Raw genomic sequence first — 57,060 nt, forward strand, 5'->3', positions numbered from 1 at the left:
CAGAATACGGCCGTCGGAGGTGGCATTCCCAGCGTAATGCGAGGTGCAGGTTCTCGCGTATCGGGAACGCGGAACGTGGCCATGGGGGCTGGCGATAACACCATCCCCCTTGGCAACGGTGACACCTTCAACGCCGCCGCAGGCTCCAATGTAACGGGTAACGACAACGTCGCGATCGGTACCAACGCCGGCATTGGCGTTACCGCCAATGCCACGACCTCGATCGGCTACAATGCGAGCGCGACTGCCGCCAACGCCATCGCCATGGGCGCGAACGCGCAGGCGTCCGGCGCAAACAGCATCAGCATCGGCACCGGCAACGTCGTGAGCGGCGCCAATTCCGGCGCCTTTGGCGACCCGAGCACTATCACCGGCGCAGGCTCCTATTCGCTCGGCAACAACAACACCATCAACGCCAACAACGCCTTCGTGGTCGGCGGCGGCGTGACCATCCCCACCGGGCTGGACGGTGCCGTGGTGCTCGGCAATGCCTCGACGGTTTCGGCGGCCGTTCCGACGCCCAACGCCGTGATCGGCGGTACCACCTACACCTTCGCCGGCGGCGCGCCGACCGCGGGCGACGTGGTGAGCGTGGGCTCTGCCACCGCGCCGCGCCAGATCCAGAACGTCGCGGCGGGACAGCTCAGCGCCACCTCGACCGATGCGGTCAACGGTTCGCAGCTCTTCGCGACCAATACCGCGCTCGAAGACATCGCCGGCGATATCACTGCCATCAACAACGGCGGCGGCATCAAATATTTCCACGCCAATTCAACCGAGCCGGATTCGCAGGCGATCGGCACCGACTCGGTGGCCATCGGCCCGAATGCGGTCGCCAACAACACGGGCGATGTGGCCCTCGGCGCGGGCTCCACCACGGCGACCGCAGTCGGCACGGCGAGCACGACGATAGCCGGCACCACCTATAATTTTGCCGGCATCAACCCGCTCTCGACGGTCAGCGTCGGCGCACCGGGCGCCGAGCGCACCATCACCAATGTGGCCGCGGGACAGCTCAGCGCCACCTCGACCGATGCGGTCAACGGTTCGCAGCTCTTCGCGACCAATACCGCGGTCGAAGACATCGCCGGCGATATTACTGCCATCAACAACGGCGGCGGCATCAAATATTTCCACGCCAATTCAACCGAGCCGGATTCGCAGGCGATCGGCACCGACTCGGTTGCCATCGGCCCGAACGCGGTCTCGAATATCGACGGCAGCATCGCGCTGGGCGCCGGCTCGATCGCTGATCGGGCGCTCGCACCGACCAACGGCATGATCACAGCGGGCACAGGCATCGTTCCTTACAATACGGCCGACATGACGCTGCTCGGGACACTTTCGGTCGGTAGTGCCGGGGCCTATCGCCAGGTCACCAATGTCGCCGATGCCACGCAGGACCAGGACGCCGTGACGCTTCGCCAGTTGCGAGGCGCAATTACGTCGGTCACATCGACCGGAACGCGCTACTTCCACGCCAATTCCACGGACCCCGACTCGCTCGCAGTTGGAGATCAGGCGATCGCCGTGGGGCCGAACACGGTCGTCAACGGCGACAACGGCATCGGCATGGGCAATGGCGCCCGCGTCATGCAAGCGGCGCCGGGCGGCATCGCCATCGGTCAGAACTCGACCGTCAATTTCGCGGATGGCTTGGCGCTCGGAAACGGGGCCACCTCGAGCGGCATTCAGTCTATTTCCGTCGGCACGGGAGCTTCCACGACCGGTGCCGGGGCTGTCGCGCTCGGCGCAGGGGCGAACGGCCAGGGCGCCAACAGCATGGCGCTCGGGACCAATGCTCAAGCCGCGAATGCCGGCGACGTGGCGCTCGGCTCAGGCTCGCAAACGTCTGCCGTCACGCCGACTGCGAGCGCGACCTTCAACAGCTTCACGATCTCGGGCTTTGCCGGGGCCAATCCGACGAGCGCCGTTTCGATCGGATCGGCCGGCAACGAGCGGCAACTGCAGAACGTCGCGGCCGGCCAGATCACCGCGACCTCGACGGACGCAATCAACGGCTCGCAGCTCTATGCGTTCGCGACCGTGCTCGACAACTCCGTGCTGGGCGGCGGCGGCATCAAGTATTTCCATTCCAATTCGTCGGCTGCCGATTCCGTGGCTTCGGGTGTGGAAAGCGTGGCCGTCGGTCCGCAGGCAGTCTCGAGCGGTGCGAGCGCCATTGCGATGGGCAATGGCGCGGCGGCCTCGGCCTCCGACTCGGTCGCGATCGGCGCCGGCGCCAAGGCAACCCAGGCCAATTCGCTGGCGCTGGGCGCCAATTCCACGACGACAGCCAATCTAAGCGACGCCGCCTACACACCGGTCGTCGGCGCCAGCACCGCCGGTGTGCCGACGGGCGAGGTGTCGGTGGGGTCTGCGGGTGCAGAGCGGCGTGTCACCAATGTCGCGGCCGGCGCAGCCCCGACCGATGCAGTCAATGTGAGCCAGCTACAGAGCCTGTCGAATCTGTCGCTCAAATATGACGTCGACAACACCGGCAATGTCACCAACCAGGTCACGCTGCGAGGCGGCGACCCGAATGCCCCGGTGACGATCAGCAATGTGGCGCCGGGCGTGAACGGGACGGATGCCGTCAACGTCAACCAGTTGAACAGCGCCTTCGGCATGCTCAATGGAAGCATTTATCAGGCGAAGAAGGAGGCCTGGCGCGGTGCGGCGATCGGCATCGCGGCCGCCTCGCTGCGCTATGACGAGCGTCCGGGCAAACTCAGCGTCGCTGCAGGCGGGGGCGTGTGGCACGGACAGGGGGCATTGTCGATGGGCCTGGGCTACACCAGCGAAGATGGTCTGAAGCGTCTCAATGCGTCGGCCACGACAAGTGGCGGCCATTGGGGTCTTGGCGCAGGTTTGAGCATTACGCTGAACTGATGCCACGCAGTCTGCTGAGGCTGATAGGCTTGGTGCTGCCCCTCATTGGGGGGGCAGTTCCTGGCGCCGCGCAGCAGGGCTCTGCCCCAGCCTATGCCGTCAAGCCGTCAGAGGTGGCGATCCCTCCCGGCGAGAAGCTCGGCGAATACCGGCGTGTAATCCAGCCCTTCAAGAACTGGACCTTGATCTGCGACGAGAGCCTCACGTCGAAACGTCGCATCTGCAATATCACGCAGTCGATCGTCAATGCGGAAGGCGGGGTGGTGTTCAATTGGTCGTTGATCGCCACGGCGGAAGGCAAGCCGCTGATGATGATGCGCGTCCCGGCGGCAGTCGGCGTAGCGCGCCCAATTGTCCTGACATTAGGTGAGAAGCCCGATCGGATCGTCGCCCAGACGGATCGGTGCGACGCCTCTTTCTGCTACGCCACGATCGCTATCGGCAATGTGCTCAAGAGCCATATCCAGGCTGGGACCGAGTGCGATGTCGCCTACGAGGTACCGCAGGCCGGGGCGATCGCTTTCAAGGCCCCGCTCGGCGGTTTAGCCGGCGCGCTGGCGGCCTTGAAGTGATCGAGTTGTCAGAAGCACGGCCACCGACGACTGTCAGCGCGGTTGCCTAGCGTCATGTTGGAAGAGGAGAGTAGGGCCGCCATGCCATTGAACCGGACCGTTTTGCGGGTTGGGGCCGCGATTGTCGTGATCGCGGCCATCGGGGTCGGCCTCAGCGTCGCCGTCGACGCACAGCAATCACCGCTGTCCCTCCAGCCGAGCGGGCCGAATGAAGCTCCGCCGAGGCCGGCACGGCCGAAGCCTCGTCCAAAGCCGGAAGCGCAGACGCAGCCCAACCATCCGAGCACGTCACAGGCGAGCGAGCCGGCCACGCAGCAGCCTAACCAAGCTGCTGCGCAGGCGCAGCCTGAAACCGTGTTCGACGAGCACGCGCGCCAGGGCAATATCAAGACCTGCGCAAAGGTCTTCGGCGTGCTCGGCCGGTTGCTGGCTGCAGACTCGACCTTTACGGCTCAGACTCAATGGGAATCGGCGTCTGGCGATAGCCACTCCGTCCAGTCCATCGTGGCGCTGAACGGAGGGTCCGGAAACCCCACGCAGCAGGCGGCTGGTGTCGTCTTCGCGGCCCCTATCGGCCAGACCTGCGAAGGAACGCTCGTGCGGGTGACGCCCACGAACAGCAACTGCCAAGCCGTTGCCGCTGATCTGGGAAAGATGAACGGCAAGGGCGCGTCCCTGGGCAATCTCGGCGTCATCAATATGGAGAACGGAACGCAGGTGATGCTCGTCCCGTTCGGCAATGCCTGCATCGCCGTCAGCACCTTGCGGGCATCCGGCCAAGGTTGAGCGGGAAACGTTGCGGTTTGCAATCTGGCGCGCCATCGGACCTCGATGGCGCGCTTTTTCGCGTTCGCCCTTGGTCGGCGGTCGCGCCGAGGTCTCGAGCTGAACAGCTGGATGCCAACCTGGCCGCAGGACCTTCAAGGAGGTTGCGACGTCCCGTATGTCTTCCCGTATGCCTTGGGCGGCAGCCGGCGGACGAGCCGGTCGCCCTCCCAGACCTCGACGGCATAGCCGTCCGACAACAGCGAAGCCAATTCCACCGCCTGCTGATCGGAATCGCAGTGGAGAGGGCATGCTTCCCGCAGGATGAAACTATCCTCCAGGAGGTAGGCCCGATAGCGAAATGAGCGCACGCGAGGCGGCTCGCGTCCCATGAGCGTCAGCCCTGTGATACAGGCCGGAGTCACCCGAGCTCCGGCTGAACGATATGGTTAACGACCCGAACCTAGCATCCCGAGAGAGCTTGTCCACTGCAGGCTCAATCCGAGCCTCTTGCCGGGTCGCGTCTCTATGATTGCGGGCATGACTCCAGGCCAGCACTGATAGACCGAATGAGCGGCCTGCGGCCTTTGTTCCGGTCTGCGGAAGCATTCTCAGGTCGGAGCGGCGAGATCTCGATCACTCCCACAATAGCCTCTGGTGACACGACCCCGACCGCGAGGCGATCGGATAACGTGACTGAGAACAGCGGCCAATTCGCGGAGCTGCGGCGCGCACGGCGGCGCCTGACCTGCCGGGGGGCATGAAGCTCGTATAGGAAAACGTTAGCGCAGGCTGGCGTCGGCGGCTAGCAGCGTCACGTCCTATAGCGCGCTCGTCCGTCGGTCAGGGTTGGATCGACGGCTCCCATGCGGCCTCCGAACCACGAGGCGATCGCGCCGAGGACGAGGGCGACGAAACCCAACAGCGCACCACGAGAGACGGTCGCTGCGGTGACGTCGGCGGCGGCCGCCGCCTGCTGCTTCGCACTGTCTACAGCCTGGCGGTACTGCTGCTCATATTGCTGAATTTGCTGTCGTGCCTGATCCGGGGGGATGTTCTGCGCCCTGGCCAAGGCATCAGCCGCGCGGTCTCGGGCGGCTTGCGCCTGTGCCTCATCGCCGGTTACCACCGCGCGCATCGCAGATACCGCCGCGTCGCGAAGAGCGGCGGGATCTTGACCTGCAGCACCAGAGCGCATCGAGCGCTCAATGTCGCTAAAAGGATCGGTCGCCTGCGCCAGGGACGGGGCAGCGGCCTGTGCGACGGTTTGAACGGCTCCGCCCGCGGTGCTGCCGACACCACCAGCCACGCTCGTGAGAGCGCTCAAGGTGCCACCGAGAAGTCCGCCGACCGCCGTGGACAGGAGATAAGCGATTACGAGTGTCGTCAGCGCCCAGGTGGTCAGTCCGTGCCATCCCGCAGTGCCTTCCTTAGGCTTTCCCGAAAGGCGCCCCGCAGCATAGCCGCCGGCGAAGGCGGCCAGCACGCCCGATACAGTCCACCAGATTGCGGCGCCGATCGAGAAGGACGATGCGCTCGGATTGTCGCTCGTTGCAGGGCCAAGCGTAGCGGCACCGACGCCGATCCCGAGCATGTTGAGGAGGAGTTGGATGACGAGTGCGATCACCACGCCAGCCAACACGGCACTCCACGACACCTTGTTCAGCATTATCGTGCGGATGTCTTCGGCAGGGGTGATGGGACTGCGATGAACGTCGCCGTCGCTGACGCGGCGGTTGTCGGCAGAATGCGCCTCGGTCATGGTTTCCTCCTCGGAAGGTGTGACCGCCTGCCAAGTTGCGTCGGGTATCCCCGGCGCGCTGTGTCGCGATGTCGCAAAAGAAAGAGCTTGGTCGATCGAAAGTTCCGGGGGCTCGTCATCGACGGGCGGGTTCATCCCCAAGACCCGTTACTACGGCGCTCCACTTGCCATGACGCGGAGATTGACCCGGCATCCAATAACACCGGTTCACCACCCGGCACAGAAATGCGTCGTCGACCGGTGAGAGCAGCCGCCCGTCGAGCGTTTCATCGCCGCGTGACCTTTGTTCGGTGGCCGTCACGAGCAGTCCAGGTGTAAAACTGCGAACAAGTTCTCTAATGGCGGTGCCCCGCTCTTGGGGGGCTATGGACTGGGGCGATGGCCGCGACGACGATTGTAGTAGCGGGCCGGTTGAAAGTGGGTTTCGGCGTCGAAGGGCCCGACGAACTTTCCATCCGCCAGTTCCGCGGCCACGAAATATGCATTCACACCCGCCGTATCGCACCCGACGAGGGACATTCGCTTATCCCTACCGATGCGCTCGAGGGCCTTTAGCGATGCGCCAAAGTAGTTTGTAAGATCCCAGTTCGCTGATGCATCATAGGGCACCTCGAGGTCGACGGAGGGTGGAACACTGGCGTTGTACTCGACACAGCAAGCGCGCGCCTTCGTTGAGATGGCTTTCCATGCGTGGGAAGTATTCTGGTCAATGTCGACCGACATGTAATCGACTTCCGGCGCGATCCCGGCTTGATCAATCAAGCCCTGTATATTCTCTGTGGTCACCAGTGCCTCGACGAGCTGCAGATCGCCGGACTGGATTTCAGTCGAGAACCGAGATCGGATCTTGGCGCAATCAGCAGGATTGGCTTCTATCCACAGACCGCGCCAGCCCATTTGAAGGAGAAAGCGGGTGGTGTTCTGAAGACCGTCACCAACGCCAACCTCGATGAATGTTCGGTCTTTCGTGCCAATGCGTTTAAAAATTTCGGTAACGACGGACTCCTCGTAATTCTGCGAGTACATCCGCGCGCTATGCTTTCCCAAGAAAGTGGGGCCGAGGACGCGCACCCCCTCGCAAGCCCGCCGTTCGTCTGAATCCGCAATGATGATGTCGGTGAGGACTTCGATGCGTCCAATGATGTCGGCGAGGTGACGCTCCACGCCCGGTGCCGAAACCGGACGGTCCTGTAGAGCCTGGACGGTCGCCTCAATTCGAGCGAGGCGGGCGCTCAGTTCGCGCGCGTCGTCCTGCCGCGTTGATGCCGGCCAACGAGCCAGCGCGCCATCTGCAAGCCACCAACCGATGGCGCGGAGCAGCTTTTTGATCTGCCTGAAACGCCCTGGCTGTTCAGTCATGCGTTCCCCCATGCATCGGATGTCAATGCTTGCACCCGAAGCGCAAAAAACTGTCATAGCCAGCCCATGCTGGCAACGCAGCCGGTGTTCGCCTGTAGGCCAGTAGCGCTGTCCAGCGTCCGCGCCGATCCAGCGTCGTGTAGGGTCATGGCCGCAAGGCCGATGCCGAAGGGGTCTTCCGGGGGGGGGATGGCTGCACGAGGTGAAATGTGACGGCTGTCGCATAGTCGTTCACATCGAGCGCCACACTGTCCTGTTGGTCGCGCGTGGCGGCTTCGACTGGACCGGCCGCTTCCGCTGGACTTTGCGTCATCGTCCGTGGACGAGGGCATCAACTCTGCTAGTTTGCGTCAGATTCTGATCGACGCTGGGGGCCTTCGATGCGGTATGCGATCCACCGGCGCGCGTGGCGGCCGGCCGTCTTGTCGGCTCTTCCATTGTTGCTGGCGGCGCTCCCCGCCTGGGCCCAGGCGGACACACCCTGGGCCGGTTCGACCAGCGTCGGCAACCTGCAGCAGTTCGTCGATCAGTTCCTCATCGACAAGCGGATTCCCGGTGCCGCGGTTTCGATCCGCCAAGGCGGCCAGGAGATTCTTCTCAACGCGGGCAAGGCCGACGTGGCGACCGGCGCGGCACCCGGGCCCGACACGTATTTCGGCTATCGCAGCGTCACCAAGTCGCTGGTCGGCACGGTTATCCTGCAACTGGCGCAGGAGGGGCGCCTCAAGCTGGATGATCCCGTGTCACACTACGTCAGTGGGGTGCCGAGCGGCGACGTGATCACGGTTCGCGAACTGGCGGAGATGCGATCGGGTCTCTTCAGCTACACGGCGTCGTCCGCCTTCGGACAGGCCCTCGTCGCAAACCCAGCCCGTGTGTGGACGCCTCAGGAGCTGCTCGCCTACGGTTTCGCCGAGCCGCTGCAGTTCACGCCCGGCACAGCCTATGAGTATTCCAACACGAATACGATCCTGCTGGGCCAGATCATCACCGCGGTCACGGGGAGCCCGTGGTCGGAAGAGGTGCAGCGGCGGCTCACCGGCCCGCTGGGGCTGTCGTCAGTGGTTGATCCGGGCGCCAATCCGCTCCCGTCGCCGAACGCCGTGGGCTACATGGACGACGGTTCCGGCCCGGAGTCGCTCTCGGATTTCAACTCCACGGGCCTGGGCGCGGCCGGCGCCCTGTCCGGCGTCATTGGCGACCTGGCGCGCTGGGGCAAGGCTGTCGGTACCGGCGCCACGTTGAGTGAAGCCGAGTTCGTCGCGCGGCTGAAATCGTTCGGCTCAACGAAGGACGATCCGCACAGCCCCGAGTATGACAGCTACGGCTTCGGCATGGGCGAGATCTCGGGGTGGATCGGTCACACCGGGAACGGTCTCGGCTTCGAGGCGCTGGTCATGTACGACCGCGCCAACGACCGCACTATCACCATCCTGCTCAATGCCAGCAATCTGGATGATGCCGACGCGCCAGCGCATCTGTTCCAAGAGCTGCTGGCGCTGCTCGGATGGACACCGCCGAGCAATCAGCTGCAGGTGGTCGCAGACGGCACCAGCCAGACCGTGGCGGCGGGGCCGGTCTGGACCGGCCTCGTCAGCGGCCCGTTTGGCGCCCGCGCCGCGGTCTACGCGACCAATGGCGGGGTCGTGGTCGCGAACGGGCCGGTGACGCTCGCACCGATGCAGGACTACGTGCCGGCCATCTACGTCGCGCGCAACGGCCGGGTCGCGCTCGATCAGGGTGGAACGATCACCGCCTCCGTGGGTGGCGACGGCGCTTTTCTGCGTGGTGACGGCGGCACGGCTTCGCTGTCGCTGACCGGCCTATTCATCAGCCTGCGCGGTGATGCGGTGACCGGAACCGGCGTCGATGTGCGAGAGGGGGGCATGGCGACGCTGAACGGCGTGCAGATCACGGGCTCGGCGCAGGCCGCGCTGCATGCAGGCGGCACCGGCCCGGCCAGGATCACGGCGTCGGGTGTCGGCATCGACCTGGTGAGCGGGCATGGGGCGTGGGCAACGACTGACGGTACCATCGCATTGTCCGGCAGTCAGATCCTCTTGCGCGGCGACGGCGTCGGCCTGCTGGCGAGCGCAGGTGATGGCCCGGCTTTCATTACGGCGCAGGACGTATCGGTGACGACGCTCGGGATTGCGAGCCCCGGCGCCATGGTGCAAGGAGCCGGCGCCTCGCTGGCCCTCTCCGGCACACAGATCGCGACCTTCGGTCCATTCTCGTACGGGGCGGTGTTAAGCGGCGGCGCGATTTCCCTGGCCAACAGCAGTATCACCGCGAATGGCCTGGGTGCGGCGGTGGTGGCCGTCATGCCCTTCGACCCGGCTCAGGCGCCCCAACTTTCCTCACTGTCGCTCGACGGCAGCGCGCTGGCGGCGGCCAGCGGCATCGCGGTATTCGCTTCGGGAGCAAATCTCGCGCTCTCGGCATCGGGCTCTCAGATTGGCGGGGCGATCATGGGCGCGAATGCCACCGTCGATCTGTCGCTCGACAATGGCAGCACGTGGACGGTCGGGCCGGTGGGCGTGTCGCCGCCCTCCGTGCTCTCCAGCATCGTCAATCGCAACAGCGGCATCGTGTTCGCGCCGCCGGTGATCCCTGGCAGCTATCAGAGCGTGACGGTGGGAAGTTACGCCGGCGCGGGCGCCACGCTGGCCATGAACGCCTTCCTCGGCGGTGCCGGCCCGTCCGACCGGCTCGTCATCGACGGTGGCACGGCGACTGGCCAGACGCAGATCATCGTGCGCCCGACCGGCGGCGGCGCTCCGACCATCGGCGATGGGATCATGCTCGTGGAGGCGCGCAACAACGCCTCTACCGATCCGGGCGCCTTCTCGCTCAACGGCGGCCGCGTCAGCGCCGGTGCCTATGATTACAATCTCTACCGTGGCGGTGCCGCGGGCGCGAACGATTGGTTCCTGCGCTCGTCTCGGCCAAGCGCCGGTGGGGTCTCCGTCCCCGATCTGCGCCCCGAGGTGGCCGTCGACCTTGCCCTGCCGAGCATGGCGGCGCGGTTCGGACTGGCTATGCTCGGCACTTACGACGAGCGCCTCAACGCCCGGTCCCTGGTGGCCGGAACGTCGGAAGCCGGCTCGGCCGGGTGGGCGCGCGCTCTCGGCGAGGTCGGCCACAGCGGCTCGTCGGGCGGCGGCGAACTGGGACAGCTGCAGCGCTTTGCCAGCCAGGGGCCGAGCTACGATTTTCGCTTCGCCGGCTTCCAGGCTGGCCTCGACCTCTACCGAAGCGATGGAAACCCGACGCCTCGCGATGTGGCCGGGCTGTTCGTCGGCGCCGGCCACCTCGACGGCGACGTAGACGCCATCTATGGCGGCCGGGCCGGGCAAGCCTCGATGGACGCTTACACGGTGGGCGGCTACTGGACTCATACGGACGCGGCCGGCTGGTATCTCGATGCGGCCGCGCAAGGCACCTTCTACGATCAGATGCGTGCCAACTCGCTGCTGGGGGAACTGCTCAAGACGAGCGGTTGGGGATTCGCCGCGTCGCTGGAAGGCGGTCTCCCGATCGCCCTCGGCAGCCAGTGGACCATCGAGCCGCAAGCCCAGGTGATCTACCAACAGCTGTCGCTGGACAGCGGTGCCGACCGATACGGCGCGGTTACCTTCGGTTCGGGCGGAACCGCCTACGGCCGCATTGGCGCGCGGCTGTCGCGCGACTGGTCCATGCTGGACGGCCGGACGATCAACGGCTGGGCGCGCGTCAGCCTCTGGCATGCGTTCGGCGACGGCGCGTCGGCGACCTTCGCCACGCTCAGCGGGGCCTATCCCGTTGTTTTCCAGCCGGGCGCCGGCGGCACGTGGGCACAGATCGGTGCCGGTGTCTCTGCCCCGCTCGCGGCGAACGCCAACCTCTTCGCCTCGGCGGACTACGACGTCGGCCTGGGTGATCAGAAGGGTCACTCCGTGGGCGGTCGCCTCGGCTTCCAGCTCACCTGGTGAGCCGTCGCTGCAGCGCGTGCGATCAGTCTGATGCGGAAGCGGTGGGCAGCTGAGCGGACGGACGGACCGGCGGTGGCGATGTCCGGAACGGGTAACGCCGCACCAGCACCAGGATGATGGCGATCAGGTCGATCGGCGTGCGGGGCTCCGGAAATCATCGTCTACCTCAGGCAGCCTTGACCGCCCCGGTGGAATATCCTCCAGCCGCGTCGTCGTCATTTGAGCTAGGTTTGCCACTCGGCTGTCCGTGGTGAGCGGCTCACGACTGTGACACGGTCACTCAGCGGGCGGTCGAGCAGTGTCCCTCCGCATGACGCCGAGCTGAAGCTCGCTCGGCCAAAAGGCCAGCAGGGTCACATATTTAATATTGATTTCATTAGGTGAATGGTGCCCAGGGGCGGAATCGAACCACCGACACTGCGATTTTCAGTCGCATGCTCTACCAACTGAGCTACCTGGGCATCGGCCATTCCAGCAGTGCCGGAAGGCGAATGGCATGGAGCTTATAGAGAGCGCCCGGCGGGCTGTCCAGAGGGAAGGGCAGCTTCGCCCAAAATGCCTGCAAGCGGTTGGCGACGGGTGCGTTTCGCGCCATTCGGCTTCGAGCATCCCGGAACGCGTTCGGCAGTTTGTCCCAGAAAAATGCGCAAGAGCCCACAAGCAGGTCGGGATCCAGGCAGCTCTCGCTCGCATTACCCAACTATACCGCGCCATGTCGCGTACCCCTTCGCGAGGAAGTTCCGATGAAGATCGCGCAGATTGCTCCGCTTGCCGAATGCTGCCCGCCGCGGCTCTATGGGGGGACCGAACGGATCGTGTCTCACCTCACCGAAGAGCTGGTACGCCAGGGGCATGAGGTCACGCTGTTCGCAAGCGGCGATTCGAAGACCAGTGCCGCGCTCATCGCCTGTTCGGAGATGGCGCTGCGCCTCAATCCGGCGGTCAAGGATGCAATCCCCTATCACATGGTCATGCTGGAGGAAGTCTGCCGGCGCGCTCACGCCTTCGACGTGCTCCACTTCCATGTCGATCTTCTGCACTTTCCGCTGATCCGCCATCTTCCGAAGGCGACGCTGACGACGCTCCACGGCCGGCTCGATCTCCCGGATCTCCTGCCTTTCTACAAGGCCTTTCCCTATATTCCGGTGGTCTCGATCTCGCAGGAGCAGCGCCGGCCGATGCCGCCGGTCAATTGGGCGGGTACGGTGCATCATGGCCTGCCGAGGGATCGTTTCGCCTTCACCCGCAACCCGCAGGGTGGCTATCTCGCCTTTCTCGGCCGCATCTCTCCAGAGAAGCGCCCGGATCGGGCGATCGCCATCGCCGCACAAGCCGGGCTGCCGCTCAAGATAGCGGCCAAGGTCGACAAGGTAGACCAGGTCTATTGGGACGAGGTCATCGCGCCCCTCGTTGCCGCCCATCCGAACGTCAGCTTCATCGGCGAGATCGGCGACGACAAGAAGGCTGATTTTCTCGGCAACGCCAAGGCACTCCTTTTTCCCATCGACTGGCCGGAGCCCTTCGGCTTGGTGATGATCGAGGCGATGGCCTGCGGCACGCCGGTGGTCGCCTTTCGCTCGGGCTCGGTCCCGGAAATCATTGACGACGGCGTCTCGGGCTTTATCGTGGACACGGTCGATCAGGCGGTTGAGTCCGTCAGGCGGATCGACGGGCTGGATCGGGCCAGAATCCGGGCGACCTTCCTGGAGCGCTTCACGGTCGAGCGCATGGCGCGCGACTATGTCGCGATCTATCGCGAGCTTGCCCATATCCGCGACGACAGCACGCGCTTGCGGGTCGTCGGAGGCGGTGAGATCGAACTCCAGGGGGTCGCTTGATTCGGCAGCCTCGGATCCGGCGTTCTGAGGACAACACGCTGAGCATGAACGGAGCGAACCGATGCCGACGGTGAGCGCCGACAGGGTGGAGCACGCGCCCGCGCCGGTAGGGGCGGGCGATGGCCCGCTCGCGCAATTCTTCATTCCCGCGGCCGCTTCATTGCAGGAGCGCCGGCCGCGGACCTTGAAGCATGACGATACCTTCGCGCTCTTCGATCATAACGGCGACGCACTTGCCGGGCCGGGCAGCCCGGAAGGCATCTACCACCGCGACACGCGCCATCTCTCGCATCTCTATCTGACGATCGATGGCGTGCGGCCGATGCTGCTCTCCTCGACCCTGCGCGACGACAATGCGGCGCTGACCTGCGATCTGACGAATCCCGACCTCTACGACAAGGACGGCCGGCTGAAGCTGGGGCATGATCTCATCCACATCCGCCGCTCGCGCTTCTTATGGAACGGATCCTGTTTTGAGCGTCTCGCCGTCCGGAATTTCGACGAGGAGCGGCGGCATGTGCGGCTGGAGCTCGCCTTTGCGGCCGACTTTGCCGATATCTTCGAGGTGCGCGGCACCAAGCGCGAGCGGCGCGGCGACCTCCACCCGGTCCGGATCGGCGAAAGCGGCGTCGTCCTCGCCTATACGGGCCTCGACGACCTTCGGCGTGAGACGGCCTTGCGTTTCGATCCGGCGCCGGCCGAATTAACGGCGGCGCGCGCCGTCTTCGACCTCGAACTCGCCCCGCGCGAGGCGCAACTCCTCTTCATGGAGGTGCGATGCGGGACGGCGGCGCCTGTCGAGGCGGATACCCGCCGCGCCTTCTTCATCGCGCTGCGCGATTCGCGCCGGGCGCTGCACGCGGTCTCCTCGCGCGCGGCGGCGGTGACGACCTCTAACGAGATCTTCAACGAGGCGGCCCGCCGCAGCGTCTCGGATCTCACTATGTTGATGACGCAGACGCCGGAGGGGGCCTACCCTTACGCCGGCATTCCGTGGTTCAGCACGGTCTTCGGTCGTGACGCCCTGATCACGGCGCTCGAAATGCTATGGCTCGATCCGACGCTTGCCCGCGGCGTGCTCCGCCATCTTGCCGCCAACCAGGCGACGGTCAGCGATCCGGTCGCCGACGCGGAGCCCGGCAAGATCCTGCACGAGCTGCGCCAGGGCGAGATGGCGGAACTCGGCGAAGTGCCCTTCCGCCGCTATTACGGCAGCATTGATTCGACGCCGCTGTTCGTCATGCTCGCCGGCGCCTATCTGGAGCGCACCGGAGATCTCGAGACGATCGGCAAGCTCTGGCCGAATATCGAGGCGGCGCTCGGCTGGATCGACACCGACGGCGACCGGGATGGCGACGGCTTTGTGGAATATGGCCGGCGGACCGCCGAGGGGCTGATCAACCAGGGCTGGAAGGACAGCCACGATTCGGTCTTTCACAGTGATGGCAGGCTGGCGCGCGGGCCGATCGCCCTCGCGGAAGTGCAGGCCTATGTCTATGGCGCCTGGCGTGCCGCGGGGCGCATTGCGCGCGCGCTCGGCCATTTCCGCCGCGCCAAGGAGCTGAAGGCCAAGACACAATTGTTGCGCCAACGTTTCGACGAGCATTTCTTCGACGAGGCGCTCGGCACCTATGTGCTGGCGCTCGACGGCGACAAGAAGCCGTGCCGCGTGCGCGCCTCCAATGCCGGCCATGCACTCTATACCGGCATCGCCTATGAGGAGCGGGCGGCTGCTGTGGTGGAGACGCTCATGGCGCGCTCCTCCTTCTCGGGATGGGGCGTGCGCACGGTGGCGGCCACGGAAGCGCGCTACAACCCCATGAGCTATCACAACGGGTCGGTTTGGCCGCACGACAATGCGCTGATCGCGGCGGGTTTCGCCCGTTACGGCTTTCGGCGCGAGGCGGCGCGCATCTTCGAAGGGCTGTTCGCGGCCTCGCTCCACATCGACCTGCGTCGGCTGCCGGAACTCTTCTGCGGCTTTCCGCGCCAGCGCAGCCGCGGGCCGACCTTCTATCCTGTCGCCTGCTCGCCGCAAGCCTGGGCTGCGGCTGCGCCGCTGCTCATCATCCAGTCCTGTCTCGGCCTACGCTTCGAGATGGGTGCGCATCAGATCATCTTCGACCAGCCGGCTCTGCCGGACTTTCTGAACGAGGTGACCTTGCACCGCCTCGCCGTCGGCGATGGGAGGGTCGATGTGGCCTTGCGACGCGCGGGCGAGCAGGTGGTCGTCAATGTGCTTGCCCGTGAGGGCGAGGTCCACGTTCTCACGCGCACCTGAGGCGAGGGTCCGCATGGGGGCCGGCCGTCCGCTGTGGGCGGACGGTGCCAACCGGGTCAATCGTCAGGTTTTGCGGAACCCGCCTGGAACGGCTTCGACGAGGATCTCGCGCTTTCCCGCGTGATTGGCGGGGCCGACGATGCCCTCGTTTTCCATGCGCTCCATGATCGAGGCGGCGCGGTTGTAGCCGATCTGCAGGCGGCGCTGGATATAGGAGGTCGAGGCCTTCTTGTCGCGCATGACGATCATGATCGCCTGGTCGTAGAGATCGGCGCCTTCCTCGCCGAAGGTGCCCTTGTCGAAGACGGCGCCGTCCTCGTCCGTCCCTTCGGCTTCGTTATCCACCTCTTCGTCGTTGCTCGTCGTGACGGCGTCGAGATAGTCGGGCCGGCCCTGGCGCTTGAGATGCTCGACGACCTTCTCGACCTCATTGTCGGAAACGAAGGGCCCGTGCACACGGGTGAGCCGCCCGCCGCCGGCCATATAGAGCATGTCGCCCTGGCCGAGGAGCTGCTCGGCTCCCTGCTCGCCGAGAATGGTGCGGCTGTCGATCTTCGACGTGACCTGGAAGGAGATACGCGTCGGGAAATTCGCCTTGATCGTGCCGGTGATGACGTCGACCGACGGGCGCTGCGTCGCCATGATGAGATGAATGCCTGCGGCGCGCGCCATCTGCGCGAGACGCTGGATGGCGCCCTCGATTTCCTTGCCGGCGACCATCATGAGGTCGGCCATCTCGTCGACGATCACGACGATGAAGGGGAGGGGGGTCGCATCGATCGGCTCGCCGTCACTGCCGACGAGGCCCGTGCCGCGCAGCCGCGCCTCGTTCGCGCGCGCATTGAAGCCGTCGATGCTGCGCACGCCGAGGCGCGACATCTTCTTGTAGCGCTCCTCCATCTCGCGCACCGCCCATTTCAGGGCGACGACCGCCTTGCGCGGGTCGGTCACGACCGGCGTCAGCAGATGCGGAATGCCCTCATAGATCGAAAGCTCCAGCATCTTGGGGTCGATCATGATCATGCGGCAGGCTTCCGGCGTATGCCGGTAGAGCAGCGACAAGATCATGGCGTTGACGGAGACGGACTTGCCCGAACCGGTGGTGCCGGCCACGAGGAGATGCGGCATGCGGGCGAGATCGACGATCACCGGCTCGCCGCCGATGGTCTTGCCCAGGCAGAGGCCGAGCTTCGTCTGCGCCATCTCGAACTCGCGGCTCGCCAGGAGCGCACGCAGCCACACGGTCTCGCGGCGCTGGTTCGGCAATTCGATGCCGATGACATTGCGGCCGGGCACCACGGCGACGCGCGCCGAAATGGCGCTCATCGAGCGGGCGATATCGTCCGCGAGGCCGATGACGCGCGAGGATTTGGTTCCGGGCGCCGGCTCGAGCTCGTAGAGCGTGACGACCGGCCCCGGATTGGCGTCGATGATCTCGCCGCGAATGCCGAAGTCATGCAGCGTCTGCTGCAACGTCACGGAGTTCTTGTCGAGATGTTCGGCCGAATGCTCGATATTCGGCTCGGCGGCCGAGGGCTCGGCGAGAAGCGAGAGAGGGGGCAACTCGAAGCCGGCAGGCACATCGCCGAAGTCATCCGTCGGCCAGACGGGCTGGGGGGCCGGGTCGCTCGCGATGATCTCGTCGGTCTGCCGCGCCGCGAGGGGCTCCTCGACGACAGGCTCTGCAACTGCGTTCTCGTCCTCGACCTGTGCTTCGTCCGGCGCATCCTCGGCGGACGGCAACAAGGATGGCCACGCGAAAGACACGTTCACGCTGACGGACGGCAGGGCACCGAGGCCACGCGGATCCAAGGCTGGCAGGCTCGGCTCCTGGACAGAGTGTTGCAGGCCGGCATCCGCCTCCGTCGCTGGAGGCAGGGGAGCATGGGCGGTCGCCCGTCGGGGCCCCATGGTCCGCTGGTTGTCCTGACGCTCGGCTTTGACGGGACGGAGCGGCCGACCGACCTGGATCATCTGCGCAAGGGTGCGCAGGCGAGCCTGTAACGGGTCCTCCGACGGTGTGGGCTCGTCCGTGGCGGGCTCGTCCGTGGCGGGTTCGTCCGTGGGCGGAATGTCGTCGGCGACCATCGCCTCCGGCTGGGCTGATGCGGCCTCGTCGGCATCGTGGAACTCAGCCGTGGCCAGATCGGCCTCGCCCGGCTCCATCCAGGGTTCGGTTTGCCAGGGATCGGTTTGCCAGGAATCCGTTTGTGGGTCCTCGATGGCGGGTGTGCTTTCGAGCGCAGGTTCCTGCGCAACGACCGTCTCTGCCGGCCGGGGCGGGGCCCAGACTGCCGGCCGCCGTACATAGTGCTGCACATGCTGCGGGGCAGGGGAATCAGCGGGATGATCCGCCCAGCGGCCGGCGTCCTCCGGGACGGCGGGCAGGGGAGCGATTTCCGTGACCGTGCCGAAATCGGTGCGCAGCAGGTAGTCGGGCGTGCGCGTGAAGCGCGCGTTGGAGCCCATCGCGAAGAACTGCAGCCAGCTCGGCGCGGGAGGGCCGCCGAAGGGATCGGGCTTCAAGCCCGGCGCCGTCGCGGCCTGCTCGTTTGCGTCCCGGGTCGGGGCCGACCCGTGCCTGCGATTCTCACGTGTGATCGAATAGGAATTGGCCTGCGGATTGCTGTGTTTCGGAGGCTTTGCCGGAGAGTGCATGTGCCGTCGATCGCCCTGTTACGCCAACGCTCTGTCCGCTGACCTTGGCAGGGAATAGGAATCACATCCTTAACGAAGGGTACGATTGGGCGGTGTTTTTATCGGCAAGCACCTGCCGGTCGCCACAGCGGCAAGATTTGCCTTGGACGGCAGGCTAAAGGCGCAGGCACGGCAAGGCGATGTGCAGCATCTACGCGCCGCCCTGCCTGGGGATAATGCACGTCGGCTTGCTCGTCAGGCCGGATCGAAGGCGGTCTGCGTGAAGGAGGCGCGCTGGCTCACCCGATCGAACCAGCTCGCCAGCGCCGGGCGGCCGTCGCGCCAAGCCTGCGATGCGAAGCGCAAATCCGCATAGCTCAGCGCGCAGGCGATGGCGATGTCACCGATATCGAAGCGCGCCGGGTCCCAGGCTTGGGCCACCGTCTCCCACGCGTCGAAGGTGTGGAGGAAGCGGGCACGATGGGCGGCGATGTAGTCGGGCTGCCGCGGATCGAGCTCGCGGCGGCGCTCGCCCTCCCAGCGCAGCAAGATCTCGATCAGCCCATCGGCCCAGGCCTGGCGATGGAGAGCATCGATCCGTTGCGAGGGGCCGAGAGCGATGAGGCGCAGGCCAGGCCTGAGACTTTGCAGATATTCGACGATGACGCCGGAATCGAACAGCGCCCGGCCATCGTCGGTGACGAGCGTCGGGATCTGGCCGAGTGAATTATGCTTCCACAGCTCCTCGTCCGGTGTCAGGCCCGCGACAGCCTGCGGAACGAGTTCGATATCCTCGGCGAGGCCGAGCTCATGAGCCGCGATCAGGACCTTTCGCACATGGGGCGAGCGCCGGGAAGAAAACAGCTTCATGATGCTGCCTGCCGTCATTGCCACGCTGCGACGTTATCAAGCGCGGCTATCGGGCGACAAGTTAAAGATCTGTCATATCTGGCGAAATTGATTGCCCGGCACTCCCGGCGCCGGAAGTTGCCGGGCTGGACGGCCTCAGGCCGCCGCGACGATCCGTCCGCCGAGGCCGAGTTCCGCCTCGCGCTTGGCGAGCCGCCCCATGAGGTAGTCCACCTCGCCGCGCGCTGCGGCGCTGAGCGCTGCTCCCGGCTTGCGCTGCGCGTCGGAGGCGATCAAGCCGCGCTTCATCAGCACATATTTGCGCACGGCGAGCCCCACCCCCTGCTGCTGCTCGTAGCGCAAGAGCGGCAGATGCGCGTCGAAGAGGTCGTGCGCCTCGTCGCGCCGGCCGGCCTTCTGCAGGCTGACGACGCCGATGAGCATTTCCGGATAGGCATAGCCCGTCATGGCGCCGTCGGCGCCGCGCTCCATCTCGAAATCGAGGAAGAGCCCACCGTTGCCGGTGAGGATCGAGATAGGCCGCATCGAGCCGTCGGCCTCGAAGCCGCGCAAGGCCGAGATCTTTTCGAGGCCCGGCCAGTCCTCGTGCTTCAGCATCACGCAGGAGGGATGCTCCTGGACGATCGAGCGGATCACCTTCGGCGTCATCTGAACTGTGAGGGTCAGCGGATAATCCTGTATGACGAAAGGAATATCCGGGCCGATCGCCTCGATCGCCTGGCGATAGTAGCCGGTGATCTGGTCGTCGGTGCGCAGGCTCGGCACGGGCGCGATCATGACGCCGGCGGCGCCACGCTCCATCACCGTATGCGCCAGCGAGCGCATGGCGGCAAAGCCCGGCGCGGAGACGCCGACGATGACCGGCAGATCCCCGAGCTTCTCGATGAAACGTGTCGCGACGGCGAGCGATTCCGCCGGTTCGAGCTTCGGCGCCTCGCCCATGATGCCGAGCACGGTGGCGCCGGTCGCGCCGGCCGCGATATAGGCCTCGCACAGCCGGTCGATCGAGTCTTCGTCGATACGCCCGTCCGGGTGGAACGGCGTCGGGGCGATCGGATAGACGCCCTGGGCATTGACGTCGAGTTTCATGGCAAGCTCCTCTGCATCGAGCGCCGGTGGGGCTGGTCAACTCGCCAGCGCCGCGCTTCCGGCATTTCCATCCCTGATCTTACTTCGCAGCCTTATAGGTTTTGACGAGCGCATCCGTCTGTCGGGACAGAATGGCGCTGTCGATGCCGACGGCGACGAAATCGAAGCCGGCTTCGAGCACGCCCCGGCAGTCCGCCTCGGAAGCGGAGAGGAAGCCGGCGCCTTTGCCGGCCGCCTTGATGCGCCGGCCGGCATCGAGAATGGCGGACCAGATCTCCGGCCGCGTCCATTCGCCGGGATGGCCGAAATCGGTGGACAGATCGGCTGGGCCGATGAAGACGCCATCGACGCCCGGCACATTGGCGATCTCGTCGACAGCCTCGATGGCTTTGCGGGTTTCGGCCTGGACGAGGACGCAGATCTCATCCGCGGCGCGGGCGAAATAGTTGGGCACCCGGCCATAGCGGTTGGCGCGCGACATGCCGCTGACGCCGCGCATGCCGTCCGGTGGATAACGCGTCGCCTCCACGGCGCGTCGCGCCTCCTCGGCCGATTGCACGAAGGGGAAGAGCAGCGTGCGTGCGCCGAGATCGAGCAGCCGCTTGACGAGCACCGGCTCGTTCCATGGCACGCGGACCGCAGGTTCCGCCGTTCCGCCTTCTGCTGCCCGCAGTTGATGCGCCACGTCCGGCGCGTCATTCGGCGTGTGCTCCATGTCGATCAGCAGCCAGTCGAACCCGGCGCCGGCGGCGATTTCCGTCGCGACGGGGCTTGCCATGGCGAGCCAGAAGCCGATCTGCGGCTCGCCCGCCTTGAGCCGAGCCTTGAAGCGATTGACGGGAAGGTCGGTGGTCATCATGCCTGTCCTGCGGCGTGGCCCGCGGTCTCGATTTGGCCGCAGGCTCCACGACGCGCCGGCGGCAGACGGTCTGCGCCGTGCCGGCGCTTAAAGTCGGCCCAAAGGGCGCCCGGCGCAAGCCGGTTGAGCGCATGCCACGACAACGCTGCCGTTATGGAGATGCGGCGACGCGGGTGCGCGTCCAGTCATGGGCGGCGAACCAGGTGGCGAGCTTGCCTTCGATCGTGGGGTCGGCGTGCAGCACGAGCTTGGTGCGGCGGCGCAGGATGTCGTCGGGCGAGCGCGCCCATTCCTCCGCGACGAGATATTCGACTTCGCGCGCGTAAAGCCCCGCGCCGAAATGCTCGCCGAGGTCGGCGAGCGATCGCGCCGGCCCGATGATCGCCTCGGCGCGCGTGCCGTAGCTGCGGGCGTAGCGGCGCGCGAGATCCGGCGGCAGCCAAGGGTGCTTCGCGGCAAGCGTGGCCGTGAAGGCGGCGATATCACCCTTGGCAAAATCGCCGCCGGGCAAGGGCACGGTGCCCGTCCAGCTGCGCTCGGGCATGTCGAGGAAAGGACCGAGCTTTTCCAGCGCATGTTCGGCGAGCCGCCGGTAGGTCGTGAGCTTGCCGCCGAAGATCGAGAGGAGCGGCGGCGTGCCGTCACCGCCGCCGGTCACGTCGAAGACATAGTCACGCGTGACGGCGGAGGGGTTCTTGGCCGAATCGTCGTAGAGCGGACGCACGCCGGAATAGGACCAGACCACGTCGGCGGGCGTGACCGGGCGCTCGAAATAGCGATCGACCGACGCGCAGAGATAGGCGATCTCCTCCGTCGAGATCTGCACCTTCGCCGGATTGCCCTGATAGGGGATGTCGGTCGTGCCGATCAGTGTGAACTCGCTCTCGTAGGGAATGACGAAGACGATCCGCTCATCGGGGTTCTGCAGGATATAGGCGTGCTCACCCTCGTAGAGCTTGGGCACCACGATATGGCTGCCCTGGACGAGCCGCAGATGGTCCTCGGAATTGGCGCCGAGCACCTGGCTCTGGACCTCCGAGACCCAAGGGCCGGCGGCATTGACGAGCGCGCGAGCGCTGATCTCACGCCGCGTGCCGTCCTCGGCTGCGAGCGTCGCCTGCCAGCCGTCGCCTTCGCGGCGCGCAGCGATGCAGGCCGTGCGCGTCAGGATCTCGGCGCCGCGCGCTGCGGCATCCATCGCATTCAGAACGACGAGGCGGGCGTCGTCGACCCAGCAGTCCGAGTAGACGAAGCCCTTACTGAGCGTCGGTTTCAGGGGCGCGCCCTCGGGGCAGCGCCGGAGGTCGAGCCCCGCGGAGCCCGGCAGCTTCGAGCGCCGGGCGAGGTGATCATAGAGAAAGAGGCCGATGCGAATCATCCAGGCGGGTCTCAACCCCGCATTGTGCGGGAGCACGAAACGCATGGGCCGCGCAATATGCGGGGCGATGCCGAGCAGTACTTCGCGCTCGGTGAGTGCCTCGCGCACGAGCCGGAACTCGTATTGCTCGAGATAGCGCAGGCCGCCGTGGATGAGCTTGCTGGAGGCCGAGGAGGTGCCGCCCGCCAGATCGCCGCGCTCGCAAAGAACGACCTTGAGGCCACGGCCCGCGGCATCGCGCGCGATGCCGACGCCGTTGATGCCGCCGCCGATGACGAGAAGGTCGCATTGCGTTGCCGCAGGGGTTGGGCCGTTCACCGTGCGCCCTCCACGCGGCCGTCGAAAAAGTGAGCACCCAGGCGCTTGCGCCCGCCGGACTGAAGCAGAACGTTCTCGATCACCACTAACCTTGCATCGTGATTGGCCGCACCGGGAAGCTATGTCGCGCGTCCAGCCACATCAAATGGAAAAACGACCGAATTGGAGCGGATCGACCGAAGTCCTGATGAAAGGCGGAACCAGCCCGGACGTCCAGCGTTCCTGTTTGGAACATACCGCGAACAGGTAAGGTGAGAACTGGTACATGGCGAAAGCGACCGAGCATCCCTCCCACAACCCGAAGCGCGATCCCGAGCCGCCGTCGAATATGGAGAAAGATCCGGAAGACTGGGTCTCCGGCGACGAGCCGATGACCGGCGCGCAGGCCTCCTATCTGAAGACCCTGTCCGAGGAGGCGAAGGAAGCGGAGGCTTTCGCCGAGGACCTCTCCAAGGCGGAAGCGTCGAAGCGCATCGACGCCTTGAGGGAGAAGCTCGGGCGCTGACTAGGCGCTGACCTCCCGCCGGTCCTTCATCCGGTAATAGGGCAGGATCAGCCGGGCGGTGCGGTTGACGAGCGGCGACAACGGAATGCCCTTGGGCTCCGTCAGGGGCAGCGGCAGGTCGGTGGCCGGCGCGCCACGCACCGCATCCGCCATGACCTGTCCCATGGCCATGGCGAGCGCCAGGCCGCGGCCGTTGCAGCCGATCCAGGCGAGAAGGCCGTCGTCGCGCCGATGCAGGCGCGGCAGCCGCTCCGGCGTCATGGCGATGCGGCCCGACCAGACATATTGCGCCTGCATCAGGCCAACCTGCGGGAAGGTCACCCGCAGGCGCTCCAGCACGAGGCGGGTCACCCGCTGCTGGCCCAGGACCTGCAACGCCAGCGCACCGCCGCTGACGATGCGGCCCTCGCGATCGCGGCGGAAATAGCGCAGGTCCATGCGCGTATCGGAGGCTGCCTCGTTGCCCGACAGGATGGAAGCCCCGTCACTCCCCAGCGGTTCGGTCGCCACCTGATAGGACAGCACCGGCACGATGGAGCGGGCCATTGCCGGCCAGAGCGCGCCGGAATAGGCGGCGGTCGCGAGCACCACCTTTTCTGCCCGCACGGTGCCGCGCGGCGTCGTGATGTGCCAGCCGTCCGGTCGACGGGCGAGCGCCGTCGCCGGCGTATCGGCGTGGATGCGCGCGCCCTCCTGCGCCGCCGCGCGGGCGAGCCCGCGGGTGAAGGCGAGGGGATTGATATGGCCGCCGCCCGGATGAAACCAGCCGCCGTGATAGGCGGTGGTGCCGAGCCGGGCGGCGATGTCATCGGCGCTCAGCGCCACCGCGGCGACGCCCTGCGCCTGCCATTGCGCAGCACGGTGGGCGGCCAGCCTGGCGCGTCCCGGCGTATGCGCCGGCTGGATCCAGCCGTTGCGCACGGCATCGCAGTCGATGCCGTAGCGGGCGACCGTCTCGTAGAGGGTGTCGGCCGAGCCCTTCACCAGGTCGAGAAAGCGCGGCCCGTAATCCGGACCGAGCGCCTTGAGGATGGCATCCGGGTCATGGCGGGTGAGCGTCGGGATGACCTGGCCGTTGTTGCGGCCGGAGGCTCCGGCGCCGATCTCGCCGGCTTCCACCACGACCGTTGCGATGCCGGCCCGGGCGAGATGGAGCGCCGTCGACAAGCCGGCAATGCCGCCGCCGATGACCGCGACATCGATGTCGCACGCGCCGTCGAGCGGCGCAGCCGTAAAGCTTTCGCGCGACAGTGCCGCCCAGAGCGGGGAGGGCGCGTCGCAGGGCCGGCTCACGGCCCGGCATCCAAGGTCAGCATGAGGTCGAGTGTGGCCGTGAGGTCGAGCGTGAGGCGCGGGCCGTGGCGATACGGAGTGAAACCTGCGGCGTCTAACGCGCGCGCTGCGCGATCGAGATCGGCGACGGCGATGGTCAGGCGGCTCGGCTCGCTCGCCGGCGTGAAGGCGACTTCGGCGCGGGCCGGCGCCCGAGGCAGGGCCGCGCCGACGCGGCCGAGCACGGCGCGGGCAAGCGCCGGGTCGGGCAGGGCGAGCGAGGCCGCGCGGATGTCACGGGCGCCATTGGCGTGGTCGAGCCATTCCGGCCGCCAGACGAGTTCCGGCGTCTCGTGCTGGCAGAGGATGAGGCGGAAGCCCGGCGTCTCGGCCGCGGGCAGGCGGCAGACCTTGAAGCTGAGGCGCTGGCCGCGGTCGTCGAGCCGGTCGAAGGCGATCGGCGGGTCCATCGGAAAACCAGCCGCCCCGAGGGCGCGCGCCGTTTGCTCGGCATCGTCGATCCTGAGCGCGATGCCGCGCAGCCCGTCGCCTTGGGCGAGAAGCGCTCGCCACCCGGCGCTACGCTCGGTGGGGCGCAACACGGTCAGGATCTCGATATAGGTACCCGCCAGCATCACGCAGCAATTCGCCGTGCCCATGGCGGGGCTGTGCTCGGTGCGCGGCGTGACCGTGAAGCCGAGGCGCGCGAAGAGCTCCGCTGCCCGATCGAGGTTCTCCGTCAGCAGGATGACATGGTCGAGCCGGACGGGCTCAGCGGCGGCCGTCGCGCTCATGCCGACACCGTCATCTTGTCGATGCCGTAGATGCGATCGACCACGAGAAGGCCGACCACGGCGAGGACGAGTTGCAGGGTGCTGAGCGCGGCGATGGAGGGATCGAACTGGTTTTCCATATAGCTCAGCATGACGACCGGCAGGGTGAGCGTGTCCGGGCTGCCGAAGAAATAGGAGATCGGCAGGTTGTCGAAGGAGACGAGGAAGGAGAACAGCGAGCCGGCGACGATGCCGGGGCGGATCAGCGGCAGCACCACATGCCAGAAGACGCGCAGCGGCCCCGCGCCGAGGAGCGCCGCCGATTCCTCGTAGCTGCGCGGCAGGCCGGCGTAATTGGCCGCAACCGTGCGCAGGACATAGGGCAGGCAAACGGTGGTATGGGCGATAAGGAGCGCCGTGAAGGAGACGCCGACGCCGATCCGCGACAGGAAGAACAAGGCGGCGAAGCCGATGACGATCATCGGCATGGACAAGGGCGAGAGCAGGAAAGTCATGATGCCGCTCGCCCAGGCCGAGCGGCTGCGCGCCAGCGCCATGCTCGCCGGCACGCCGATGAGGCAGGAGAGCACGGTCGCGCCGAAGGCAATCTCGAAGCTCACGATGAGCGCGTCGATATAGGGCTGGTACTCCCAGATCCGCCAGAACCAGCGGAGCGACCAGCCGGGAATGGGGAAGGCCACATAGCCCGCCGAGGTGAAGGAGACGACGACCACCACGACGATCGGCAGCAGCATGAAAACGAAGAACAGGACAACGAAAGCCGCAAGGAGGAAGCGGGGGAGATCGAACCGAGCGCGAGACATCTAGGCTCCCCTCCGGCGGACCAGGCGCAGCTGCAGGAAGAGGCAGACGAGCGCAATGGCGAGCAGCACCGTGCTCATGGCGCTCGCCATGGCGAAGTCCCGCGTGGTGTTGAACTGCTGGTAGATGAGCAGCGGCAGGGTCTGCAGCCCGCCGCCGAGCAGCACGAGAGTCACGAAGCTGCCGTTCGCCACCATGAAGACGAGGATCGCGCCGGTGCCGATGCCGTCGAGCGAAAGCGGCAGCGTCACTTCGAGGAAGGTGCGGAAGCGGCTCGCGCCGAGGAGCGCGGCGGATTCCTCCAGCCGCTGGTCGATGCCCTGCAGCACCGAGGCGATGGACAGCACCATGAAGGGCACGAGCACATGCACCAGGCCGATGACGGCGATCTCCGGCGTGTCGAGCATGCGCAGCGGCCGCTCGAGCAGCCCGAGATCCTGCACGAGCCAGGTATTGACAAGGCCGCGCCGGGCAAAGAGCACCTCCCAGCCGTAGGTGCGCATGATGATGGAGGTCAACAGCGGCGCAATCAGCAGGAAGATGATGAGCCCGCTCCAGCGCCCGCCATAGCGCACGAGATAGAACGCAACGGGATAGCCGACGAGGAGGCAGACGAGCGTGACGACGGCCGACAGCATGATCGTCTCGACGATGCTGCGGATATAGAAGCCGTCGGTGAGCAACTGGCCGTAGCGGGCGAGCGAGAAGGCGCCGGTTTCCGGCGCTACGAAGCTACGCAGGCCGTTGTCGATCAGCGGCAGGACGAAGAAGGCGACGAGAAAGAGCACCGCCGGCGCGATCAGCATGATCTGCCGCACCGGGAGCCTCAGTCTCGCGCTGTAGCCTGCCTTGGTCATTCTGTCGGATCAACTCGTTTGAGATTTGCCGCCTATCCTCCTCCGTCATGGCCGGGCCTGTCCCGGCCATCCCGATTTCCCAGGGAGCAGCCCTTCGGATCGGGATCCCCGGCACAAGGCCGGGGATGACGATGTGGGTATGATCGCTGCCGCGACCAACAGGCCTCACCCCAAGCGCGTCACCCCCCGATTTCGCGGTTCCAGCGGTCGACCCACTGGCTGCGCACCTGCGCGATCTTCTCGTAGGGCGGGAAATGCGCCTGCTGCCAGGGGGTGAAGCGGTTGGCGAGGTTCGGCGGATACTGCACCTTCTTGTTGGTGACCGGGTAGCTCAGCATGGTCGCGAACTGCAGCTGCGATTCCGGGCTCAGCATCACATTGATGTAGTCCCAGGCGAGCGGCTTGGCATTCTTCGGCTTCTGCACCGCGAGCGCATTGATGGAGCCGCCCTCGGACGGGTTGATGAAGTCGATCCAGGTGGCGCCGGAATCGTAATGCGCCCAGGTGCGGCCGTCGAAATAGATGCCGATATCGGCCTCGCCGCTCGCGAGATGGTTGAAGAAGTCGTTCGGGCCGTTCCAGAAGACGAGGTTCTTGCGCATCTTCTTCACGGCGTCGAAGAAGGGGTCGACATTGTCGACGCCGCCGCCGAGCGCGCGCGCCATTGCCCAGATCAGCATGATGGGCGTGACCGCATAGGCGATGCCGGGGAGGGAAGCGACCCATTCGCCCTCGGCCGTGCGGTCGACGAATTCCTTGAAGGACTTCGGCGGATTCTTCACCGCGTCCTTGTTGTAGGTGATGCCGGCGACGCCGTAGTCGAAGACGGTGCCCTTGCCGAGAATGGCATCCGTGAATTGCTGCGGGATGTCGGCGAGGTTCGGCAGCTTCTCGACGGTGAAGGTATCCATCAGGTCCGTCTTCGCCACATTGATGGCGAGGTCCGGCGTCGTGATGATCACGTCGATCGGCGGGTTCTGCGGATTGGCCTCGACCTGGCTCAGCCATTGCGGCGGCGAGCCGAGGAGCACATTGGCCTTGGCGCCGGTCTTGGCCTCGAAAGGCGCGACGAAGCACTTGCGCACCGCCTCCTCCCAGATGCCGCCGAGCGCGGTGACGGTGATTTCGCCGCCCTGCGCGAAAGCTCGGAAAGGCGCACCCGCGGCGAGGGAGGCGCCGATCACCCCGCCCGCCTTGAGGACGTTTCGTCTGGTCGAACCGCTCATGTTCCGTCTCCTCTTATGGCCTTTGGCCCTTCGTTCCGCTCTGGTTTATCTCATTCCTGCTCGATCGCGACGATCGCCGCATCGAGCCGCGCGCGATCGGCTGCGGTGATCGCGCCGGCCTCCGTGCCCAAGGGAAAGCTCGCCGGCAGCCCCTGGAGCACGGATCGATAGAGCTCGGTGCGGCGCTTGGTGCGCTGTGCCGCCGGCAGGCGGAAGAGCGCGGCGTTCAACCGGTCGAGCACCTCCGGCGCAAAGAGCGCCTGCCAGGTCCCACGTTCCGCGCCGAAGGCGTGCGGCGTGTCCTCGGCAACATGGTCCCGCCGGCGCTGCCGGGTCGCATCCTCGTCGACGCGACCGTCGGGGATGACGACGCCGTAGTCGCGCGCGGCCGCCTCGACCGAGACGAGCCCGCGCGTGACATCGCGCAGCACGCGCGCGGGTTCACGGGCAAAGGGGTCGCCAAAGCCGCCGGCACCGGCCGTGCGAAGGGTGACGACATCGCCGCGGTTGACCGGCAGTACGTCGATCTTGCCGAAGCGGCGCTCGTCGGGCGTGCCCTCGTTGATCACCATTTCCGTGCGCAGGCCGGGCTGGCCGCCGCGCATGCCCCAGGGCCGGAACTTGGCGCGCTCCATGCCGCGCCCGAGCACCATCGCGCCGTCCTTCAGGACGCGGAAGGTGATTTCCAGGCCGCAGCCGCCGCGCCACTGGCCCGGGCCGCCGGAATCGGGCCGCAGCGCATAGCGCTGGATCTCGACGGCGATTTCCGCCTCGACCGTCTCGACCGGATTATTGGCGAGATTGGAGATGCCGCTGTCGCGGCCGTCGACGCCGTCGGCGCCAAAACGGGCGCCGGTGCCGCCGATCATCGGCTCGACCACCTGCACATTCTGGCCACCGGTGCTGTTCGGCTCGGCGACGACGAGCGGCACGACGAGGCCGCTGCTGGCGGCTGGCATGACGTCCGGCAAGGCGAGCCCGAAGGCGCCGTTCAGAAGGTCATTGACGCGGATGGCCGCCGCGTGGCGCACGCCGACGGCCGCGGGCCGCTCGGGGTTGACGAGCGAGCCTTTCGGCGCGGTGATCGAGACATGGCGCAACAGGCCCGTGTTGAGCGGCGCCGTGCGGTCGAGCGTCTGGATGAGGGCGAGGACGCGCAGCGTCAGCCAGGCATGCGGCTTGCCATGGCTCGGCACATTCATGGCGGCCGCGACCTGCGGGTCGGTGCCGGTGAAGTCGAGATGCACCGTGCCGTCGGAGAAGGTCACGGCGAGCGAGAGCCTGACCGGCAGGCCGCTCGTCGCGTCGTCGTCGAGGAAGTCGGTGAAGCGATAGGTGCCGTCCGGCACCCGCCTGAGAACCTTGCGCGCCTTCTCGGCGGCATAGTCGAGAAGGTCCTTCTGGCCTTCCAGGAAGATGTCGACGCCGTGCTGGGCGAGGAGCTGCGCCACGCGCTTGCGGCCGGTGGCGAGCGCCGCGAGCATGGCGCGGATATCGCCCATATTGGCGTCTGGTGTGCGCGAATTGGCGCGGAAGAGGAGCTCCACGTCGGCGTTCATCTGGCCGGCGCGCACCAGCTTCACCGGCGGGACTTGCAGCCCCTCCTGAAAAATCTCCTGGTTGGTCGGCGAGATGCTGCTCGGCACGCGCCCGCCCACGTCCGAGCAATGCACGAAGGCCCAGCCGTAGGCGATGATGCGGCCCTCGTGGAAATAGGGCTCGATCAGGTGCAGGTCCGGCAGGTGGGTGGCGAGCCCTTCCGAGCCATAAGGGTCATTCGTCAGGATGACGTCGCCGGGCTCGAGCGGGCCGACCGCCTTGATGGTCGGCAGGCAGTCGAGCGCGACGAAGCCCGACACACCGATCGAGCGAGGATAGGCGAAGAAGACGCCGTTCGGATCGGCGAGCGCGCAGGCGAAATCGGCCGTCTCCTTCACATAGAGCGTGCGGCCTGTGCGTTGCAGGGTGAAGCACATCTCCTCGGTGACCGCGGCGACCTTGTTGCCGAGGATCTCCAGGGTGACGGGGTCGAGGCGCATGGTCGGGGCGGTCACGGCTGTGCACTCCGCGTCAGGTGGAGATTGCCGACGGTGTCCATGCTCGCCGTCCAGCCGGGCAGCACGACCACGGTGGTGTCTTCCTGCTCGACGATCGCAGGCCCGGCGAAGATGTGGCCGGCGGCGAGCGTCTCCCGGTCGAAGACGTCGGCCTCCACCCAGTTGCCGGCGAGAAAGATCGGGCGGCGACCCGCGGCTGCGGGTGGGACCGGGGAGGGGGCGAGTTCCGGCAGGGCGACGGGCGGAATGTGACCGATGACGGCGAGGCGGGCCGTGGTGATCTCGATCGGCGCCGCGGCGTCGCGGAAGCCGTAGACGCGCTCGTGCTCGCGGTGGAACGCCTCGGCGATCTCGGCGTCACGCGGCGTGCCGGCGTCATCGGCAAGCGTGACGCGCAGCTCGTAGGCCTGGCCGGCGTAGCGCATGTCGAGTGAGCGGGCCACGCCGACCCCGGTGACGAGGTCGCCTTCGGCCGCGAGCCAGGCGCGGCCTTCCTGTTCGAGGAGGCGCAGGACGTCAGCCAAGGCCGTGGCGGCATCCGCGTCGAGCGCACGCCGCAGGCTGCGGACGAAGTCGCGGCGCAGATCCGCCCCGACCGCGCCGAGTGCGCAGAAGGTGCCGGCCGACGGCGGCACGACGACACGCGGCAGGCCCGCCTCCTCAGCGAGGAAATTGGCGTGGGTCGGGCCGGCGCCGCCGAAAGGCATCAGCACGAAATCGGCGGGATCGAGCCCGCGCTGGGCAAGCGTCTTGAAGAGCTCGGTCGCCATATTGGCGGTGGCGACGCTGAGCGCGCCATAGGCCGTGCGGGCGGCCGCATCCGGTCCGCCGAGCCCGATGCCTTGGCCGATGGCGGCGAGCGCCGCCTCCGCCGCGGCGCGGTCGAGCACCATGCGGCCGCCGAGGAAGCGGGTGGGATCGATGAGGCCGGTCGCGAGATAGCAGTCGGTGACCGCGGGCTCGGTGCCGCCCCGCTGGTAGGAAACCGGGCCGGGCGCGGCACCGGCCGAGCGCGGGCCGACTTTGAGCACGCCGTGGTCGTCGACCCAGATGATCGAGCCGCCGCCGGCGCCGATGGCGCTGACGGCAACGACCGGCAGCACGAGCGGCAGGCCGCCGATCTCGGTGCGCGTTGCGAATTCCGGCACGCCCGCCGTCGAAACGGCGATGTCGCTGCTCGTGCCGCCCATGTCGAAGGTGATGATGCGCGCGACGCCGGCTGCCGCCGCAAAGCGCGTCGCCGCCATGACGCCGGCTGCCGGCCCGGAAAGGATCGTCTCCACGGGCCGCTCGGACGCGGATTCGAGGCTCATGGAGCCGCCGTTCGAGGCGGTGACGAAGATGGGTGCCGTTGCGCCGCGAGCCCGTACGCCTTCGCCGAGCCGGCCGTAGTAGCGGCGCATCAGCGGCTGGATATAGGCGTTGAGACAGGCCACGAGCGTGCGCTCATATTCACGGATCTCCGGCCAGACGCGGGCGGCGGAGGTAACGCCGATGCTGCGGTGGCGGGCGATGCGCCGTTCGAGATCCGTGGCGAGCGCAGCCTCGGCCTCCGGCGCGGCATAGCCGTTGATGAGGACGAGGGCGACGGCCTCGATATCGCTTTCGGCGATCTGCGCGGCGAGCGCATCGAGCGCGGCGGCCTCCGGCACGCGCGTCGGCTCGCCCTTGGGATCGAAGCGCGCCTCGATCTCGAAGATGCGGTCGCGCGGAACGAGCGGCTCCTCCTTCGTCGCGTGGAAATCGAAGGAGGAGGGCATGCGGCTGCGCGCGATTTCCAGGATGTCGCGGAAGCCGGAGGAGACGACGAGGCCGATGCGCGCGCCGGCGCGCTGGATGATGGCGTTGAGGCCGATGGTCGTGCCGTGCATCACGAGATCGACGTCGGCCGGCGCGAGCCCGGCCTTGGCGACGAGATTGGCGAGGCCCTCGATGACGGCGCGCGCGGGATCGTCCGGCGTGCTCGGTTCCTTGTAGTAGACGAGCCGGCCTGTGCCGTCCGCGAGAACGAAATCCGTGAAGGTGCCGCCGACGTCGATGCCGACGCGTACGCGTCCCGGGTCGGAGATCCCTGTCACTCGTCGTCCTCCACAACCACGCTGTCTTCGCTGCGCCACCCGGCCGTGAGCTGGTCGCCGGCCTTGAAGGCGACCGTCCCGAGCGGGCCATCCGCCTGCCGGTAGGCATAGATCTCGCGGCCGAGCGCCGGCACGTCGAGCTGGTAAGCCGCATAGGTGCCGCGGAAGGCTGCCGACACCACGACGGCCGAAAGCCGGTTCGGCAGGCTCTCGGCCGCCGGCCCGAGCACGACGCGCTCCGGGCGCACCGACAGGATCATCGTGTCACGCTGAGCACTGTCCGGCGCCGGCCGCAGCCGGATGGGGCCACCGGTGCCGGCCATCTCGACGGCAGCCGCACCGCTGTCGGCGACCGTGCGTCCTTCGAAGATATTGGATGTGCCGAGGAACTCGGCGACGAAGCGGGTAGCCGGCCGGTCATAGATCTCGGCGGCGCTGCCGACCTGCAGGATGCGCCCGCGGTTCATCACCGCGATGCGGTCGCTCATGGAGAGCGCCTCTTCCTGGTCGTGCGTGACGAGCACCGTCGTGATGGCGAAGCGCTGCTGCATGCGCCGGAGCTCGAACTGCATGGTCTCGCGCAGGCTCCGGTCGAGCGCGCCGAGCGGCTCGTCGAGGAGAAGCACGCGCGGGTTCGGCACCAGCGAGCGGGCGAGCGCCACGCGCTGCTGCTGCCCGCCGGAGAGCTGGGTCGGGTAGCGGTCGGCATAGCCGGCAAGCTGCACGAGATCGAGCATGCGCACGACCTTGGCGTCGCGCTCGGCCTTGGCCAGGCCCGCCATGCGCAGGCCGAAGGCGATGTTCTCGCCGACCGTCTTGTGGGGAAAGAGGCTGTAGTTCTGGAAGACCATGCCGAGGGCGCGCCGGTGCGGCGGCAGCGCGGTGATGTCCGCGTCGGCGACGACAATGCGGCCTTTGTCCGGGCGCTCGAAACCGGCGATCATGCGCAGCGTCGTCGTCTTGCCGCAGCCGGAGGGCCCGAGAAGGGAGACGAGCGTGCCGGGTTCGACATGGAGATTGAGCCGGCTCACGGCGGTTGTCGTGCCGAAATATTTTTCGAGATCCTGCAACTGCAGGTCCGCCGGCGCGCGCGTCGCTTCCTCACTCATGCCCAGATCCCACCGGCCGGTATCCCTCACTTTGGGGCACCGCATTGTCACCTGATGCGGGAATAGCCTGCAACGCGGCGCCGTTCCAAGCCCGGCGGCACGATTGTGGCTCATGGGGACAGGGGAGCCGGTCCGGCGTCATACGGTCAGCGCCGAATTGACGAGCGGCTTCAGCTCGAACGGACGGAGCACCTGCGTGACGAAGCGCTCGGTGAGCGGCTCGTAGACACGCCATAGCCGGCGCAAGCCCACATGCGGGTTCTCCTCGAAATCGACGCGCAGATCGACGAGCGGCCAGGCATGGCGGTCGACGACGAGGAGGGCGGCCGCCATGGCGGGCTGCGTCTCACCGCCGGCGGCAACGCCCGCATCCACGGCCGCGAGAAGCCGTTCGACGAAGGCGCCCGAGGTCTTCTCGTAAGCCTCGACCATAGCCTGCGGCACCTCGGTATTCGCGAGAAAATTGCCGGCCGAGATGCAGGCATCGCCGGTCGCGGCCGCGTTGATCGATTCGATGCCCGGACCGTTGTAGAAGGCCGTGCGGCCCTCGCGATCGAGGACGGTGAACTGCCGCTGGGCCGGATATTCGCTGCCGGCGACCATCATGTCGACCACCTCCTGGGCAGCGATGCCGCGCGACAGCAGGTCGAGGCCGAGCGGCCCCATGCGGATGTCGGTGCGATGCTGCGTCAGCACCGTGCCGACGCCGGCGCGCGCCCAGGGGCATCGGTTGCCGACCGCGATGCTGGAGCTCGCCACGCCGATGCCGAACATACCGGTGTTGCGATCGAGCGCGGCAAGGGAAAAGGTCACGGGAGATCTCCGTGGAGGGCTATTTTAGCGCTATAATCGGCAAAGCTAGCGTGGTGTCAACAGGCATGGGCTCAAACACTGCCACGCACGATCAATTGGTAGCCGACATTTTCGGTTGGCCTCGCCGCAAGCCCGCGCTCGGCCTTTTCGACCAGCATCTCTGCTGCCGTGCGACCGATCTCATAACCATGCGTGCGAATGGTCGTGAGCCCCGGCGGAACCTCGGACGAGATCTCGTAATCGCCGAAGCCGGCGACGGCGAAGCGCTCCGGCACCGGCCAGCCGCGGCGCATGCATTCGAAGAGCGCGCCGACGGCAAAAATGTCGGTGACGCAGATGAGCGCCTCGACGGCCGGTTCCTTGTCGAGCAGGTGCTCGATCGCGACCCGTCCGCCGGCAAAGCCGAGGGCTTCCGGCGCGAAGATCACGAGATCGTCGCGCAGGCCGGCTCCGCGCATCGTCTCCTGAAACGCGCGCTGCCGTTCGAGAAAGCGCCGGTCGCGCGATTCATAGCCGACGAAGCCGATCACCTTGCGTCCGCGGGCGATCATGAATTCGGTGATCTCCCGAGAGGCATCGTAGTTCGAAAAGCCGACGGCCATGTCGATGAGCGGGCCATCCAGGTTCCAGGTCTCGACGGTCGGGACGCGCGCCGCCTTCAGGAGGTCGCGCATCTCGGGGCTGTGTTCCGTGCCCGTCAGAATGATGCCGTCTGCCCGGCGTCCGACGAAGGTTCTCGTCGCATCGAGTTCCCGGTCGGGTGTGTCGCCGACGGCGAGCACCAGCTCGTAGCCGCGCGCGCAGAGGCATTCGTCGACGCCCTGGATCATGCGCGCGAAATTGGAGTTGCGCAGGGACGGGACGATGGCTGCGATGACCCGGCTCTTGCCGGAGGCAAGATTGCCGGCGATGAGATTGGGCACATAGCCCAGCTTGGCGGCAGCCGCGAAGACCTTTTCCCGCGTATCGGAGCGCACCTTTCCCGGCTGCTGAAAGGCGTTGGACACCGTCATCAGCGATACGCCCGCCTCGCGCGCGACGTCCTGCATGCGGATGAAGGGCATCCTGTCCCTGTGCCGTTCGTTCATCGGTTCACAAGCGGGCTCTGCGGGATTCCATGCGATCTCTCATACAAGCCCGGGGTCTTTGCGTCACTGCGATCGCCAATCGCGTCGTGGGGGAGGGCAGGATAAAACTGCGCCGGTAGTGTCGGCACCAGGGAGCCTGCTGCGTCCTTGGGCCATCGGTAATGCCCGAGACGCCAAGCGACAAGGAGCTATCGCATATGACCGCCACGAATGAGACGCAGCCTGCCACCATGCCCGTGAAGGGTGGGGTCGTCGCCTATCTTCAGGTCGACGGAGCCATGAAGGCGGCAGAGTTCTACCAGCGCGCTTTCGGAGCTGAGCTCGCCATCGCGCATCCGGTGGACGACAAGGGCCGGACAATGCACGTCCATCTCTATGTCAACGGCAGTTCGGTGATGCTCAGCGACTCCTATCCCGAATACGGCCACCCTTACGAGAAAGCGCAGGGCTTCAGCTTGCTGCTGCCGGTCGAGGATATCGATAGCTGGTGGACGCGGGCGGTAGAGGCCGGCTGCGAGGTCGTCATGCCGGTCGAGGTGATGTTCTGGGGCGATCGCTACGGTCAGCTTCGCGACCCCTTCGGCGTGCTCTGGGCCATGAACGCCCCGAACCGTTGAGGGGCGAGAGCTCCGCTCTCGGAGCAATTCGGTACGCCGGGTCGGCGATTTTGCCGGGCTCTCGATCATCTCTCCCGAGAGACAGAGCCGTCGAGTAGGATTGGCAGACGCGGGTTACCTCTCCCCGCGTGCGGGGAGAGGTCGGCCGCGAAGCGGTCGGGTGAGGGGGAATTTTGCCATCGAAAGATCACCCCCTTACCCTGGCCCTCTCTCCGCATGCTGCGGAAGGGACGACAGCCGCATAGGTGATCCCCACCGCAAGGGTAAGTCGCCGGCCTACATCTCCAGGAAGGCCTCAAAGCCGCCGTAGATCATGCGCTTGCCGTCGAAGGGCATGTTGTCCATCTCGCCCTTCAGCCGCGGGTCGGCCATCACCTTGGCAAGGATCGCATCCCGCTCGGCGCGGGAGGGGTAGACGATCCAGGAGAAGGCGACGGTCTCGTCATCCGTGGCCTGCACGGACCGCGGAAAGGACGTGACCTCGCCATAGGGCACGTCGTCGCCGAGGCACTCCACATAGGCGAGCGCGCCGTGCTCCTTCCAGACCTCCCCGGCCGTGCGGGCGAGCGCCTTGTAGGCCTCGATTTTGTCCTTCGGAACCGGGACTATGAAACCGTCCACATAGGCCATTTCGACATCTCCTCTCATCGGAACTGCCGAAGGACGATCGCCGCTTCGCCGATCCGACAGGCTGGCGGCATTTTTCTTCCTCCAGCGGATTTTGTCGACCCCACTGACGCTTCGCGGCACCCGCTCCGCGGCCGCTTGGCACTCTCGGCATTCGAGTGCCAATTTTTTCGCATGGACCTCTTGAACGGCCGAATTTCGCTCCCTAGCTGGATGGCGCCCAGGTCAGCTGAAGCTCTCCAGGGCTCATGGCATCATCGTTCGCAACGTGGAGGATTGGCATGCACTTCCGCCCTCTGCACGACCGTGTCGTCGTGCGCCGTGTTGACGCCGAGGAGAAGACGGCCGGCGGCATCATCATTCCCGACACGGCCAAGGAGAAGCCCCAGGAAGGCGAAGTCGTCGCCGTTGGTCCGGGCATTCGCAACGAGAAGGGTGAACTCGTGGCGATCGATCTGAAACCCGGTGACCGCGTCCTGTTCGGCAAATGGTCCGGCACCGAAGTTAAGATCGACGGGGAAGACCTGCTGATCATGAAGGAAACGGACATCCTCGGCGTGATCGAGCGGACCACGACCGCCAGGAAGGCGGCCTGACCGCCACCCTTGTTCTGAACCATTGGAAGCCAAGGAAGGAGGTTGACGATCATGGCTGCCAAGGAAGTGAAATTTTCATCGGACGCCCGCGAGAAGATGCTGCGCGGCGTCGACACGCTGGCCAATGCGGTGAAGGTGACGCTCGGCCCGAAGGGTCGTAACGTCGTCATCGAGAAGTCCTTCGGCGCGCCGCGCATCACCAAGGATGGCGTGACGGTCGCCAAGGAGATCGAGCTCGACGACAAGTTCGAGAATGTGGTCGCCCAGATGGTGCGCGAGGTGGCCTCCAAGACCAACGATCTCGCCGGTGACGGCACGACGACCGCGACGGTGCTCGCCCAGGCCATTGTGAAGGAAGGCGCCAAGGCGGTGGCGGCCGGCATGAATCCGATGGACCTGAAGCGCGGCATCGATCTTGCCGTCGAGGCGGTCGTTGCGGACCTGAAGAGCCGCGCCCGCAAGGTGACCAGGAACGACGAGATCGCCCAGGTCGGCACGATCTCCGCCAATGGCGATACCGAAATCGGCAGGTTCCTGGCCGAGGCCATGGAGAAGGTCGGCAATGAGGGCGTGATCACGGTCGAGGAGGCCAAGGGCCTGGAGACCGAGCTCGAAGTGGTCGAAGGCATGCAGTTCGACCGCGGCTATGTCTCACCTTATTTCGTCACCAATGCCGAGAAGATGCGGGTGGAGCTGGATGATCCCTATATCCTGATCCACGAGAAGAAGCTCTCCGGCCTGCAGGCCATGCTGCCGCTGCTCGAAGCCGTCGTGCAGTCCGGCCGTCCGCTCCTTATCATCGCCGAGGATGTGGAAGGCGAGGCGCTCGCCACGCTCGTCGTCAACAAGCTGCGCGGCGGCCTGAAAGTCGCGGCCGTGAAGGCGCCCGGCTTCGGTGACCGGCGCAAGGCCATGCTCCAGGATATCGCCATCCTCACCGGCGGCACGGCGATCTCCGAAGATCTCGGCATCAAGCTCGAGAATGTCACGCTCGACATGCTCGGCCGCGCCAAGAAGGTGGTGATCGAGAAGGAGAACACCACCATCGTCGATGGTGCCGGCGCCAAGGCCGATATCGACGCGCGCGTCGCCCAGATCCGCGCCCAGATCGAGGAGACGACCTCCGATTATGACCGCGAGAAGCTGCAGGAGCGGCTGGCGAAGCTCGCGGGCGGCGTCGCGGTGATCCGCGTCGGCGGTGCGACCGAGGTCGAGGTGAAGGAGAAGAAGGACCGCGTGGACGATGCCATGCACGCGACCCGCGCGGCCGTCGAGGAAGGCATCCTGCCGGGCGGCGGGGTGGCGCTGCTGCGCGCGCTAAAGGCGCTCGACAGCATCGAGCCCGCCAATGACGACCAGAAGGCCGGCATCGACATCGTCCGTCGCGCCATCCAGGTGCCGGCGCGCCAGATCGCCATCAATGCGGGCGAGGACGGCTCGCTCATCGTCGGCAAGCTCCTGGAGAAGGACGACGCCAACTGGGGCTACAACGCTGCGACGGGCACCTATGAGGACCTCGTCAGCGCCGGCGTGATCGATCCGGCCAAGGTTGTGCGCACCGCCTTGCAGGATGCGGCCTCGGTCGCCGCCCTCCTGATCACCACCGAAGCCCTCGTCGCCGAGAAGCCGAAGAAGGAAGCTGCCCCGGCGGCGCCGGCCGGCGCCGGCATGGACTTCTGAGTTCGAGCCGAGGCCCGGGAGATTTCGCCCGGGCCTCTTTGTTCGGGTCGTTATCGATCTGCCGCTCTCCGGAGCGGCCCGCCGCGCGGCGCCGCGGCCCCGCGCGCAATCCGTTGCCGATCTCTGCTCCCATCGACGAGGTCAAGCCGATGAAGATTGCCCAGATCGCCCCGCTTGCCGAACGGGTTCCGCCAAAGTTCTACGGCGGAACGGAACGGAACGGATCGTCTCTTATCTGACGGAAGAACTCGTTCGGCAGGGTCACGACGTCACCTTGTTCGCCAGCGGCGATTCGAAGACGGCCGCCAAGCTCGTGCGCTGCTCCGATATCGCGCTTCGCCTCAACCCGGCGGTCAAGGATCCGATCCCCTATCACATGATCATGCTCGATGAGGTGATGCAGCGCGCCGATGACTTCGACGTGCTGCACTTCCACATCGATCTGTTGCATTTCCCCCTGATCCGCGGCTTCGCCGACCGGACCGTCACCACCTTGCACGGCCGGCTCGACCTTCCGGATCTCATGCCCTTCTATTCCGTCTTTCCCGATTATCCGCTGGTGTCGATCTCCGACGACCAGCGCCGTCCCATGCCGCGGGTCCATTGGGCGGGCACGGTCCACCACGGACTGCCGGCTGATCTTCTGCCGTTCACGGCAAAGCCCGATGGCGACTATCTCGCCTTCCTCGGCCGGATCTCGCCGGAGAAGCGGCCCGACCGCGCCATCGAGATCGCCGCCCGGGCCGGCATGCCGCTCAAGATCGCCGCCAAGGTCGACAAGGCCGACCAGGCCTATTGGGACAGTGTGATCGCGCCTATGGTCGAGGCGCATTCCCATGTGGAGTTCATCGGCGAAATCGACGAGCGCGAGAAGGATGCCTTCCTCGGCAATGCGCGCGCTCTCCTTTCCCCGATCGATTGGCCGGAGCCCTTCGGCCTCGTGATGATCGAGGCGATGGCCTGCGGCACGCCGGTCGTCGCCTTCCGCTGCGGGTCGGTGCCCGAAGTCGTGGACGATGGGATCTCGGGTTTCATCGTCGACAGCATCGACGAAGCGGTCGCGGCCGTCCGCGCCACAAGCGAGCTCGACCGCGCGGATGTGCGCGCCACCTTCGAGGAGCGCTTCACGGTGGAGCGCATGGCGGCCGACTATCTCGCCATCTATCGCGGGCTGCCCGGCGCGCGCACCAAGGCGGCGCGCCTGCGGCGCGTCGTCGGCGAGGACTTCGGGCTGCAGGTGGTCGCCTGACCATAGGCGCCGGCTGCAGCCGGCCGGCGCCGCTCGCGGCCGGCCTTGGTTTCGGCGCGGGGTACTCCACATCAGCTTGGTGGGCATTGCGCCGGTTGGCAGCCGCGGCGATGGACGAGCGCACGGCTTGTGGAGGAGGCCATGGACAAACGGACCCATTTCCACGTCTGGTACTGGATCGCGGCCTTCGTTGGCGTCCTCCTCCTGCAATATGTCCTGGTGACCGCGCGGCAGGTGGCGCCGATCCCATACAGCGACTTCGAGCGATATCTGCGTGAGGGCAAGGTCGCGGAGGTCGCCGTTTCCGACAATTTCATCCAGGGCACCTTCAAGGCGCCGCCGCCCGTGCCCGGCGGCCAAACCCAGTTCGTCACGACGCGCGTCGACCCGAACTTCGCCAACGAGCTGCAGCAGTATGGCGTGCGCTTCTCCGGCCAGGTGGAGAGCACCTTCCTGCGCGATCTCCTCTCCTGGGTGATCCCCGTGGCGCTGTTCTTCGGCGTCTGGATGTTCCTCTTGCGGCGAATGGGCGGCGGCATCGGCGGCGGGCTCATGCAGATCGGCAAGAGCAAGGCGCGCATCTATGTAGAGGCCGACACGCGCGTGACCTTCGACGATGTTGCCGGGGTGGACGAGGCGAAAGAGGAACTGAAGGAGGTCGTCTCCTTCCTCAAGGATCCGAAGGGCCATAGCCGGCTCGGCGGGCGCATGCCGAAGGGCGTGCTCCTCGTCGGCCCGCCCGGCACCGGCAAGACGCTGCTCGCCAAGGCGGTCGCGGGCGAGGCCAAGGTGCCGTTCTTCTCGATATCCGGCTCGGAATTCGTTGAGATGTTCGTCGGCGTCGGCGCGGCCCGTGTGCGCGACCTCTTCGAACAGGCGCGGGGCAAGGCGCCGGCCATCATCTTCATCGACGAGCTCGATGCCCTCGGGCGCGCCCGCGGCATCGGGGGAATGGGCGGCCATGACGAGAAGGAGCAGACGCTGAACCAATTGCTCGTCGAGCTCGACGGCTTTGATTCATCGACCGGCCTCGTGCTGCTCGCCGCCACCAACCGGCCCGAGATTCTCGATCCCGCGCTCCTGCGTGCCGGGCGCTTCGATCGGCAGGTGCTCGTCGACCGGCCGGACAAGCAGGGCCGCATCCAGATCCTCGGGGTGCATTTGAAAAAGGCGACGCTCGCGCCTGATGTCGATGCCGAGAAGATCGCGGCGCTGACACCCGGCTTCACCGGCGCCGACCTCGCCAATCTCGTCAATGAGGCGACGCTCCTCGCGACCCGACGCGGGGCCGACGCGGTGGCGATGGAGGACTTCAACAATGCGGTGGAGCGCATCGTCGCCGGCCTTGAGAAGCGCAATCGTCTGCTCAATCCGAAGGAGCGGGAGATCGTCGCCTATCACGAAATGGGCCACGCGCTAGCAGCCATGGCGCTGCCGGGTGTCGACCCCGTGCACAAGGTCTCGATCATTCCGCGCGGCATCGGCGCGCTCGGCTATACCATCCAGCGGCCGACCGAAGATCGCTTCCTCATGACGCGCGAGGAGCTGGAGAGCAAGATGGCGGTGCTGCTCGGCGGTCGCTCTGCCGAGTGGATCGTGTTCCACCACCTCTCGACCGGCGCGGCCGACGACCTCGCAAAGGTCACCGATATCGCCCGCGCCATCGTCACCCGCTACGGCATGACGGACAGGCTCGGCCATGTCGCGCTCGATCGCGACCGCAGATCCTATCTTACGCCCAACGAGTTCGCCGGCATGCCGCGCGAGCGCGACTATTCCGACGCAACCGCGGCCGCCGTCGACGAGGAGGTGCGCGCCATTGTCGAGCGGGCCTTCGAACGCACGGTGAAGCTTCTCGCCGACCACCGCGATCTCCTCGAACGGACCGCACGGCGCCTCCTGGAGAAGGAGACGCTCGACGAGGCCGAGCTGAAGCAATTTGCGGCTGAGATGAACCGGCCGCCGGAGGCGGGCGCTGCACCGACCGTCAAGGCCGCCCGCAGATGAGGGCAGGGGGCTTGCAGAAACCGCGAGCGTAACCAGATCAATGTGGGGTACCGCAGCGGAACGCGACGTTTGGGAAGACGGAGCTTGCGATGACGGGAAACACCACTCCACCAGTTCTGGTATCAGACGGACAGTCCTTTGCGCCGGAAGTCGAGCGTCTGCTCTGGCCTGCGCAGGTCTATGCCCATCCACGGCAAGTAATCGAAGACAACACACTGAGCTTAGCCGAGAAACGGGCGATCCTGTCCTCTTGGGCGTCCGACGCCTGCGCAGTGGATTCGATGCCAGCGCTGCGGCAGGCGCCGGGCGCGCCGGCCCCTGTCACCTTCGATGATGTCATGCAGGCGCTTCGTGAGCTCGACGGCGTCGAGGTCCGGCCGTCCCGGTTCCGCCGCCGGGCGAAGCCCACCGTCTGCACCGAGATCTCGCTCTGAGTGGGATCTCGCCGGAGGCCTAGGGCTCTTCTTCCTGCGGAGCGAGAAGATCCACCAGCTCCGCCACCTTGCCGCTCGGAAGTGGCCGCCCTTCTCCCATCAGAGCTTCGTCGCTGTTCACCCAGGCCCAGGCCTGGGTGAGTTCTTCGGTTGTCGCCCCTGTCGCGACCAAATCGGCGATGAACGCATCGTCGACAGGTCCGAGTACTGCAACAACGTCCGTTTTCGTCAGGTGCATCACCGTCTCCTCTCCGGTCTCTCGGGATGGTCGAACGGGTCCGAAGGTCACATAGGCTATGGCGACGACACTTCAACCCGGGCGGCGCAGGGGGCCAGGGAACGTGCCAAAAATCGCCGCCTGAAGGCTCTTGAAACCGGAAAAATCCCAACTAGATCAATGGCGCCGGTTGCAAGACCGTGGACAAGGATCGCCAGTTCTCAGAGCGCTTCTACGGCCGCTTCGAGCGCCGCATCCCCCTCGGCGTCGAGATCGAGGAGGACAAGGTAGCGGCCACCTTCAAGAACGGCGTGCTCACGGTGACCTTGCCGAAGTCGGCGCACGCGCGGTCCAAGGCCAAGCGCATCGCGATCAACGGCAAGCACTGAGACGCAGGCGGATGCCGCGCTCCGCGACGACGGTCCCGCGGATCCGTCGCGATCATTCCCGTTCCGTCTTAACGCAGTGACCAGAGAAAGGAGGATGACATGGCCAACACTGTGATGCGCAAGGCGGAGCATAGGCACTAGACGTCGTCAACCTCGTTGCTGGCGTCTGCTTGATGCTCACACCCTGGGTCTTCGGCTTCACGGGTGAAGCGACCGCCGCGTGGAATGCCTGGATCGTCGGCGCCTTGATGGCGCTTGTCGCGATCGGCGCGCTCGTCGCCTTCGCCGAATGGGAAGAATGGGCGAATGGCGTGCTCGGCGTCTGGGCGATCATCTCGCCCTGGATCCTGGGCTTCTCGGGCATAACGGCCGCCATGGCCTCGCATGTGGTGATCAGCCTGATCGTGGCTGTCCTTGCCGCAGTCGAGCTGTGGACAACGCATAATCGCCCGGTGTCGACGGCCTGAGATATCGATGGCCCAGAAGCCCGGTTGCTCCGCTACCGGGCTTTTTTTATTGGCCTTTCGGGTCATTTCTCAAGACGATCCAGGCCGGCGCATGGTCGCTCGCGCTTTCGCACCCGCGCACCTCCCGATCGACGCCGGCATCGAGGAGCCGTTCGGCGGCTTCCTCGCTCAGGAGCAGATGATCGATGCGCAGCCCCGCATTCCGTCGCCAGCGGTCCCGTTTGTAGTCCCAAAAGGTGTAGATCGCCTCGCGCGGGTGGATCGCCCGGATCGCGTCCGTCCAGCCCTGGTCGAGAAGGCGGCGGAAGGCCGCCCGGCTTTCCGGCTGCAGAAGCGCGTCATTGCCCCAGGACTTCGAGGGATAAATATCCGCGTCCGTCGGGACGACGTTATAGTCCCCGGCCAGGACCACCGGCACCTTTGCCGCGAGAAGCGCGGCGGCATGCGCGATCAGACGCTCGAACCAGGCGAGCTTGTAATCGAATTTCGGGCCGGGCTGCGGATTGCCGTTCGGCAGATAGAGCGAGGCGACGAGCACGCCATTGACGGCCGCCTCGATGTACCGGCTCTGCTCATCGCTCGGATCGCCGGGGAGTTCAGTCCTGGTCACGATGGGATCGCAGCCCCGCGCCAGTATGGCGACGCCGTTCCAGGTCTTCTGGCCGCGCCACACTGCACCGTAGCCCGCCTCGCGAATGGCCGCTTCCGGAAAATCGCGGTCGGCCGTCTTCAATTCCTGCAAGGAGACGACATCGGGTTTCGCGTCGGCGAGCCAGGCGAGCAGGTTCGGCAGCCGGCGCCGGACATTGTTGATGTTGAAAGTCGCGATCTTCATCGGCGCCGCGGCTCAGGCTGCCCGCGCGATCGCCATCGCCAGTCCCTGCCTCAGCTGTTCCATCGCATAGGGCTTCTGCACCACCGGGTAGTGCGCCCATTCCGGTTCTATGCCGGTGAGCCCATAACCGGTGGAGAAAACGATCGGAATGCCGCGTTTCCGGAGGAGCGCCGCGGCCGGATAGACCTTCTGTCCGGCGAGATTGATGTCGAGCACTGCCACATCCACGCTGCACTCGCGCGCGCGCTTCACGGCATCCGGGAGATTGGACGCGGTTTCCGTGATCTCGCAGCCGAGTGACAGCAGCATCTCCTCGATCAGCAGCAGTACGGGGAATTCGTCCTCCACCAGGAGAACGCGACGCCCCGTTATCCCTGCTGGTGTGGCGTCATCGGCCATCGTCCAGGGGCAATTCGATGCGGCACTGAGCGCCGGACGGCAAGAGTTCGAGACGTGCCTTGCCATTGAGCTCGGCTGAAACGCCCTGTTCGACGAGCCGCAGGCCGAAACCGCGCCGCGCATTCGGCTTGACCGGCGGGCCGCCGCTCTCGGTCCAGTCGATCTTCAGCACCCGGCCGTCGTCGCCCTGTTCCGTTCTCCAGCCGAAGTCCACCTTGCCTCCGGCCTGGGTGAGCGCGCCGTATTTCGTCGCATTCGCCGCGAGTTCATGAAAGACCATGGACAGGAGCAGGGCCATCCGCGGCGGGATGATGATCGGCGCGCCGGAAATCGCGATATTCCCCGAAGTGCTGTAAGGGGACAGGCCGGATACGGCGAGGTCGCGCAAGTCCGCGGCGCTCCAGTTGCGGCGGCTGAGCTCGTCGTGGGCGCGGCTCATGGCGAGGACGCGGGCTTCCAGCGTCTGCCGATAATCATCGATGGTCTCCGCCCGGCGCGCCGACTGCACCATCAGCGACTGGACGGTGGCGAGCGTGTTCTTCACGCGGTGGTTGAGCTCGTCGATGAGGAGCTTCTGCTGGCGTTCGGCCTCCTTGCGGTGGCTGATGTCGACGAGCATGTTGATGGCGCCGGTCATAGTGCCGGACGAATCCCTCAAGGGCGTCGGATAAGGCGCGAACCAGATGCGCGAGCCGTCGGGCCGTTCCGCGATCGCCTCTTCATTCCTCACCGGCCGCTGCTCCCGGAGCGCAACCGCCATCGGGCATTCCTCATGCGGCAGAGGCGCGCCGTCCGGGCTGTAGAGCCGCCAGGTCACGCACCATTTGTCGCCGAGCTCCGGCCGCCGGCCCGCGAATTCCACCGCCGCCTCGTTGAAGAAGGTGATCCTGCCCTCGAGGTCCGTCGTGTAGACGGCGGCGGGCAGCGCCTCGAGAAGCGCGCGGTGGCGGTGCTCGCTCTCATGAATGGTTCTGTCGTCGTTCTTGCTCTGCGTGACGTCCCGGGTAATGGCGAGCTGCGCCAGATCGCCGTCGGGCAGGCGCAGCGGCACGGCATGCGTTTCCATATGCCGGCGCGTGCCGTTGAGCCCGATGACGTCGAATTCCCAGGTCAGCGTTTCGCCGCCGCAGACGCGTGTGTGGTTGGCTCGCCAGAGCTCCTGGGATTCGGGAGCGATGAGATCGTAGATCAAGCCGCCTTCGACACTGGTGTCGCTACCAGCCTCGATCATCCGCTTGCCGGCGGAATTCATCTGCAGGAGCCTGCCGTCGCGGGCGACGATCTTGATGCATTCCGGCGTCGCCTCGACCACCGTCCGCAGGAGCGCCTGATCGCGTGCCCGGGCATTCTCGGCCTGTCTGCGGTCGGTGATGTCCTGAAGGCAGTTGACGGCTCCATGAATGGCGCCGTTTTCATCGAAGAGCGGTTCCGCATTGGCTTGGATGAAGATGCGGCTGCCATCCGGGCGCTCGAAAACGAGCTCGCGTCCGCGCACCGGTTGACCGGTGCGGAGCACCTCCGCCAGAGGCGTTTCCGTGCGTTCCAGCGGCCTGCCGTCCAGCTCAAAAACCCTGTAGGCGCCGCAGAAGGTGAGTTCGGTGCTGCCGAGTTCGGGCGAATGGCCCCAAAGCGCGGCCGCGGGCTCGTTGTATTGCACGAGCAGGCCGCGCGAATCGCACATGTAGATGCCGATGGGGAGCGTGTCGACCAGTCGATCCCATGCGAGGCCGCGAAAGCCGAGCGGACCGGCAAAGGGCTGCGAAGCGTTATCCGCAACTGTCATGTCATTCATATTATTTCTTTTCCCCCAAGGCAGTCCGGTGCAGGCCCCTACGAAACACAATGTGCGACAGCCGCTGGAGTTCCGCCGACAGCCGGTGCCATTTTTTGTCGCAAGACCCTTTGGCGGTCCCGACGCCGCTTCATAATCATCGCTGAAACATGAAAATAATCTCCAACACCGCGCGATCGCCCGCTGAAAAGGCGGAGGTCGCCAGGGGTGGGCCGCCGGGGTGAGCCGGCGGCTTCGTTGAGCGGGCGAGCGTCATGCCAGCGGCCGTCCCGTCTCAGATCTTTGCGACGAGTGCCGCCAGTTGATCGGCACATCGGCCCCAGCCTTCGTGAAAGCCCATCTTCTCGTGTGCTTCGCGATCGGCAACGGTCCAGTGGAGTGCGCGGGCGGTATAGCGGGTACCGCCGGCCTCGTCCGCGAAGGTGACGATCGCGGTCATGAAGGGCTTTTCGGACGGTTGCCAGGCGGTCTCATAGGCGTCGGTCATGACAAGCCGGGCATTCTCCACGACGTCGAGATAGACGCCTCTGTTCGGGAAATCATTGCCTTCCGGGTCGCGCATGACGATGAGATTCGAGCCGCCGGCGCGGACATCCAGCTCCACGTGGGGCGTCGTCCAGGGCAGGGGAGCAAACCACTGTCTCACGAGCGCGGGGTCAGTCCAGGCCCTGAACAGCTTTTCGCGCGGCGCATTGATGAGGCGGGTCAATACGAGCTCGCGGTCCGAGGCGGACGGGGTTTCGGCGGTCATCAGTCGTCTCCTTGTCGGGCCCGGGGTCCAGCGGGCGAGGAAGGCTAAAGGCCAACGTCTGGTTCACCAACCTCCCGAGGACGTGCCATGACCTCCTTCTCCGACAAGGCCGGCGAATTTTGGCGCTCGGTCTCCTTCACTTCGCTCAAGGCTTCGGCTGCGCCTCGATCTCGTCGAGCACGGCCTCGGGCGCGACGTCCTGCTGGATCTCCTCCATCTCACCATCGACGTCGGTTTCCACATCCAACCGCTCGGCGATGGCGGCAACCAGCGCTGCAAGTCTCGTCACTTCGTGTTCCGCGAGAAGGCTGATCTGCAGGTCGAGGTCGGCACGTTTGTCGGCGGCCGCGGCCATGCGGTTCTGGCTGATCAGCACGAAGGTCGACAGGAAGATCGCTTCGACGGAGGCCCACATCGCCAGGACCACGAAGGACTCGTCCCACCGCGGAACGCCTGGAATCCAGCCGAGATTGGCGACGATCCAGAAGCCGAAAAAGACGAGGTGCAGATAGACGAAGATCATGCTGCCGGTGAAGCGCGTGATCCGGTCGGCGATGACCTCCTGCAGCTTGGCCGCTGCGTCCTCGCGCTTGCGACGCTCGGTCAGTGACTGGATGTTCCGCTCCAGCACCGAGCTCAGGCCGTTGGGGTGTTGCGGCGGCCGCGTCGGGTTTTGCCCGACGCCCGTCTGTTCGGTAGGCGATGGGGCGACCATAGATTGTCACTCCATAGCGGCTGGAATGAAGGCGCAGCCGCTATGCCGACCCGCTAGACATCCGATCCCCTGTCGAAAACAGGTCGGTCCTCCGGCTCGTCGGTAATGCCTTCGTCCGGGATGTCCTCGGCCGCGTGGCGGGCCATTTCCGAGGTTTCGTCCAAACCGTCGTCGGTTTCGATGGCGCCGGTTCCGGAGAGGTGGAAATTGGTCTTGTCGCCGACCGGACGGTCGCCTTCGCCCTTTTCGCGGACCTCCTGGTCGAAGACGGTCTCTTCACCCTCCTTGGCCGGCTCTTCCTGGGCCGAACGTTCGCGTCCTGTCGCGGAAGGCAGGATCGGACGGTCGTTCTTGCTCACCTGGGCGGTATTGGCGTAGACGCTATCGGGCTCCGGCGGGTCGCGGTCCAATCGTGCCATGACTCACTCCTCTGTTGCTCAGAGGAGAACGGGTGAGGAGCAGGGCCGTTCCCCGAATTCTGGCCCCGCGGCAAGGTCGCGCAGCGGGCGGCGGGGCAATCACGGCGAAGCTGACCGGGAGATCAAATCGGCATACCGAAAAGCCGGCGGGCACCGCCGAGGTGCCCGCACGGCCGTGGCGATCGTCACCGAGGCGCGAAGGCTATCTGCGAATCGCGCGGACGATGGCGATGAGGATGCAGGCTCCGATGAAGCCGGCGATCAGGTAACCAATCCAGCCGCCGAGAGAGATGCCGAAAATGCCGAGAATGGCATTGGCAAGGACGGCGCCGACGATGCCGAGGATGATATTGGCGATCATCCCCATGTTGCTCTTCATGAACTGCTCGGCGAGCCACCCGGCTATGCCGCCGATGATAATGGCCGCGATCCAACCCACGCCAGCGTCTTCCATGAGGACCTCCTGTGTCCGGGGCGGTAACAAGGTAGGTTAGGGTGCCGGCCAGCCGCCGACAAGGCCGGTTTCTTGTGAATTTCGGCTCATCATCAGGTATTTAAAGCCCGGTAGCTACATTGGCGTGAGTGTGTCGGACGGGTATCGGCAGCCAGTGGCTATGGCGCGGTCGGGTGTGCCGGTGCAGAGTGGCGGCGCAGACATTGCGCCCGCGCCGCCGTCCTCCCCCCAACCTCACTGACCGAGCTCGACGCTGTTGCGCGTCGTGCTCTTCACGGGCTTTGACCTGGGCTCGTGAGCCATCGTCTTGGTGCGCGTGCGCAACTCGTCGCCGGGCTTCACCTGCGTCTTCGTCTGCGACTTCGAGAAGGTGCCGCCGTCGTGCGCCTGGGCCTTTGATTGTCCCATGAGATTGTTCGGATTGGCGTGGAGCTTGGTTCTGCTCTGCGCCTTGCCGTCGACCGCGGCCGCGCTGCCGCCCGAGCCGATGGAGGAGCCGACCGAGCCGTCCGCGCCGACCGAGCTACCGCCGGTGCCGAGTGTCGTCGCCGAAGTGCCGCCCGCGGCGGAGCTGCCACCCGAGCCGATGGTGCCGGACTGCGCATAAGCCGACGTCGCAAGCGCCAGCCCGGCGGCCAGGACCAGCGGGCGTAAGACATAACTGCCCATTGAAATCTCCTATTTCTGTCCGGGCTTGATCGTGACGATGCAGTTCTCGCCGGAACCGGTCGACGCCACGATGGTGGATCCATTCGAAGAACTCGACGTCGCGACGCTGCTGCTGCTGCTGGCCTGACCGTTCCCGGATTGCACGGTGACCGACTGGCCCGGCCCGCTGGTCGAACCCGTCACGGTTCCACCGCCGGCCTGCACGCTGCTCGACATCGAGCCGCCCGCATTGCCGCTTTGCTGCTGGACGATCGTGCAAGGCTTTCCGGACTGGGTCGTCCCGGTGAGCGTCTTGCTCTGCTCAGCCAAGGCAGGTCCTGACGCCAGCAAGGCGAGGGTGCCTGCGAGCCGAACGAGTGCCGTAATGGTCATGATGCACTCCTTCGTGGGTACGCGGGTCCCCGCCGAAGCGAGGACCGCGCGACCGACCGGATATCAGTCCTTCTTGTCGTGGCCGAGCGCTCGCCCGGGATTTTCCAAGCGGCCCTTGCCCTTGCCCTTGCCATTGCCGATGCTGCCGGTGGCATCGTTCATGCCGCCAGCGGCCGACCCGCCGGTGCCGACGGAGGACGAACTCGTTCCCTTGCCGGCGGAGCTGCCGCCGGTGCCGAGGGTGGAAGCCGAGCCGGAGCCACTGCCCGAACCCGCCGCCGAACCGCCTGTACCGATTGAGGACGAGCTATTGCCGCCGCCGGCCGAGGTGCCGCCGGTGCCGAGCGTGGAAGCCGAGCCCGAGCCGCTGCCCGAACCTGCCGCCGAGCCACCCGTGCCGATGGACGAGGAGCTCGTGCCGTCACCCGCGGACGTGCCGCCGGTGCCGAGCGTGGAGGCCGAACCGGACCCGTTGCCCGCGCCCGCTGCCGAACCGCCCGTGCCGATGGACGACGAGCTGGTGCCGCCGCCGGCCGAGGTTCCGCCGGTTCCGAGCGTCGTGCTCGACTGGGCGGAGGCGATCACCGCGCTACCGGCGAGCAGAGCCGCCGCAAGCGTCGGAAGAACGAAGTGCCGTCTCTTCATGGACAATCTCCCAATGTATTGCGCATAAGACTATTTGCGCAGTCTATGTGTACATTGGCTAGAACAGCGAACATGCGGGACAGTTCCAAGTAATGACGGCACTGAAAAATATTCCTGGAAGCTGGAATAAACGCCGTTGCCGATCGTTAGGCGTCCTTCGCTTTGAAAGTGGCATCGGTCTTTTGGAATAGGCGTCTCCGGGGAGGAGACAGGCATCGGCTATTCGGACATGACCCAAGCGGCCCGTGAACGGCGGCCTGGTGTATGTCGTGCGCCTCGATGGGTCGAAAAGAGGTCGGGTAAGTAGATCCTTTTGCGTCCCAATGCGTTATCGAAGCGGAGGGTAAACCATGCACCGATATACCGTTACATTACAGGCAGCCGCCGCGGCGTTCCTGATCGCCACGACTCTGCCGGTCTGGGCGCAGCCGGAACAAGGAACCGCCAGCCGCGAGTCGGCCTTTTTGCAAAGCTTCGAAGGCCGCTTTACCGGCACTGGCCGGTTGCAGCGAGCAAACGGCTCCGATCACAACCTGACCTGCAAGTTCAGCGGAGACAGCCAAGGGGCCGAGGTCGTTCTGAACGGCAATTGCTCGACCGCGGTCATTTTCGGCACGTCGATCCGGATCTCTATCCGCTACGATCCCAAGTCAGGGCGCTATGTAGGGTCCTTCCGTGAGCGCACGGGTACGATCGCCAACCTGGCGGGCGCCCGCAAAGGGGAGACCTTGTCCTTCTCCTTCGTCGAGACGGCAGAAAGCGTCAGGCCCAATCCGCCGGCACGGCTCACGATCACGCGGCGGAGCGGCAATATCGTCCTGAGCTTGCGCGGGACGGTTCCGAACAAGGGCCAGAACCTCGATCTCGTCTTGAAAGATAGCTGAAGCTGAAGGCGCCGTGGTGCCGGCGCGCTCACGTCGTCAGCGGCACCTGCCGGATATGGGCTGATATCAGTGCCTTGAGGCCCTCGCCGTCGCGCGCGGCGAGGGCCTCGGCCATGGCGATATGCTCGGCGCTCGATTGTTCGATCCGGCTGAGCGAATTCCATTGGCCGGCGGGCGCCGAGGAGAGGCGGCCGCGCAGCTCGTTGACCAGATGCACCAGCTCCTTGTTGGAACAGAGCCCGAGCAGGTGCTGGTGGAAAGCGAGATTAGCGTCGTAGAGCTCGAGCAAAGTGGCCGATCTGAGCAAGGCGGCGAAGCGCAAGGCTAGCGCGCGCGCCGCCGCGATATCGTCCTCCGTCGCGCGCTCGATGATGCTGTCGACGGCCGCCGTCTCCAGAATGATCCGCAGATCGCGGATGTCGTCGCTGCGCTGACCGTCAGGCGCATGGACGTGATAGCCGCGGTTGGGCAGATGCTCGACGAGCCGCTTCTCGACCAGCCGGTCGAGGGCGCGCCGCACCACGATACGCTTGGCCTCATAGCGTTGCTCGAGATCGATCTGCTTCAGCCATTGGCCGGGAACAAGCCGTCCGGACTGAATATCCCTGGCAATCATCTCGGCGACCGCCTCGAAATCGGCCGAAGGCTTGGGCCGCGGGCGCGGTCGCAACTGAAGGCTCATGGTCGTCCCTTTACTCCGTCGGCCGGCATGCCCCGCCATGCCGCAGCGGTAATCCCCATGACGCATCGCCCAATGCTTCGGCAAGTGCCGCCGAAAACTTGCGCTGCCCGCGGCTTGCCCGCGGTTCGGAACTATGACAGAAATTGGCGCCAATTTACATCGGATCGTCCTCGCCATCCGGATATTTTCAAATGCAGAACAGTGACGAGATCTGGCGGCTGACCGAGGCTAAAGGCCCGGCCTTCTACGCTTTGAGCGACCGTATCTGGGCCATGCCGGAGCTCAATTACCAGGAGCACCGCTCGGCCGCCGAGCACGCGGCGATGCTGGAGCGCGAGGGGTTCCGGGTAACACAGGGCGTCGCCGATCTACCGACCGCTGTCATGGGCGAGGCGGGGGAGGGTGGCCCGGTCATCGCCATCCTCGGCGAATATGATGCGCTTCCCGGCCTCAGCCAGGAAGCGGGCGTCGCCACGCACAAGCCCATCGAGCCCGGTGGTAACGGCCACGGCTGCGGCCACAATATGCTGGGCTCGGCGTCGCTCCTCGCCGCCACGGCGGTCAAGGACTATCTCGCCGCCCATGGGCTTGCAGGGCGCATCCGCTACTACGGCTGCCCGGCCGAGGAGGGCGGTTCATCCAAGGGCTTCATGGTCCGTGCCGGCCTGTTTGACGATGTCGATGTCGCCATCTGTTGGCATCCGGCGGCCTTCACCGGCGTCAACCGGCCGTTCTCGCTCGCCTGCGTCGAGATGGAATTCACCTTCCACGGCCGTGCATCGCACGCCGCCGCGGCGCCCCATCTCGGCCGGAGCGCCCTCGACGCCGTGGAGCTCATGAACATCGGCGTCAACTACATGCGCGAGCATATGCCCTCGACCGCGCGTGTGCATTATGCGCTCATCGACGGCGGCGGCATCGCGCCCAATGTGGTGCAGGCCAAGGCGACGGTGCGCCATCTCATCCGCGCGGCGACGCTGGAGGAGATGTGGGACCTCGTCGGCCGCGTGAAGAAGATCGCCGAGGGAGCGGCACTCATGACGGAGACGAGGGTCGAGGTCCGCCAGCTCAGCGGCGATGCCAATCTCATCGGCAATCGCCCGCTCGAAGAGGCTCTGTACCGGAATCTCCAGCGTCTCGGCGGGCCAGGCTTCGACGAGGCGGACCGCGCCTTCGCTCGCGAAATCCAGAAGACTTTCAGCCGCGAGGACATCATCGCCTCCTACGGCCGCTTCGGGCTCGTGCCGAAGCCCGACGAAGCGTTGAGCGAGGAGATCTATCCGCTCGATGCCGGCAACGACACCTCGGTCGGTTCGACCGACGTCGGCACGGTGAGCTGGGTTGTTCCCACCGTGCAGTGCCGGGTTGCCTGCTATGCGGTGGGCACGCCTGGCCATTCCTGGCAGCTCGTTGCCCAGGGGCAGGCGCCTGCCGCCCACAAGGGCATCGCGCTCGCCGCGAAGGCGATGGCGGGACTGGCGGTCGAGGTCATCGGCGACCGGGCCTTGCTGAGCGCCGCCAAGCAGGCGTTCCAGGCCTTCCGCGACGAGCACCCCTTCAACAATCCGATCGGCGATGTCGAGCCGCCGCTCGACATGGCTGCGCGCTGAACGGATGTCGGTGATGGCCGAAGGCGGCGAGGCCTTGCTCGACGGACTTCTCGCTTCCGCGGACCGCGAGCGGCTCATGGCGCATATCGGCGAATTCGCCAAGCGCGTGAAGCTTTCCGGGACGGCCGAGGAGCTCGAGAGCTTCCGCTATCTCGAAGCCGAAATGCGCGGCTTCGGTTATCGTACGGCACTTCTTTCGCACGACGCCTATATCAGCCTGCCGGTCAGCTCGGTCCTGCGCGTCGACGGCGCCGAAATCCGCAGCATCACCCATTCCATGTCACGCCCGACGGGCGCTGCCGGCATCAGCGCGCCGCTCGTTTATGTGGGCGAGGGCGGGCGCGATGACTTCGCGGGCAGGGATGTCGCGGGCAAGATCGTGCTCGTCGACGGCATCGCCGTAGAGAACGTGGCGGATCTTGCCTCGCGCGCCGGGGCGATCGGCGAAATCCATATCTCGCCGACGGAGCATCTCTACGAGATGTGCATCTCGCCGGTATGGGGAAGCCCGTCGCAGACGACCCGCGGCCATCTGCCGAAGACGGCTGTAGTCACCATCCCGCGCGATGAAGGGGCGGCGCTCAGGGCGCGTTGCCTCGCGGGCGAGACGGTTCTCGCCTCCCTGCAGACGGAGGTCGACACAGGCTGGCGCAAGACGCCGCTCCTCGTTTGCGATCTCGATGCGCCGGACGGCGGCGCGGATGCGCCCTTCGTGCTGTTCTCGGGCCATCACGACACCTGGCATTTCGGCGTGATGGACAACGGCGGCGCCAATGCGACGATGCTGGAGGCCGCGCGTTTGCTCGCCGGCGCCCGCGCGTCCTGGCGGCGGGGCTTGCGCGTCTGCTTCTGGTCCGGCCATTCGCATGGCCGCTATTCGGGCTCGGCCTGGTATGCGGACGAATATTGGGCGGAGCTCGACCGGCGCTGCGCCGCCCATGTGAATGTCGATTCGACCGGGGCGATCGGCGCGAGCGTGCTGACCAATTCCGGCGTGGTCGACGAATTAGCCGGCCTCGCCCGCGAGGTGATCGCGGCCGAGACCGGGCAGGTCCATGCCGGCCGCCGGCAGGGCAGGGCGGCCGACCAGTCCTTCTGGGGCGTCGGCATTCCGTCCATGTTCGGCAGTCTGAGCCATCAGCCGCCCGGTCCGGTGAAGATGCTGACCGCGCTCGGCTGGTGGTGGCATACGCCGCATGATCTCGCCGACAAGATCGACCCGGACAATCTCGTCCGCGACACGCGCATCGTCCTGCGCACGCTCTGGGCGCTCCTGGCGCGGCCTATTCTGCCCCTCGACTATGTGAGCTATGCGGAGGCGCTCCAGGTGGAGCTTGCTCGCATAGACAATGATCTCGCCGGCCGTTTCGACATCGCGCCGCTGCGCGCCGCCGCCGAGGAACTTGGCGAGGCGGCCCGGATCTTCGGCGCGATAGCCGCCGCGCGGGCTGACGAGGCTCGGGCGGGCGCGCTCGACCGCGTGCTCATGCACGCCTCGCGTCATCTCGTGCCGATCAATTACACGCAGGGCGATCGCTTTCGGCACGATCCGGCGGTGCCGCTGCCGGCCTGGCTCGCGCTGGAGCCGATCAGGGCGCTCGCCGCCGAGCCGCCGGCCTCGGTGGATCTGCCTTTCCATGCCGTCGACGCGCGCCAGGCGCGCAACCGCGTTCTCAAAGCCTTGAAAGAGGCGACTGCCGAACTTCGGAGCGCCCAATGAGGGGAACTATGATGTTGAACAAGTTCGTCTTTGCCGCGACTGCGGCCGCGGCGCTCGTCACGCTCGCGGCGCTACCGGCGGCCGCCAAGGACTGGTCGACCGTGCGTATCGGCATCGAGGGCGCCTTCCCGCCCTGGAATGCGACCGGCCCGGACGGCAAGCTCACCGGCCTCGATGTGGAGATCGCCAATGACCTCTGCGCCCGCGCCAAGGTGAAATGCGAGCTCATTCAGAACGAATGGTCGAGCATCATTCCGAGCCTCAATGCCGGCAAGTTCGACCTCGTGATGACGCTCGGCATCAATGAGCAGCGCAAGAAGGTGGTGGATTTCACCGTGCCCTATGCGAGCGGCGCCGCAACTTTCCTCATCCTGAAGGACGGTGGGCCGGTGAAGCCGCTGCCCATGACCGGCGAGCGGCTCAACCTCAACGACAAGGCGAAGGCCGACCCGGTGATGGGCGAGATCCATCAGACTCTCAAGGGCAAGATCGTCGGGGTCGTGGCCTCGACCAGCCACGAGCAACTCATCCGCACCTATTTCGGCGACGATGTCACCGTGCGCACCTACAAGAGCTCGCCCGAGCGCGATCTCGATCTGAAGGCCGGGCGCATCGATGCCGGCTTCGACAGCGCCGTCTATGGTGCCTCCATCCTCAGCAAGCCCGAGAATGCCGATATCGCGATGACCGGCCCGCTGCTGAAAGGCGCGATGCTCGCCACCGAAGTGGCCATCGGCATGCGCAAGAACGAGCCGGAGCTCAAGGCGATCTTCGACAAGGCCATCCAGGAAGCGACTGCCGATGGCACCATTCAGAAGCTCTCGCTGCAATGGGCCAAGATCGACCTGTCGCCGACCCTGCCGCCGCAGTGACGGGTGGATGATGCGATGACCGAGACATCCTCCACCCCCCGCCGTATCGCCCTTCTCGGCGCGCCCGTCGAGGTCGGCGCCTCCCGCCTCGGCACCTTGATGGGCCCGGCGGGGTTGCGCACGGCGGGGCTCTCGCCGCTTCTGGAGGAACTCGGCCACACGGTGATCGACCACGGCGACCTTCTGCAGCGCGATCTGACGCCGGTGGACGGGGCCGCGCCCGACAATGCACGCTTCTACGGCGAAATCGCCGCCTGGGTCAGGGCGCTCAGCGCCAAGGCCTATGAGCTCGCGCGCTCGGGGGCGGTGCCGATCTTCCTCGGCGGCGACCACAGCCTGTCGATGGGCTCGGTCAATGGCGTCGCCCGCCATTGGCAGGAGGATGGCCGGCCGCTCTTCGTGCTCTGGCTCGACGCCCATGCCGATTACAACACGCCAGCGACGACGCTGACGGGCAATATGCACGGCATGGCCGCGGCCTTTCTTTGCGGCGAGAGCGGCCTCGACGCGCTGCTCGGCGACGAGCCGCGCGCCTGCGTCAGCCCCGACCGCCTCAGCCTGTTCGGCACGCGCTCCATCGATCGGGGCGAACGCGACGTGGTCAAGGCACGCGGCATCGACGTCGCCGACATGCGGGCGCTCGACGAATATGGCGCGGGCGTGCTCATCCGGCGCGTCATCGATCGCGTGCGGGCGGCGAACGGCGTGCTGCATGTGAGCTTCGATGTCGATTTCCTCGATCCGTCGGTGGCGCCCGGCGTCGG

At 66.2% G+C, this 57,060-nt stretch carries 48 protein-coding genes, 1 tRNA gene and 2 pseudogenes (1 of these 51 only partly in view); 20 read left to right on the forward strand and 31 right to left on the reverse strand.

Annotation, left to right across the window (positions count from 1 at the left end):
• Positions 1-81: 81 nt before the first annotated feature.
• Genes ACFQU1_RS22400 through ACFQU1_RS22410 form a run of 3 tightly spaced genes read left to right on the forward strand, consistent with a single transcriptional unit; the run spans position 82 to position 4,250 of the window.
• A complete protein-coding gene (locus ACFQU1_RS22400) occupies positions 82-2,892 on the forward strand; it encodes a YadA-like family protein (RefSeq protein WP_378136919.1) in 2,811 nt (936 codons plus the stop codon).
• A complete protein-coding gene (locus tag ACFQU1_RS22405) occupies positions 2,892-3,464 on the forward strand; it encodes an invasion associated locus B family protein (RefSeq protein WP_378136921.1) in 573 nt (190 codons plus the stop codon). The genes ACFQU1_RS22400 and ACFQU1_RS22405 overlap by 1 nt, the downstream gene beginning before the upstream one ends.
• A 54-nt stretch (positions 3,465-3,518) precedes the next feature.
• Positions 3,519-4,250 (forward strand): hypothetical protein, encoded by a 732-nt coding sequence (locus tag ACFQU1_RS22410; protein ID WP_378136923.1) that lies wholly within the window; start codon positions 3,519-3,521, stop codon positions 4,248-4,250.
• Between the two features lie 793 nt (positions 4,251-5,043).
• Here the strand turns inward: ACFQU1_RS22410 and ACFQU1_RS22415 are convergent.
• Both ACFQU1_RS22415 and ACFQU1_RS22420 read right to left on the reverse strand, forming a co-directional pair.
• The gene (locus ACFQU1_RS22415) at positions 5,044-5,898 is read right to left on the reverse strand and encodes a PhnA-like protein (protein ID WP_378138325.1); all 855 of its coding nucleotides are present in this window, start codon (positions 5,896-5,898) and stop codon (positions 5,044-5,046) included.
• A 456-nt stretch (positions 5,899-6,354) separates the two neighbouring features.
• Complete coding sequence (locus tag ACFQU1_RS22420; RefSeq protein ID WP_378136925.1) at positions 6,355-7,350, reverse strand: hypothetical protein; 996 nt, start codon at positions 7,348-7,350, stop codon at positions 6,355-6,357.
• Positions 7,351-7,730: 380 nt separating this feature from the next.
• Between ACFQU1_RS22420 and ACFQU1_RS22425 the strand changes: the two genes are divergently transcribed.
• Positions 7,731-11,324, forward strand: coding sequence for a serine hydrolase (locus tag ACFQU1_RS22425; protein ID WP_378136927.1), 3,594 nt, complete (start codon positions 7,731-7,733; stop codon positions 11,322-11,324).
• Between the two features lie 385 nt (positions 11,325-11,709).
• On the opposite strand, the gene ACFQU1_RS22430 is transcribed toward ACFQU1_RS22425, so the two are convergent.
• Positions 11,710-11,785, reverse strand: a tRNA-Phe gene (locus ACFQU1_RS22430).
• Between the two features lie 282 nt (positions 11,786-12,067).
• On the opposite strand from ACFQU1_RS22430, the gene ACFQU1_RS22435 reads away from it, so the two are divergent.
• On the forward strand, positions 12,068-13,162 hold the full coding sequence (locus tag ACFQU1_RS22435; protein ID WP_378136929.1) for a glycosyltransferase family 4 protein: 1,095 nt from the start codon (positions 12,068-12,070) through the stop codon (positions 13,160-13,162).
• 61 nt (positions 13,163-13,223) lie between these two features.
• Positions 13,224-15,443, forward strand: a complete 2,220-nt coding sequence (locus ACFQU1_RS22440) for a glycogen debranching N-terminal domain-containing protein (protein WP_378136931.1) — start codon at positions 13,224-13,226, stop codon at positions 15,441-15,443.
• A gap of 63 nt (positions 15,444-15,506) precedes the next feature.
• Here the strand turns inward: ACFQU1_RS22440 and ACFQU1_RS22445 are convergent, their stop codons facing one another.
• The 5 genes from ACFQU1_RS22445 to glpD form a co-directional block, all read right to left on the reverse strand.
• Positions 15,507-18,101, reverse strand: coding sequence for a DNA translocase FtsK (locus ACFQU1_RS22445; protein ID WP_378136933.1), 2,595 nt, complete (start codon positions 18,099-18,101; stop codon positions 15,507-15,509).
• Between the two features lie 234 nt (positions 18,102-18,335).
• Positions 18,336-18,950 (reverse strand): glutathione S-transferase family protein, encoded by a 615-nt coding sequence (locus tag ACFQU1_RS22450; RefSeq protein WP_378136935.1) that lies wholly within the window; start codon positions 18,948-18,950, stop codon positions 18,336-18,338.
• Positions 18,951-19,085: 135 nt separating this feature from the next.
• The gene (locus ACFQU1_RS22455) at positions 19,086-20,039 is read right to left on the reverse strand and encodes a dihydrodipicolinate synthase family protein (RefSeq protein WP_378136937.1); all 954 of its coding nucleotides are present in this window, start codon (positions 20,037-20,039) and stop codon (positions 19,086-19,088) included.
• 79 nt (positions 20,040-20,118) lie between these two features.
• Positions 20,119-20,895, reverse strand: coding sequence for an HpcH/HpaI aldolase/citrate lyase family protein (locus ACFQU1_RS22460; protein WP_378136939.1), 777 nt, complete (start codon positions 20,893-20,895; stop codon positions 20,119-20,121).
• Between the two features lie 154 nt (positions 20,896-21,049).
• Positions 21,050-22,594 (reverse strand): glycerol-3-phosphate dehydrogenase, encoded by a 1,545-nt coding sequence (gene glpD / locus ACFQU1_RS22465; RefSeq protein WP_378136941.1) that lies wholly within the window; start codon positions 22,592-22,594, stop codon positions 21,050-21,052.
• Positions 22,595-22,859: 265 nt separating this feature from the next.
• On the opposite strand from glpD, the gene ACFQU1_RS22470 reads away from it, so the two are divergent.
• On the forward strand, positions 22,860-23,099 hold the full coding sequence (locus tag ACFQU1_RS22470; RefSeq protein WP_378136943.1) for a DUF3072 domain-containing protein: 240 nt from the start codon (positions 22,860-22,862) through the stop codon (positions 23,097-23,099).
• Here ACFQU1_RS22470 and ACFQU1_RS22475 read toward each other — a convergent pair whose 3' ends face one another.
• From ACFQU1_RS22475 to ACFQU1_RS22520, 10 genes are all read right to left on the reverse strand, one after another.
• Positions 23,100-24,392 carry an NAD(P)/FAD-dependent oxidoreductase gene (locus tag ACFQU1_RS22475; RefSeq protein ID WP_378136945.1) on the reverse strand — a complete coding sequence of 431 codons (1,293 nt, stop codon included), beginning with the start codon at positions 24,390-24,392 and terminating at the stop codon, positions 23,100-23,102.
• Positions 24,389-25,165: a VOC family protein gene (locus ACFQU1_RS22480; protein ID WP_378136947.1), complete on the reverse strand. Its 777-nt coding sequence runs from the start codon at positions 25,163-25,165 to the stop codon at positions 24,389-24,391. Before ACFQU1_RS22480 ends, ACFQU1_RS22475 begins: the two co-directional genes overlap by 4 nt.
• Positions 25,162-25,968, reverse strand: a complete 807-nt coding sequence (locus ACFQU1_RS22485; RefSeq protein WP_378136949.1) for an ABC transporter permease — start codon at positions 25,966-25,968, stop codon at positions 25,162-25,164. Before ACFQU1_RS22485 ends, ACFQU1_RS22480 begins: the two co-directional genes overlap by 4 nt.
• Entirely contained in the window at positions 25,969-26,823 is an 855-nt protein-coding gene (locus ACFQU1_RS22490; RefSeq protein WP_378136951.1) for an ABC transporter permease, read from the reverse strand.
• Between the two features lie 179 nt (positions 26,824-27,002).
• Positions 27,003-28,049, reverse strand: coding sequence for a PotD/PotF family extracellular solute-binding protein (locus tag ACFQU1_RS22495; protein WP_378136953.1), 1,047 nt, complete (start codon positions 28,047-28,049; stop codon positions 27,003-27,005).
• A 50-nt stretch (positions 28,050-28,099) separates the two neighbouring features.
• A complete protein-coding gene (locus tag ACFQU1_RS22500) occupies positions 28,100-30,103 on the reverse strand; it encodes a hydantoinase B/oxoprolinase family protein (protein WP_378136955.1) in 2,004 nt (667 codons plus the stop codon).
• Positions 30,100-32,184: a hydantoinase/oxoprolinase family protein gene (locus ACFQU1_RS22505; RefSeq protein ID WP_378136957.1), complete on the reverse strand. Its 2,085-nt coding sequence runs from the start codon at positions 32,182-32,184 to the stop codon at positions 30,100-30,102. The genes ACFQU1_RS22500 and ACFQU1_RS22505 overlap by 4 nt, the downstream gene beginning before the upstream one ends.
• Complete coding sequence (locus ACFQU1_RS22510) at positions 32,181-33,293, reverse strand: ABC transporter ATP-binding protein (RefSeq protein ID WP_378136959.1); 1,113 nt, start codon at positions 33,291-33,293, stop codon at positions 32,181-32,183. Before ACFQU1_RS22510 ends, ACFQU1_RS22505 begins: the two co-directional genes overlap by 4 nt.
• A 138-nt stretch (positions 33,294-33,431) precedes the next feature.
• Complete coding sequence (locus tag ACFQU1_RS22515) at positions 33,432-34,106, reverse strand: DUF1028 domain-containing protein (protein WP_378136961.1); 675 nt, start codon at positions 34,104-34,106, stop codon at positions 33,432-33,434.
• A 71-nt stretch (positions 34,107-34,177) separates the two neighbouring features.
• Positions 34,178-35,155 (reverse strand): LacI family DNA-binding transcriptional regulator, encoded by a 978-nt coding sequence (locus ACFQU1_RS22520; RefSeq protein ID WP_378136964.1) that lies wholly within the window; start codon positions 35,153-35,155, stop codon positions 34,178-34,180.
• A 236-nt stretch (positions 35,156-35,391) separates the two neighbouring features.
• On the opposite strand from ACFQU1_RS22520, the gene ACFQU1_RS22525 reads away from it, so the two are divergent.
• On the forward strand, positions 35,392-35,811 hold the full coding sequence (locus ACFQU1_RS22525; protein WP_378136966.1) for a VOC family protein: 420 nt from the start codon (positions 35,392-35,394) through the stop codon (positions 35,809-35,811).
• 276 nt (positions 35,812-36,087) lie between these two features.
• Here the strand turns inward: ACFQU1_RS22525 and ACFQU1_RS22530 are convergent, their stop codons facing one another.
• The gene (locus ACFQU1_RS22530; protein WP_378136968.1) at positions 36,088-36,441 is read right to left on the reverse strand and encodes a DUF1428 domain-containing protein; all 354 of its coding nucleotides are present in this window, start codon (positions 36,439-36,441) and stop codon (positions 36,088-36,090) included.
• A 278-nt stretch (positions 36,442-36,719) separates the two neighbouring features.
• On the opposite strand from ACFQU1_RS22530, the gene groES reads away from it, so the two are divergent.
• The 5 genes and pseudogenes from groES to ACFQU1_RS22555 all read left to right on the forward strand — a co-directional run bounded on the left by groES (position 36,720) and on the right by ACFQU1_RS22555 (position 42,404).
• Positions 36,720-37,034 (forward strand): co-chaperone GroES, encoded by a 315-nt coding sequence (gene groES / locus ACFQU1_RS22535; protein WP_378136970.1) that lies wholly within the window; start codon positions 36,720-36,722, stop codon positions 37,032-37,034.
• A gap of 51 nt (positions 37,035-37,085) precedes the next feature.
• Positions 37,086-38,714 carry a chaperonin GroEL gene (gene groL, locus ACFQU1_RS22540; protein ID WP_378136972.1) on the forward strand — a complete coding sequence of 543 codons (1,629 nt, stop codon included), beginning with the start codon at positions 37,086-37,088 and terminating at the stop codon, positions 38,712-38,714.
• Positions 38,715-38,863: 149 nt separating this feature from the next.
• Positions 38,864-39,963 (forward strand): annotated as a pseudogene (locus tag ACFQU1_RS22545) (glycosyltransferase family 4 protein).
• 141 nt (positions 39,964-40,104) lie between these two features.
• Positions 40,105-41,970, forward strand: coding sequence for an ATP-dependent zinc metalloprotease FtsH (gene ftsH, locus ACFQU1_RS22550; RefSeq protein ID WP_378136974.1), 1,866 nt, complete (start codon positions 40,105-40,107; stop codon positions 41,968-41,970).
• A gap of 89 nt (positions 41,971-42,059) precedes the next feature.
• Positions 42,060-42,404: a hypothetical protein gene (locus ACFQU1_RS22555; RefSeq protein ID WP_378136976.1), complete on the forward strand. Its 345-nt coding sequence runs from the start codon at positions 42,060-42,062 to the stop codon at positions 42,402-42,404.
• 19 nt (positions 42,405-42,423) lie between these two features.
• Here the strand turns inward: ACFQU1_RS22555 and ACFQU1_RS22560 are convergent, their stop codons facing one another.
• Positions 42,424-42,642 (reverse strand): hypothetical protein, encoded by a 219-nt coding sequence (locus ACFQU1_RS22560; RefSeq protein WP_378136978.1) that lies wholly within the window; start codon positions 42,640-42,642, stop codon positions 42,424-42,426.
• Positions 42,643-42,815: 173 nt separating this feature from the next.
• Here ACFQU1_RS22560 and ACFQU1_RS22565 point away from each other — a divergent pair.
• A pseudogene (locus ACFQU1_RS22565) lies at positions 42,816-43,010 on the forward strand (Hsp20/alpha crystallin family protein); the annotation flags it as partial.
• 173 nt (positions 43,011-43,183) lie between these two features.
• On the forward strand, positions 43,184-43,477 hold the full coding sequence (locus ACFQU1_RS22570) for an SPW repeat protein (RefSeq protein WP_378136980.1): 294 nt from the start codon (positions 43,184-43,186) through the stop codon (positions 43,475-43,477).
• Between the two features lie 46 nt (positions 43,478-43,523).
• Here the strand turns inward: ACFQU1_RS22570 and ACFQU1_RS22575 are convergent, their stop codons facing one another.
• From ACFQU1_RS22575 to ACFQU1_RS22620, 10 genes are all read right to left on the reverse strand, one after another.
• The gene (locus ACFQU1_RS22575; RefSeq protein WP_378136982.1) at positions 43,524-44,312 is read right to left on the reverse strand and encodes an exodeoxyribonuclease III; all 789 of its coding nucleotides are present in this window, start codon (positions 44,310-44,312) and stop codon (positions 43,524-43,526) included.
• A gap of 12 nt (positions 44,313-44,324) precedes the next feature.
• Positions 44,325-44,711: a response regulator gene (locus ACFQU1_RS22580; RefSeq protein ID WP_378136984.1), complete on the reverse strand. Its 387-nt coding sequence runs from the start codon at positions 44,709-44,711 to the stop codon at positions 44,325-44,327.
• Entirely contained in the window at positions 44,701-46,503 is a 1,803-nt protein-coding gene (locus ACFQU1_RS22585; protein WP_378136986.1) for a PAS domain S-box protein, read from the reverse strand. Before ACFQU1_RS22585 ends, ACFQU1_RS22580 begins: the two co-directional genes overlap by 11 nt.
• A 274-nt stretch (positions 46,504-46,777) precedes the next feature.
• Entirely contained in the window at positions 46,778-47,254 is a 477-nt protein-coding gene (locus tag ACFQU1_RS22590) for an SRPBCC family protein (protein WP_378136988.1), read from the reverse strand.
• A 145-nt stretch (positions 47,255-47,399) separates the two neighbouring features.
• Positions 47,400-47,969 (reverse strand): DUF1003 domain-containing protein, encoded by a 570-nt coding sequence (locus tag ACFQU1_RS22595; RefSeq protein ID WP_378136990.1) that lies wholly within the window; start codon positions 47,967-47,969, stop codon positions 47,400-47,402.
• Between the two features lie 53 nt (positions 47,970-48,022).
• Positions 48,023-48,388 (reverse strand): hypothetical protein, encoded by a 366-nt coding sequence (locus ACFQU1_RS22600; RefSeq protein ID WP_378136992.1) that lies wholly within the window; start codon positions 48,386-48,388, stop codon positions 48,023-48,025.
• Positions 48,389-48,590: 202 nt separating this feature from the next.
• Positions 48,591-48,842, reverse strand: a complete 252-nt coding sequence (locus ACFQU1_RS22605; protein WP_378136994.1) for a GlsB/YeaQ/YmgE family stress response membrane protein — start codon at positions 48,840-48,842, stop codon at positions 48,591-48,593.
• A gap of 234 nt (positions 48,843-49,076) precedes the next feature.
• The gene (locus ACFQU1_RS22610) at positions 49,077-49,511 is read right to left on the reverse strand and encodes a hypothetical protein (protein ID WP_378136996.1); all 435 of its coding nucleotides are present in this window, start codon (positions 49,509-49,511) and stop codon (positions 49,077-49,079) included.
• A 9-nt stretch (positions 49,512-49,520) separates the two neighbouring features.
• Positions 49,521-49,883 carry a glycosyl hydrolase gene (locus ACFQU1_RS22615; RefSeq protein ID WP_378136998.1) on the reverse strand — a complete coding sequence of 121 codons (363 nt, stop codon included), beginning with the start codon at positions 49,881-49,883 and terminating at the stop codon, positions 49,521-49,523.
• Positions 49,884-49,946: 63 nt separating this feature from the next.
• The gene (locus ACFQU1_RS22620) at positions 49,947-50,528 is read right to left on the reverse strand and encodes a hypothetical protein (protein WP_378137000.1); all 582 of its coding nucleotides are present in this window, start codon (positions 50,526-50,528) and stop codon (positions 49,947-49,949) included.
• A gap of 350 nt (positions 50,529-50,878) precedes the next feature.
• On the opposite strand from ACFQU1_RS22620, the gene ACFQU1_RS22625 reads away from it, so the two are divergent.
• Entirely contained in the window at positions 50,879-51,412 is a 534-nt protein-coding gene (locus ACFQU1_RS22625; RefSeq protein ID WP_378137002.1) for a hypothetical protein, read from the forward strand.
• 28 nt (positions 51,413-51,440) lie between these two features.
• Here the strand turns inward: ACFQU1_RS22625 and ACFQU1_RS22630 are convergent, their stop codons facing one another.
• Complete coding sequence (locus ACFQU1_RS22630) at positions 51,441-52,094, reverse strand: GntR family transcriptional regulator (protein ID WP_378137004.1); 654 nt, start codon at positions 52,092-52,094, stop codon at positions 51,441-51,443.
• A gap of 191 nt (positions 52,095-52,285) precedes the next feature.
• On the opposite strand from ACFQU1_RS22630, the gene ACFQU1_RS22635 reads away from it, so the two are divergent.
• The 4 genes in view from ACFQU1_RS22635 to rocF are tightly spaced (at most 15 nt apart) and all read left to right on the forward strand, a layout consistent with a single transcriptional unit that may run on beyond the window.
• Positions 52,286-53,704, forward strand: a complete 1,419-nt coding sequence (locus tag ACFQU1_RS22635) for a M20 family metallopeptidase (RefSeq protein ID WP_378137006.1) — start codon at positions 52,286-52,288, stop codon at positions 53,702-53,704.
• A 13-nt stretch (positions 53,705-53,717) separates the two neighbouring features.
• Positions 53,718-55,424, forward strand: a complete 1,707-nt coding sequence (locus ACFQU1_RS22640; RefSeq protein WP_378137008.1) for a M28 family peptidase — start codon at positions 53,718-53,720, stop codon at positions 55,422-55,424.
• Between the two features lie 8 nt (positions 55,425-55,432).
• On the forward strand, positions 55,433-56,296 hold the full coding sequence (locus ACFQU1_RS22645) for a transporter substrate-binding domain-containing protein (protein WP_378137011.1): 864 nt from the start codon (positions 55,433-55,435) through the stop codon (positions 56,294-56,296).
• Positions 56,297-56,311: 15 nt separating this feature from the next.
• Positions 56,312-57,060, forward strand: partial view of an arginase gene (gene rocF / locus ACFQU1_RS22650; protein ID WP_378137013.1) — the 5' portion only. The gene runs 226 nt beyond the window's last position; 749 of the gene's 975 nt are visible here — the first part of the coding sequence; the start codon lies at positions 56,312-56,314; its stop codon lies off the right edge, out of view.

Source organism: Chelatococcus sp. GCM10030263 (assembly GCF_042666455.1).
Classification (GTDB): Bacteria; Pseudomonadota; Alphaproteobacteria; order Rhizobiales; family Beijerinckiaceae; genus Chelatococcus.

Excerpts from the sequence above, each read along its gene's own strand:
- ACFQU1_RS22400 (WP_378136919.1), top strand. The coding sequence starts at position 82 with ATGGGGGCTGGCGATAACACCATCCCCCTTGGCAACGGTGACACCTTC.
- ACFQU1_RS22405 (WP_378136921.1), top strand. The coding sequence starts at position 2,892 with ATGCCACGCAGTCTGCTGAGGCTGATAGGCTTGGTGCTGCCCCTCATT.
- ACFQU1_RS22410 (WP_378136923.1), top strand. The coding sequence starts at position 3,519 with ATGTTGGAAGAGGAGAGTAGGGCCGCCATGCCATTGAACCGGACCGTT.
- ACFQU1_RS22415 (WP_378138325.1), bottom strand. The coding sequence starts at position 5,898 with ATGCTGAACAAGGTGTCGTGGAGTGCCGTGTTGGCTGGCGTGGTGATC.
- ACFQU1_RS22420 (WP_378136925.1), bottom strand. The coding sequence starts at position 7,350 with ATGACTGAACAGCCAGGGCGTTTCAGGCAGATCAAAAAGCTGCTCCGC.
- ACFQU1_RS22425 (WP_378136927.1), top strand. The coding sequence starts at position 7,731 with ATGCGGTATGCGATCCACCGGCGCGCGTGGCGGCCGGCCGTCTTGTCG.
- ACFQU1_RS22435 (WP_378136929.1), top strand. The coding sequence starts at position 12,068 with ATGAAGATCGCGCAGATTGCTCCGCTTGCCGAATGCTGCCCGCCGCGG.
- ACFQU1_RS22440 (WP_378136931.1), top strand. The coding sequence starts at position 13,224 with ATGCCGACGGTGAGCGCCGACAGGGTGGAGCACGCGCCCGCGCCGGTA.
- ACFQU1_RS22445 (WP_378136933.1), bottom strand. The coding sequence starts at position 18,101 with ATGCACTCTCCGGCAAAGCCTCCGAAACACAGCAATCCGCAGGCCAAT.
- ACFQU1_RS22450 (WP_378136935.1), bottom strand. The coding sequence starts at position 18,950 with ATGAAGCTGTTTTCTTCCCGGCGCTCGCCCCATGTGCGAAAGGTCCTG.
- ACFQU1_RS22455 (WP_378136937.1), bottom strand. The coding sequence starts at position 20,039 with ATGAAACTCGACGTCAATGCCCAGGGCGTCTATCCGATCGCCCCGACG.
- ACFQU1_RS22460 (WP_378136939.1), bottom strand. The coding sequence starts at position 20,895 with ATGACCACCGACCTTCCCGTCAATCGCTTCAAGGCTCGGCTCAAGGCG.
- ACFQU1_RS22470 (WP_378136943.1), top strand. The coding sequence starts at position 22,860 with ATGGCGAAAGCGACCGAGCATCCCTCCCACAACCCGAAGCGCGATCCC.
- ACFQU1_RS22480 (WP_378136947.1), bottom strand. The coding sequence starts at position 25,165 with ATGAGCGCGACGGCCGCCGCTGAGCCCGTCCGGCTCGACCATGTCATC.
- ACFQU1_RS22485 (WP_378136949.1), bottom strand. The coding sequence starts at position 25,968 with ATGTCTCGCGCTCGGTTCGATCTCCCCCGCTTCCTCCTTGCGGCTTTC.
- ACFQU1_RS22490 (WP_378136951.1), bottom strand. The coding sequence starts at position 26,823 with ATGACCAAGGCAGGCTACAGCGCGAGACTGAGGCTCCCGGTGCGGCAG.
- ACFQU1_RS22495 (WP_378136953.1), bottom strand. The coding sequence starts at position 28,049 with ATGAGCGGTTCGACCAGACGAAACGTCCTCAAGGCGGGCGGGGTGATC.
- ACFQU1_RS22510 (WP_378136959.1), bottom strand. The coding sequence starts at position 33,293 with ATGAGTGAGGAAGCGACGCGCGCGCCGGCGGACCTGCAGTTGCAGGAT.
- ACFQU1_RS22520 (WP_378136964.1), bottom strand. The coding sequence starts at position 35,155 with ATGCAGGACGTCGCGCGCGAGGCGGGCGTATCGCTGATGACGGTGTCC.
- ACFQU1_RS22525 (WP_378136966.1), top strand. The coding sequence starts at position 35,392 with ATGACCGCCACGAATGAGACGCAGCCTGCCACCATGCCCGTGAAGGGT.
- ACFQU1_RS22530 (WP_378136968.1), bottom strand. The coding sequence starts at position 36,441 with ATGGCCTATGTGGACGGTTTCATAGTCCCGGTTCCGAAGGACAAAATC.
- groES (WP_378136970.1), top strand. The coding sequence starts at position 36,720 with ATGCACTTCCGCCCTCTGCACGACCGTGTCGTCGTGCGCCGTGTTGAC.
- groL (WP_378136972.1), top strand. The coding sequence starts at position 37,086 with ATGGCTGCCAAGGAAGTGAAATTTTCATCGGACGCCCGCGAGAAGATG.
- ftsH (WP_378136974.1), top strand. The coding sequence starts at position 40,105 with ATGGACAAACGGACCCATTTCCACGTCTGGTACTGGATCGCGGCCTTC.
- ACFQU1_RS22555 (WP_378136976.1), top strand. The coding sequence starts at position 42,060 with ATGACGGGAAACACCACTCCACCAGTTCTGGTATCAGACGGACAGTCC.
- ACFQU1_RS22560 (WP_378136978.1), bottom strand. The coding sequence starts at position 42,642 with ATGCACCTGACGAAAACGGACGTTGTTGCAGTACTCGGACCTGTCGAC.
- ACFQU1_RS22570 (WP_378136980.1), top strand. The coding sequence starts at position 43,184 with ATGCTCACACCCTGGGTCTTCGGCTTCACGGGTGAAGCGACCGCCGCG.
- ACFQU1_RS22575 (WP_378136982.1), bottom strand. The coding sequence starts at position 44,312 with ATGAAGATCGCGACTTTCAACATCAACAATGTCCGGCGCCGGCTGCCG.
- ACFQU1_RS22580 (WP_378136984.1), bottom strand. The coding sequence starts at position 44,711 with ATGGCCGATGACGCCACACCAGCAGGGATAACGGGGCGTCGCGTTCTC.
- ACFQU1_RS22585 (WP_378136986.1), bottom strand. The coding sequence starts at position 46,503 with ATGAATGACATGACAGTTGCGGATAACGCTTCGCAGCCCTTTGCCGGT.
- ACFQU1_RS22590 (WP_378136988.1), bottom strand. The coding sequence starts at position 47,254 with ATGACCGCCGAAACCCCGTCCGCCTCGGACCGCGAGCTCGTATTGACC.
- ACFQU1_RS22595 (WP_378136990.1), bottom strand. The coding sequence starts at position 47,969 with ATGGTCGCCCCATCGCCTACCGAACAGACGGGCGTCGGGCAAAACCCG.
- ACFQU1_RS22600 (WP_378136992.1), bottom strand. The coding sequence starts at position 48,388 with ATGGCACGATTGGACCGCGACCCGCCGGAGCCCGATAGCGTCTACGCC.
- ACFQU1_RS22605 (WP_378136994.1), bottom strand. The coding sequence starts at position 48,842 with ATGGAAGACGCTGGCGTGGGTTGGATCGCGGCCATTATCATCGGCGGC.
- ACFQU1_RS22610 (WP_378136996.1), bottom strand. The coding sequence starts at position 49,511 with ATGGGCAGTTATGTCTTACGCCCGCTGGTCCTGGCCGCCGGGCTGGCG.
- ACFQU1_RS22615 (WP_378136998.1), bottom strand. The coding sequence starts at position 49,883 with ATGACCATTACGGCACTCGTTCGGCTCGCAGGCACCCTCGCCTTGCTG.
- ACFQU1_RS22620 (WP_378137000.1), bottom strand. The coding sequence starts at position 50,528 with ATGAAGAGACGGCACTTCGTTCTTCCGACGCTTGCGGCGGCTCTGCTC.
- ACFQU1_RS22625 (WP_378137002.1), top strand. The coding sequence starts at position 50,879 with ATGCACCGATATACCGTTACATTACAGGCAGCCGCCGCGGCGTTCCTG.
- ACFQU1_RS22630 (WP_378137004.1), bottom strand. The coding sequence starts at position 52,094 with ATGAGCCTTCAGTTGCGACCGCGCCCGCGGCCCAAGCCTTCGGCCGAT.
- ACFQU1_RS22635 (WP_378137006.1), top strand. The coding sequence starts at position 52,286 with ATGCAGAACAGTGACGAGATCTGGCGGCTGACCGAGGCTAAAGGCCCG.
- ACFQU1_RS22640 (WP_378137008.1), top strand. The coding sequence starts at position 53,718 with ATGGCCGAAGGCGGCGAGGCCTTGCTCGACGGACTTCTCGCTTCCGCG.
- ACFQU1_RS22645 (WP_378137011.1), top strand. The coding sequence starts at position 55,433 with ATGATGTTGAACAAGTTCGTCTTTGCCGCGACTGCGGCCGCGGCGCTC.